Genomic DNA, 55,269 nt, shown 5'->3' on the forward strand with positions numbered 1-55,269 from the left:
AAGCGGACATCCTCGCTGTCGAGCAGGGGCGCGCGACGCAGGCGAACGTCGGTGGGTCGACGATCAAGGCACTCGAACAGTACCTCGACATCGACCTCGTCGAGTCCAACTGACCCCGAATATTTTCGTGACTCCGGTGTAACGGTCGGTATGGATCTCTCCGCTGAGCAGCGAGCCATCCGCGACACCGTTCGAGAGTTCGCCGTCGAGGACATCCGTCCGAAAGCCGCCGATGCCGACCGCGAGCAGTCCTTTCCCGAAGAGTGCTGGGACGGGCTCGCGGATATCGACATCACTGGGCTGACGACACCGGCCGAATACGGTGGCTTCGACGCCGACAAGCCGACGTACGCGCTGGTCAACGAGGAACTCGCGTACGGGTCGCTTGCGGTCGCGACGGCCCTGTCAGTCCACTGCCTCGCGACATCGTGTATCGCGCAGTTCGGCTCCGAAGCCGTTCAGGACGACTGGCTCCCCGACATGGCCGATGGCCGCCCGGTCGGCGCGTTCGCGCTCTCGGAGCCACAGGCCGGGTCGAATCCGCGGGAGATGTCGACCACCGCCCGGCGCGACGGCGACGAGTACGTCATCGACGGCGAGAAACAGTGGATTACCAACGGCAAGCGGTCGGGCGTCGTCATCGTCTTCGCGAAGACCGACCCCGACGACCCGGACTCGATAACGCAGTTTCTGGTGCCGAAAGACACCGACGGGCTCACCGTCGGCGAGAAAGAGGACAAGCTCGGCCTCCGTGCGAGCGACACGACCCCGCTCCAGTTCGACGGCGTCCGCGTGCCCGAGCGCTACCAACTGACTGAGGAGGGCAAGGGACTGGCCGCGGCGCTGTCGATTCTGACGACCGGTCGGGTCGCCATCGCCGCGCAGGCCGTCGGACTCGCACAGTCCGCGCTCGACGAGGCCCTCGACTACGCACAGGAGCGCGAGCAGTTCGACCAGCCGATCAGCGAGTTCCAGACGATTCAGCACAAGCTCGCGGACATGGCGACGAACGTGCAGGCGGCGCGGCTGTTGACGTGGGAGGCCGCACAGCAACTGGAACGCGGCGAGCGAGCGAGAGCGGCGGCGAGCATGGCGAAGTACTTCGCGAGCGAGACGGCGGTGGACGTGGCCAACGAGGCGATCCAGATCCACGGCGGCTACGGCTACACGACGGACTACCCAGTCGAGCGCTTCTACCGCGATGCGAAGGTGACTACCATCTACGAGGGGACTAGCGAAATCCAGCAGAACATTATCGCACAAGACTTGCTGGAGTGAGTTCGAGGGGGCGAAGCGGTTTTGCGGGCGTCGCCCCTATCGTTTGATGTGACACACGACGCCGTCATCTACGACCTCGACGGGACGCTCGTCAGGCTGGCTGTCGACTGGGGTACGGTGACCAGCGACGTCGCGACGGTCCTGCGGGAACGAAACGTCGACCCCGAGAACCGCGACCTCTGGGAGATGCTGACGCTGTCCTCGGAAACCGGCCACCGTGACGCCGTCGAAGCAGCCATCACCGACCACGAGCGGACCGGTGCGCACGAGTCGGAGCGACTGACCCTCGCCGACGGCCTTCCACACAGCGTTCCCGTCGGCGTTTGCTCGCTCAACGCCGAGGAGGCGTGTCGGGCCGCGCTGGCTGTCCATGACCTCGACAGTCACGTTGGGCCGGTCGTCGGCCGTGACACCGTCGAGTCACCGAAACCTGACCCGGAGGGTCTGCTGGCGATTGCCGAAGAAATCGGGGTCGACCCCGGCGCGGCCGTGTTCGTCGGCGATTCAGAGAGCGACGCGACGGCCGCCCGGCGGGCCGGGATGGCGTTCGAGTGGGCGAGCGAGTTCGATCAGGCCCGGTATCGCGCGTAGAGGTAGACGCAGACGGCCGTCAGGAACCAGATGAGCGCGCCGACGCGGACCGCGAACATCGCCCGCGCGGTCCAGGTCTGGAGCGTGACCGCGGTCGACGCGAGCACGACGAGCGGCGAGCCGACCAGGATCGTCGTCACGAACGTGACCTGCATCACCCACCCGAAGTCCACGCCGTCCGGGTCCGTCTTCTCGACTGTTGGCACGGCTGATGGTACAGCTAGGTACGGCAAGCACCTTGCGGTTTCCCGAGCGAACTGCGCAACCCGAACAGGTAAGGCGCAGGCGCGCCCCCGCTCGGATATGCCAACTGTCCGGGACCTGCAGGCGATGGCTGGTGAGGAGCCGATCACGATGCTGACAGCGTACGACGCTGTGACCGCGAGCATCGTTGACGACACCGGCGTGGACGTCATTCTCGTCGGCGACAGTATGGGGAACGCCGTCCTCGGCCACGACGACACGCTCCCGGTCACGCTCGACGAGATGGCCTCCCGGGTCGGAGCGGTCGCACGCGGTGCGGACGACGCGCTGGTCGTCGCCGATATGCCGTTTCTCTCCTTCGGGGCGGACGAGAGCGAGAGCATCCAGAACTGCGGGCGAATGCTGAAAGAAGAGGGCGCGAACGCGGTCAAACTCGAATCCGGGCCACACACCGTCGAGCTGACCGAGCGGCTGACGGAGCTGGGCATCCCGACGATGGCCCACCTCGGACTCACGCCACAGAGCGTGAACCAGACCGGCTACACGAGGCAGGCGACCGGCCGCGAGGAGGCAGAGGAGATCCTCGAACTCGCGCGTGAGCACGAGGCCGCCGGCGCGTTCGCGCTAGTGCTCGAACACATCCCGGCCAACCTCGCCGCTCAGGTCACTGAGGCCGTCGACATCCCGACAATTGGTATCGGTGCTGGCGGCGACTGCGACGGTCAGGTACTCGTGTTCACTGACGTAGTCGGCCTCTCCGAGTCCAGTCCGCCTTTCGCCGAGCAGTTCGGCGACGTTCGCGGCGAGGTCGCCGACGCCGTCGACGAGTACATCGACGCCGTCGAATCCGGCGAGTTCCCGGCTGAGTCCCACAGCCACACCGAGGGTGAACTCGACGACCTGTACTGACGCTTTTCACGCCTACTCAGCAGTCCGGTAGTCGGCCGAAGCCGTCTGATTCTCCATCCAGGCGTCGTAGGCGGACTGGTTCTTGACGACGACAGTGGCGTTCATCTTGCTGTGTCCGGCCCCGCACATCTCGGCGCAGTACAGCCGGTATTCGCCGGGTTCGGTCGCGTGCGTTCGGGCCGTTATCGTCCGGCCGGGGAAGATGTCCTGTTTGACGCCCAGTTGCGGGACGTAGATGGCGTGGATCACGTCCGTCGTCCGCAGCCTGAACGTGACGTTCCTGTCCGCTGGAAGGACCAGCCGTTCTTCAGTCGTGACGTTCGCCTCGGTGTAGGAGAACTCCCACCCCCACTGGTAGGCGAGCACGTCTATCTCCGTATCGTCCGCGAAGGCGTCCCCCTCGTCGGCGGATATCTCGGCCGCTGCAGGCGTGATGTAGGGGTTAGCCATCACCACGAACGCCGAGATCCCGACGAAGACAAGTATTGCGCCCGTCGCGGCCGTCCAGGTCACCTCTAGCGCCGGGTCGTCGACCGTCGGTTGCGGGTCGTCGTTGTTCCGGAACCGGTAGATCACGTACACGAGCGTGAGTTCGACGAACAACGTCAACGGCAGAGCGACGTACAGGAGCTGTTCGTTGAGGTCGTCGATAGCCGCCCTGTTGACCGACTGCGCTGTGGCTGGGGCAGCAAGTAGCGAGAGCCCGACCACGACAAGGCCCGCCTGAATCACGCGTCGTCGGAGACGCATTGTCACACTGTACCAATCGCCGTGTCAAATAACTTGCCCAAAGCAGCGCTAGCTGAGGGGTGACCGCTACTGGACCCAGGTTCCCAGCGTAGTTTTATCAGCGTGGGCGTGTCAGAGATTGGTAACGTGTAGCATGACGAAACGAGCAACCGTTCCGACACGACCGATTACACACAGATGCTGAACAGGGCTATCGTCGAGGGGACCGCCCTGGCCGTGCTGGCGCTATCAGTGCTTTTCGTGTGGGTCCGGGAGCGGCGAAAGGCGCGACCCGAGAGCGACGGCGGCTACACGACTCGGGAGGAGATCGAGTTTGAGATCGGTCGAATCCAGTCCGAAGTGTACCGCTGGCTGACGACGACAAACCACCGCGATATCGGTCTGCTCTACATCTTCTTTGGCACCGCCGCCGGTCTGTGGGGCGGCGTCGATGCAATGATGCTCCGGACGGAACTGCTGACGCCGCCGGCGGACATCTGGACGCCGGAGACGTACAACGCGCTGTTTACCACCCACGGCCTGACGATGCTGATATTCTTCGTCCTGCCCGTGTTCTTCGGCATCGGGAACTACGTCCTGCCGCTGCTCATCGGGGCCGACGACATGGCGTTCCCGCGGGTCAACGCTATCGGGTTCTGGCTCCTCCCGCCGGCGCTGATTATGGTCCGGATGGGACTCATGATTCAGGTACTCGGCCAGATTCTGAATCTCGTGCTCCCGGCGGACGCCATCCGGTTTTTCCTCACGATGCGCGAGGTGAGTATCGGGTGGACGCTGTACGCCCCGCTGTCCGTGCAACAGCCCAATCCACAGATAGACCTGCTGTTGCTCGGCTTGCATCTCTCCGGCATCGCCACGACGGTCGGCGCTATCAACTTCATCACCACAATCGTCTACGAGCGCGGCGAGGGCGTCACCTGGGCGAACCTCGATATCTTCTCGTGGAACATGCTCGTCACGAGCGGGATTGCACTGTTCGCGTTCCCACTGCTGGGGAGCGCGCTCGTGATGCTCCTGCTAGACCGGAACCTCGCGACGACGTTCTTTGCGACGGAAGGCGGTGGTGCTATCCTCTGGCAACACCTGTTCTGGTTCTGGGGCCACCCGGAGGTGTACATCCTCTTCCTCCCGGCAACGGGGCTGATGAGCCTGATCTTGCCGAAGTTCGTCGGCCGCAAACTGTTCGGCTACCAGTTCATCGTCTACTCGACGCTGGGGCTGGGCGTCCTCTCCTTCGGCGTCTGGGCGCATCACATGTTCACGACGAGCGCGGACCCGCGGGTCAAACTGTCGTTCATGGCGGTTTCCATCGCTATCGCCGTCCCGAGCGCGATCAAGGTGTTCAACTGGATCACGACAATGTGGGAAGGGAACATCCGCCTGACTGCGCCGTTTATCCTCTGTACCGGCGGGATAGGGACGTTCATCATCGGTGGCGTCACCGGCGTGTTCCTCGCAGTTATCCCGATCGACATCCTCTATCACGGCACCTACTACGTCGTCGGCCACTTCCATCTCATCGTCGTCGGCATCATCCCGTTCCTGATGATCGCCGCGAGCTACTACTGGTACCCGCTCATCACTGGCCGGTGGTACGACACGCGGATGGCGAGATTCCAGGCGCTGCTGATCGTCTTTGGCTCGTTCGTGACGTTCATGACGTTGCTTGTCATCGGCGGGCTTGGGCTCCCGCGACGACAGGCCATCTACCCGCCGGAGTACCAGTTCGCCCAGCAGATCGCGACCGTGGGTGGCTACATCATCGGCCTGAGCGCCCTGCTGTGGCTGTACAACATGCTCGTCTCTTACTGGCGGGGGACGCCCGTGTCGACGACGGACCCGTGGGGCTTGAAGGCGACGAGCCAGTTCACTCGAGAGTGGCAGTGGTTCGAACAGCACATGATGGACAAGTACGATATGGAGCCGACCGAGCCCGAGACGACGCGGCGCTCCTACGCCCCTGAAGCCGAGCCGACAGGGCTGGCCGGCGGCGTCGGGACCGTCGCCGAGACCGTCTCCCGGAACGCCTGGATGGCCGCAGCCGGCGGGTTTGTCGGCACGGTCCTGATGAGTGGCGGACTCATCACGGCGATACTCATCGGCGTCCTCGACCCGGTTTCCTTCAGTGAAATCGCCGAACTGGTCGGCCTGCCTTCGAGCCCGGCTATCGGGGCCGTGCTCTTCCTCGTCGGTGGGACCGTCACCTGGCCGCTCCTGTTCCTTGCGTTCTCCGACTACCTCCCCGGTCGGCTGCTGTTCGAGACCGGGCTGGTGTTCGCGACGCTGATATCCAGCGGGTTCGCCATCGCGTTCTACACCGGGCAGAGCGGGCTCGCGTTCGTCGGGTATCTCACTTTCGTGCTCGTCTCCCACTGGGCGTACGGCATCGGGCTGACTGTGACCTTCCAGTACCTCAAATCCGACGAGTCGCTTCGGACACGGACCGACGGGGGCGGCTGACAGATGAGCGACGGCGCTGACTCGTTCGTCTTTCAGTATCTCGCGCCCTTCGTCGGCGTCCTGCTCATCGCGGTCGGTATCGCCGGAGCCGTGCCCGGCGGCTACGCGATTATCGAGCCGGACCTGGAGAACTGCGGGAACCCGACCATCGGTGTCGAATCACCCGAAGCAACGGTGGAGCGGTTCGGCGGGGACGAGCCGGGACCGCGGCTCCCGCAGTTGGCCTTCGACGACCTCTCCCCGGACGAACAGACGGCGTTCCTGACGGCCGTAGACGACCCGGTTGGCGAGGAGCAGGTCGTCGGTGACGTGCCCAACGCCGACGCCTTCCGCCGCGGAGCCATCGTTACCTACGAGGGCGAAGAGTATTACGTCACCCTCGTCGCCGAAAATACGTGTTTCGCGGCTCTCCCGCTCCAGTTCCCGCTCGGCGTGTTCGCCATTGCGCTTGGGTTCCTCGGCGTCCTGGCCCCGCCGCTGTACCGACGGCTGGTGCGGCTGGAACAGCGGGCCGGCCGGTCGAACTAGGGGTTTCGTGCGCTCAGCGTGGGGTCAGAGGGCAGCGCCGACGTACAGCACGACGACGAGGAACACCCACACCAGGTCGACGAAGTGCCAGTACAGCGACGTGGTCCGGATAGCTGTGTCCCGCCCGGGCGTGTAATGGCCCCGGAGCGCGCGCCCGAACGCGATAGCGAGCAGCAGGACGCCGAGCGCGACGTGGAGGCCGTGGAGGCCGGTCAGCCCGTAGAACGCGCTTCCGAACGCGCCGGAGCCGATGCTAAATCCATCGACGGCGACGAACTCGTAGTACTCGTACACCTGCCCGGCGAGGAAGACGACGCCGAGCGCGAGCGTCACCCCGAGCAGGCCCAGGAACCGCCGCCGGTTCCCGTGTTCCAGCGCCTCGTGCCCGTAGTGGAGCGTCACGCTGCTGGCGAGCAGTAGCACCGTGTTGATGACCACCAGCGAGCCAAGCAACGGCGGGAGGTGGGCCGGTGGCCACGACCCGGCCCGGATGAAGGCGTAGTAGATGAAACCGGCGGAGAACGTCGCCACGTCGGAAACGAGGAACAGAACCATCGTCGTGGCGTACAGGTCGGAATCGCTGTCCCCGCGGTTCCGGACGTAATCGGCGATGAACGCCTCGTTGGCCCACCCGGCGAGTCCGGCCAGCAAGCCAATCGCACCAGCGCCGCCGAGTGCGATCGGGACCACGGACGGGACCAGGTCGAGCCCGACAAACACCAATCCGACGCCCAGGTACAGCGACGCAGCACCGATTGCAGCTATTAGAGGCCACCGACTCCGGTGTTCGTGGCCGTCTTCGGCGGCGTGCTCAGTTGCCGTCTCCGTCGAACCAGCCATGTGACTGCGTAGCAGTGGGTCTGGTAAAACGGTACCCCCGCGACTGACAGGTCCGTCGCCAGACTCACCCGAATCTTTATCAGACCGTCAACCGACAGCGAGAATGTGGTTTACGAGACGGGCAACCAGACGGTAGACGACGCTGTCGCACGCGTGCTGGACGGCGAATGCCTCGACCGCCGGGACGGATTGGCTCTCATCGCACAGCCAGTCGACGACCTGGCGGCCGGGGCCGACTACGTGCGCACGCAACTGGGTGACGACACCGTCGACGCGTGTTCGATCGTAAACGCCAAAGCCGGGAACTGCGCGGAGGACTGTGGCTTCTGTGCCCAGTCTGTCCACTTCGACACCGGCATCGACAACTACGGCTTTCTCGGCCCGGAGAAGATACTGGAGGCCGCAAAACGCGCCGAACGCGACGGCGCACAGCGGTTCGGTATCGTCGTCGCCGAGAAGGGCGTCTCGAAGGAGAACCGCCCCGAGGAGTGGGCGGAAGTCCTCGAAGCCATTCGCCTCGTTCGCGACGAGACGGACGTTGAGGTCGACGCCAGCCTCGGTATCCTGACTGAGGAGGAGGCCGCGATTCTGGCCGACGAGGGGCTCAACCACTACAATCACAACATCGAGACATCACCCCGATACTTCCCGGAGGTCGTTCAGACCCACACGTTCGAGAAGCGGGTCGAGACGCTCCGGGTAGCCAAAGAGGCCGGCATGGACCTCTGTGCCGGCGTCATACTTGGGATGGGTGAATCGCCGACAGACAGGGTCGATGCGGCGATGGCTCTGCAGGACATCGGTATCTCCTCGCTCCCGGTCAACATCCTGAACCCGGTCGCTGGCACCCCCATGGCCGAACAGGGGCTGCCCGACATCACGACCGAGGAGGTCGTCAAGACCATCGCGGTGTACCGCCTGCTCCACCCCGAGTCCCGCGTGCGCCTCACCGGCGGACGCGAGGTCAACCTCGACACGGACGGACAGGTGGCCGCGCTGGAGGCCGGTGCTGACGGTATCCTCACTGGCGATTATCTCACAACCGAGGGCCAGACGGCGGCCGACGACCTCGAAATCATGGCGGAGGCCGGGCTTGAACCGAACACCGAGGCCAACGAGTTCGACCCCGAAGCGGTCAAAGAACGCGCGGCTGACGAGACGGAAACCGAGACGGCGGCAGGGACAGCACAGACCAAATCAGAACTCAAATCCGACGACTGACAATGGACGACATACGCTTTGCAGTGCTTGGAACCGGTGGCATCGGACGGCGGACGCTCGAAGTCTCACAGCACAAGGACGGCCTCACTGCCGTCGCAACCTGTGACCGCAACGGCGTGGCTATCGACCACGACGGTCTCGATGTGGACGAACTGCTGGAGTCGACGGAGGGTAATATTGCGAGCGGGCCGCAAGATGACGGCCCCGACGACGTTGCGACCGACGGCGGCGCGGCCGCCGCCAAAGCCGACGGCGTCAAACAGCACGGCGAGCAGGCCGGCATCGTCGCCAGTACGCAGGGCGAACCGACGGAAACGCCCATTGACGACATTATCGCCGAGAGCGATGCCATCGACGCGGTGCTGTTGGCGCTCCCGAACCTCGAACACGACTTCATCCCGCGCGTGGCCGAACGCTTCGCCGAGGCCGATTACGAGGGCGTCATGATTGACGTACTCAAACGCTCCCGGGTCATCGGGATGCTCGACGACCGCGAGGACAAACTGAAAGAGTCGGGCATCACGTTCGTCTGCGGGGCCGGTGCGACCCCCGGCTTCCTCACCGGCGCGGCGGCCCTGGCCGCCCAGTCCTTCGTCGAGGTCGAGGCGGTCGAAATCTGGTGGGGCGTCGGTCTCAAGTCCGGCTACGAGGACAACCGGGGGACGGTCCGTGAGGACATCGCCCACCTCGACGGCTACGACATCGAGACGGCCCGCGAGATGAGCGAGGACGAGATCGAGGCACTCATCGACGAACACGACGGCGTTCTGGAGTTCCACGACATGGAGCACGCCGACGACGTGCTGCTTGAGCGGGCCGGCATCTGTGACGCCGAGGATGTCCACGTCGGCGGCGTCCTCGACGTCCGCTCGGACGAGAAACCGACCACAACGACGGTCAGCGTGACGGGCACGACCTTCGATGGGGAAACAGGCACGAACACCTTCGAACTGGACGACGTGACTAGCATGGAGGCCAACGTCAACGGCCCGGCGCTTGGCTACCTGAAAGCCGGCGTCCGCAACAACCGCGCCGGCCACTACGGCGTGTTCGGCCCCGCTGACCTGATGCCCGGCTTCTGAGACCGCCCGATTCTCCTCTTCATGACTCACGGCTTCGATTTGAACGACCGACTCGAACAGCGCGACGCACAGAACCTCCGCCGGCATCTAGAAGTCGCCGAGTCCGTCTCGGCGCGGACCCGCTTTGCCGACGACCCGAAAGGCGAACCACCGGCGTTCGGCGACGAAGCCGTCGTCTTCGCCTCGAACAACTACCTCGGGCTGGCTGACGACAGCCGGGTCCAGCGAGCGGCGGAACTGGGCGCACGGACCGTCGGCACCGGCGCGGGGGCTTCGCGGCTGGTCACCGGCGACACGCAGGTCCACCGGGCGCTGGAACGCGACCTCGCAGCCTCGAAAGGGGCCGAGCGAGCGTTGGTGTTCTCGTCGGGATACGCGGCCAATATTGGAACAATCGACGCGCTGGCCCCGGATGTCGTCTTTTCGGACGAACTGAACCACGCCTCGATTATCGACGGCTGTCGCGTCGGAGCGAGCGAGACGGTGGTGTACGACCACTGCGACGCCGACGACCTACGTGCGAAAATGGAACGGCGAGCGGCGGACGCGCCCGGGGACGAACAGTGGCTCGTCGTCACTGACTCCGTGTTCTCGATGGACGGGGATATCGCGGCGCTATCAGCCATCTGTGACGCAACCGACGAGTACGGCGCGTCGCTGATGGTGGACGAGGCCCACGCGACAGGACTGTTCGGCGACAGCGGCGGTGGCGTCGTACAACGCGAGGGGCTGAGCGACCGCGTCGACGTGCAGTTGGGCACGCTCTCGAAGGCATTGGCGAGCCAGGGCGGCTATATCGCCGGCGACGAGACGCTTATCGAGTATCTGCTGAACGCCGCGCGGTCGTTCGTCTTCTCGACCGGGCTATCCCCACCGAACGCCGCGGCGGCCCGCGAAGCGCTGCGAATCGCTCGCGAGACCGACCGCGCGACAGAACTCTGGGACACTGTCGCCACCCTCCGGGACGGGCTGGAGACGATGGGCTACGAGGTGCTCGGCGAGACGCATATCCTCCCGGTCGTCGTCGGTGACCGCGGGGACGCGCTGGAACTGGCCGATAGACTGCGCGACCACGGTATCGTCGCCCCTGCGATCCGGCCACCGACGGTACCCGAAGGGACCGCTCGTATCCGGGTCGCGCCGATGGCGACACACACCGCCGACGACATCGCGCAGTGTCTCGACGCCTTCCGAACCGCCGGCACAGAGGTGGGCGTGCTATGAGCGATACGAGCGAGGATTCGGGCCCTGACCGCGAGACCGGCCACATCGCCGAGGACGGTGTGTTCGTCGTCGGCACCGACACCGGCGTCGGCAAGACGGTCGTGACCGCCGGGCTGACGGGCTGGCTGCGGGAGCAGGGGACCGAAGCAGTCGCCGTCAAACCCTGCCAGACCGGGCATCCGCCCGATGACGACGCGGCGTTCGTCCAGTCCGTCTGCGGTACGACCGAGGCCGCGGTCTGTCTGAAGTGGTTGTCGCCACCGCTGGCACCGGACGTAGCTGCGAAGGAATCAAACGACGACGTCACGCTTTCCTACGAGTCGATCCGCGACGGGGTCGCCGATGTCGTGGCAGGAAGCGAGACGGCTGTCGTCGAGGGTATCGGCGGCCTGCGCGTCCCACTCGCGGACGGACGGGAGGTCATCGACCTCGTTTCGGATGTCGGGCTTCCCGCGCTGGTCGTCGCCCGTTCGGGGCTCGGAACGCTCAATCACACGGCGCTGACGGTGCAGGCGCTCCGTCAGAGAGGCGTGCCGGTCGTCGGTGTCGTTCTCAACGAGTACGAAGGCGCGACGACCGCAGAGCGAACGAATCCGAGCGTTATCGAGCGGATGACCGGATGCTCCGTCTGGCCCGTTCCGCCGCTGGACGTCGAGTCGTCAGACAGCGTGATTTCGGGGATCAGCACAGATCTCCCGCAGTCGGTGGTACGGCCAGCTATCGACCAGTAGCTGTCCATACGTGGCCGAGCAAAGGGGATAGAACGGGGGCAAACCCCCGTCGTGTGACACTACGGAGCCGGTAAGGCTCCATCTGATACTTGACTACCAACCACTAAAATAGTAAGGCACGTTTCATGTGGAGGTTTCGCCCTAGCGCGGGGCCATGTTCCGTTAGGAACGGACTACCGCCCAGCCGAAACGACGGTGCTACAGATCGATTGACAGCAGCGCCTCGATATCGACACCGTCGTCCAGTAGCGACTGCATACGGTCGACTGTTGCCTCGTTGCGCGTCTGGCCGGTCCGGAGAACCTCCTCGACCCTGTCTATCGTCGTCCGCGTGTCCGACTGGACTGACAGCACTGGGACGTTTTTCTCGGCCGCCTGTCCGATGACCGCACTGGCGGGCTGGAACCCACCCGTGAGGAGTAGCGCCTTGATACCGGACGCTTCGAGAGCAGCGGTCTGGACCTCCGAGCGGTCGCCGCCGGTGACGACGACGGCATCGCGCGTCCGCCGGAAGCGTTCGAGTGCGCTGCTCCCGCTCATCGCACCGACGCTGAACCGCTCGACGTGGACGTCGGTGTTGGCATCGCCAGTGAGGATGTCCGCGCCGAGGTTCCGGGCGAGGTCGGCAACGGTGACGCCGGCGAGCGAGCGGTCACGCGGCAGAATGCCGTGGACTGGAATCCCCTCGCCTTCGAGGAACGGAACCACGTCGTCGGCGAGTTCGTCCACCGTCGCGTCGGTGACGCCGTTGAACAGGACGCCGTCGAGCCGATCACCGATCGCCCGGGCCGCGGACAGAATCTCGTCCGTATCACTGGGCGTATCGTAGCCGGTGACTAACAGCACGCGGGCGTCGAGCAGTTCCGCGATATCGATGTCCGTGAGGTCGACGATACTGCCGGTCGTCAGGTCGCTACTCCCCTCGACGAGGAGCAGGTCGGTCCCCTCTGAACACGTCTCGATGCCCTCTTGCAGTCGCTTGCGGAGGTCGTCCGGGTCCTCACGCCCGCGGATGGCTTCTTGAATAAACGTCGGCGAGTAGACGATGGGTTCCATGTCGTGGAGGTCGGTCTCCAGATCGAGCAGTTCGCGGGCGAGCATCGGGTCCTCGTCCCGCGTCTTGCCGACCGCGCTCCGCAGGCGCGTCCCCTTGGGCTTCATGTAGCCGACGTCGTAGCCCGCGTCGTGGGCACGCGTCGCTAGCGCGAGCGTGATAGCCGTCTTGCCGATACCTTCCTCCAGTGACGTGACGAGTAGCGTGTTCGTGTCGGTCATAGTTTCTCCTGGTCGAGGGTGAGTCGCAGGTCGACCGCCTGCACCCCGTCGGGCGTCGCGACGAGGGGGTTGATGTCCAGTTCGACGATAGCGGGGAAGTCAGTGACGAGTTGCGAGAGCCGCTGGATGGTTTCCACCAGCGTCGCTTCGTCGACGGGGTCGCGGCCTCTCGCACCGCGCAACAGCGGTGCGGAGTCGATGTCGTCGAGCATCCCTTTCGCCTCGTTCTCGCTGACGGGGGCGACACTGACAGTGTTGTCTTCGAGCACCTCGACGAAAATACCGCCGAGGCCGAACAACAGCAGCGGCCCGAACTGCGGGTCGCGGTTCATCCCGAGGATCGTCTCGACGCCGTTGTCGAGGTCGACCATCTCCTGTACCTGAACGCCGAGAATTGTCGCATCCTCCTGGTAGTTGCGCGCCCTGACGACGAGGTCCTCGTAGGTGTCCCGGACGTCTTCGACGGGGACACCGACCTCGACGCCGCCGATGTCCGACTTGTGCAGGATGTCCGGGCTGACGATTTTCATCACCACGTCGTCGCCGATCTCCTCGGCGATAGCCTCCGCTTCGACGGGCGAGGAGACGACATCGCCCTGCGGTGTCGGAATCCCATACGCGTCGAGCAGGTCCATCGCTTCCACGCCGAGCCGGTTCGACCCGCGGCGGGCACCGGATTCGAGTATCTCGCGGGCCCGCTCGCGGTCTACGTCGAACGTCGTCGGCTCCTCGTACTCGGTCGCCCTGATCTCCCGATAGCGTCTGAGAGCGTCCAGACTCCCGACCGCGCGGGCCGGATCGAAGTAGTTCGGCACGCCCGCCTCGCTCAGGACGTTCGCACCGGCGTCGACTGACTTCCCGCCCATCAGCGTCGCCGCGACGGGTTTCTCGAACCGCTCCTGCTGTTCGACGACCCGTTCCGAGAGTTCCTCGAAGGAAAGCACTGCCGTCGGACAGGCGACGACGACGGCCATCGAGACGCTGTCGTCCGCAAGTACCGTTTCAAGCGCCGTTTCGAAGCGCTCCGCGGGAGCGTCCCCGATGATGTCGACCGGGTTGTAGATGTTGGCTTCCTCGGGCATCTCCTCGCGGAGCCGGGAGAACGTCTCGTCGCCGAACTGCGCGAGTTGCAGGTCCGAGTCGCCGACGGCGTCGGTCGTCATCACGCCGGGGCCGCCGGCGTTCGTGACGATGGCGATTTCGTCCCCGTCCGGGAGCGGTTGGCCGGCGAGAATCTGGGCGTAGTCGAACAGTTCCTGTACGGATTCGACGCGGAGCGTCCCAGCCTTGTCGAGGCCGGCCTCGTAGGCCCGCTCCGATCCGGCCATCGCACCGGTGTGGGAGGCCGCCGCGCTCGCACCCGCGTCCGTGCGACCGGACTTGACGAGGACAATCGGCGTGTCCTGTGTCACTTCACGGGCTGTCTGTACGAACGACGACCCGTCGTTGATGTCCTCCAGATAGCCCAGAATGACGTCGGTATCGGGGTCGTCGCCCCACTCGGCGACGAAATCGCTCTCGTCTAGCACCGCTTTGTTCCCGAGCGAGACGATGTCTTTGAAGCCGACATCGCGCTCGGCGGCCCAGTCCAGCACGGCGGTGATGAACGCGCCCGACTGGCTCATAAAGGAGATGTCGCCGTCGCTGGCCATCTCATTGCCGAAAGTGGCGTTGAGCCCGACGGGGGTCGACATCACGCCGAGGCTGTTCGGGCCGACCAGATTCAGGTCGTATTTACTGGCCGCCTCGCGGAGCCGCTGCTCGCGTTCGGCCCCATCACTGCCGGTCTCACCGAACCCGGCAGTGATGACGACGACGTTTTCGATACCCGCTTCCCCGGCGTTCTCGATGACGTCGACCGCCACCGTCGGCGGCACGACGACGACAGCCACGTCGACCGTCCCGGGGTCTTCCAGGCCGGCGAGGTTGTCGTAACACGGCAATCCAAGCACTGTCTCTTTGTTCGGGTTTACGGCCACGACCTCCCCTGCAAACGAATCGAGCAGGTTCGTGGTGACCGCGTGACCGACGGACCCCTCCGAATCGGTCGCCCCGACCACTGCGACACGTTCCGGCGCAAACAACGTCGATAATCGTCCCATGCCTCTACTCGGTGGTTACAGGGGGGCCCGAATATAGATGTGGGGAACTCCCAGCAAGCGGGAATCTAGACGATTCATTACCGCGATTTCGGTGTGACGGTGTTTTTGTTCGTCACCCCCGTAGCGACGTCCGATGACTGACGTAGCGCTCTTAGCACCGTTCGACGACGAAGTGGTCCGTGGAGTCGCAGGGGCAAACAGCGTCGACGAGGAACAGTTGCGAACCGCGCTCGCTGACCACCAGCAAACGATGCGTGACAATCCCGGTGTCGAGGACCTCGTCTACGAGTGGCGAAAGCGGTTCGACGACGCAGTGCTACGCCGCACGCCCGAGACGTTCTTTATCGCGGTCAGAGAAACTGTCTGGGAAGAGTACGGCGCACATCTCGGTCTGGACGACTACCTCCTCGCCGCGGTCGTCGCAGTCCATCAGGAGCAAGTCCTCCGTGAGACAGCGGTCGACAGCAGCGCAATCGACGAGGACACCGTCGCGCTCGTCGTTTCCCGGCCGTCGTCGGAGTAGTCCTATCCCTTTTATATCAAGCGCAGAGTGCTGACTCGAGCGAGGGTTGGTATCAGCGGATAATATTTCTGTTCAGGTAACCAGCCATTCTATCTTAGAACATATTTTTTGGGTTCCCGAAAACATATTTTCACAAAACAATCTTTAAGTGGCTTCCCCCTGTACAATAAGATGACTATGGCAACACAAGAGCACGTCCGACGCGAGTTCGGGGAAGTCGAAGAGAACGAACTCCGCCTCGACAAAGAGAAGTCCGAGCAGGTTATCAACGCGCTGAATCAGGACCTTGCGGACACGTACACACTGTACCATCAGGTCAAGAAGCACCACTGGAACGTCGAGGGTGCCGAGTTCCGCGACCTCCACCTGTTCCTCGGCGACGCCGCCGGCAACGCCGAAGAGGCAGCCGACGAACTCGCGGAGCGGGCCCAGGCCCTCGGTGGCACGCCCGTCGCTGGCGGCAAGGCACAGGAAGAGCACGCGTCGGTAGAACCGGAAGGACAGGACGTGTACGACATCCGGACGTCGCTCGAAAACGACCTCGAGATGTACGGCGACATCATCGAGTCGCTCCGTGATCACATCGACCTTGCGGAGAACCTCGGTGACCACGCGACGGCGCAGATCCTCCGGGAAATCATCGTGCAGACCGAGGAAGACGCCCACCACATCGAGCACTACCTCGAAGACGACACGCTCGTCTTGGACTAACGTCGGCCCACCGCCTTCTCCCGAATTTTCTGGTACTGGTAGCGTCGCTACCCAGTTCATATCGTGGAGAGACCCGCCTGTGAAGAAAGTAACTCAGGAGTCAGAGGAAAGAGAAACGCGGCGCGGGGCGGACGAACGGACTACCGTCGGAGCTCGACGGTGACGTCGGTCGAAATCCAGCCGTCTCGGTTCCCGTCTTCGGTAAACACGGTTCTGTCAGCACCGCTGTCCAGTGCTGCTACGTCCGGGCGGTCCTCGGAGGCCTCGACATCGTCCGTCTGTGATGGCATTACCTGAGTTAGGCACCCCTAAAGCTAAAAGGATTTTGGTTGGCCTAATCATCTGTGGATGCCAGCCCCCACACCGGGGGCAGAGACGACACGAAACCGGCCGGCCACACGGCGCGGCCTTTAGTACCCGAGGCGACAAGAGAGAGGTATGAGTTCGGACGACGACCTTTCCGCCCTGATTACGGACCTCGTTACGACGCTACAGGAACTAGAGACGGAGGTCGAGCCCACGACCGACAGCGGCCTGCCACGGCCACCGACACCGAGCGAACTCCTCCGGTTCACCAGCGACGTGACCATTCCTGCGGTTATTCTCGTGTTGAAGACCAACATCGAGGCGCTGAAGATACTCCGTCGAGCCCTCCGGATGGCCGAGGGCCGGCCGACATCGACCGGGTCCGCCTCGGATGAGGTGCGACAGCGTGCGAGTGATCTGAGTCGGGCCACGCTCTCTCGCCTCGACGGTGCGTTGACCGACCTCCAGCAGGCTGTCGAAGGGACACCGGAAGATGAAGAGGCCCGCGAGCTTATTCAGGAAGCCCAACAGTTGCGTGGCCAGATCCAGGATAGATTAGCCGATGAACCGGGGGTGAGCGAGGAGGTCGACTCCGACCAGGTTACTGACGTCCCAGTGGACGTAGACGCCGAACTACGGTCGATAAAGGACGATATCGAAGGTCCAGACAGGGACGACACCGGTACCGAAGACGGAGAGGGGAGCGACGAGGAGTAAAGAGCTTCAGCGCGGTGTGATACTTTCATCTCCACAAACATAATGATTTATTATGTCACAGAGCTAGGTACGAATACCGATGTCCAGCTCTACTGCTCCGGGCGGTCGTCGGGCGACCCTGTTCGTCCGGTCTGACCTCCCAGCGCCGTCACAGAAACGCTGTACCGCTATCGAACGTGAGCTACAGGAGCTGGTGTGCCGTGGCGTACTCGACGACGTCGACACAGTCGAGTGGGAGAAGCGCGTGCCGCTGCAGGGCTCCGGTAATGGAACTGAACGGGACCTGTACAACGAGTTTGCGGACTGGGCCCGCGAGGCTGGTGTCTGCCTCGCGCCGTTTTTCGACACCCGGCTCTGTTACAGTTCGACGACGGGCGAGAAGCGCCGCGAACTCGTCATGCCGGCCGTCTGCCTCGCAGTCTACGAGAGCGGTGACCTCGTGCAGGTTGCCCCCTTCGCCGACAGAGGCCGAACTGAGTCCGTCGAAGAATGTATCGCTGAGCTGGCCGAGACGGGGGCCCTTCCCGACACCTATTCGACAACGGTCTCGACCGTATAGCGCACTCACGTTCTGTTCACGGCTTCTACGTCGTCTCCGGCGGCGACGGGTACAGCATACTCAGCGACGCAACTGTCCTCGTCTCGTCGAACGAGGGTGCACTCCTCTCCGATCTCGTCATCAACACTATCGAGGAACAGGGGACGATCTCGCCGACGACAGAGGGTCGGATTATCCGACAGGGCGAGGAGAGCTGATCAGACCGGGTCCCAGCGGTAACCGTCCCAGTCCTGGCTCTCGGGGACTTTGATACCCGCGTCGGGGTCGCGGAGTTCCTCGACGTAGACGGGTTCGACCGTGTCACCTGTTTCGACCTCGTCCGTGGTCACCTGCCCGAGCGCGCGGACGAACTCATCGCTCGCATCGGAGACGTCCGTTATGTCGAACTCGACGATAGCCAGCGTGTTGGGCTCGCGGACGCCCGGCGGCGTCGCTGTCGAATGAGTCCAGGTGACGACTTCGGCGGTCCGGTCCGCGAGGTCGAACGTCTCTTCCTGTGGTTCGCCACACTCCGGACACAGCGGATGGGTGGGGTACGAGACGTGACCGTTCGCGCACATGCCTGCTTCCAGCGTCATTCTGCGGCCTCCATGATGGTGGTGATGACACAGTTGCCGAACCCGCCGACGTTACACGCCAGTGCGGTGTCGGCCTCGACCTGTCGCGGCCCGGCCTCGCCGACGAGCTGTTCGTAGATTTCGACGCCCTGTGCGACACCGCTTGCCCCCAGCGGATGGCCCTTCGACTTGAGCCCGCCGGAAGTGTTGATGGGCAGTTCGCCGTCCTTCGCGGTGGCCCCGTCCATTGCCATCTCCCAGGCTGTCCCTTGCTCGGCGACACCGATACCCTCTAGCTGGAGGAACTCCAGAATCGTGAACATGTCGTGCAGTTCGGCCACGTCGAGGTCCTCGGGGCTGAGGCCGGCCATCTCGTAGGCCTCCTTGCTCGACTCGACGACCCCGCCCATGACCGTCGGGTCGTCCCGCTCGTGGACGACGTGCGTGTCCGTTGCCCCGCCGATACCGGAGACGAGGGCGTACTCGTCGGTGATCTCTTTGGCCCGTTCCTCTGTCGTGAACATGAGCGCGGCGCTGCCGTCCGTGATCGGACAGAAGTCGTACAGCCGCAACGGGTCCGCGATGATGGGCGACTCCAGCGCTTTCTCCATCGTGATCTCCGTCTGGAACTGCGCCTTGGGGTTGTCTACGCCGTTTCGATGGTTCTTGACCGCGACCCGGGCGAGCGACTCCCGCGGGGCGTCGAACCGCTCCAGATAGTGCCGGGCGGTCATCCCGGCAAAGGACGGGAGCGTCACGCCGTGTTTGTACTCGTCGGGGTGGGTGATCGAGGCGATGATGTCGGTCGCCTGGCCCGTCGTCTTGTGGGTCATCTTCTCCCCGCCGACTAACAGCGTCATCTCACTGGCCCCGCTGGCGACGGACTGCCAGGCTTCGTAGATGCCTGCTCCGCCCGAGGAGGAGGTCTGGTCGACCCGTTCGCTGTAGGCCGGAAGCACCCCCAGGTCGTGGGCCAGCAGGTTCATGATTCCCGTCTGCCCTTCGAACTCGCCGCTAGCCATGTTCGAGACGTACAGGTGCTCTACGTCATCGGGCGCGACGCCGGCGTCCGTGAGACACTCCTCGCCCGCCTGCGAGAGCAATTCGCGGATCCAGGCGTCACGTTGCCCGAATTTCGTCATTGACGCGCCGATTACTGCGACTCCCATACCTGTGCCGTCACAGGGGTCTCGTGTATGTATTACGGTCCGACCTATAGAACGAATGGAATGTTCATGCAGTCGTCGCGACGACTGAGAGCCCTTCGGCGGGTCGGTCACCAGCCAGTGAAACGAGCAGCCGCCAGCCGTCCGCAGTTCGCTCCGCTTCGGCCATCTGTGGCGTGATACTCGTCCGTCGCAGCAGTTCGACGGCAATCGGCAACACTGGGCAGCGGAGGTCCGACAGCGTCGGGCGATAGTTCTGTAATGTAATATATCTGGAACAGCGGCCGGGACCGACCGCGGCGGGTTCGATTGCTGTCTCGTCGACCAGCCCCGCTGTTTCGAGGTCGGCGACGGCGTCCCGGACCGGCTCAGGCCCGCTTGGCTTCCTCGGTAACTGGCCGGCGGCTTCGCGGAGGGTGTCCGCCTGTACTTCCGGGTCGAGATTGTCGGCGATCGCCGTGGCCATGCTTTCGAGCATCGCCAGACAGAGGCGCTCGCGGTTCTCCGTCTCCTCGGCCGCTTCGAGGTAGCTGTCGATGACTGCCTGCTCGACGGAGCGATGACGGCCCGACAGCACCTCGAACAGCGACCCGGCGACCGTGTGACAGTACTCCGGGAGCGACGACGGGCCAGTCCTGACGGCGTCAGTCCCCCACGGCGCTTCACAGACGATGAGGCCGTGGACGGTGACACGGGGGTCGTAGCGGCGGAGGGCACTCCGGTAGGCGGTCGCGACGCTGGCCGCTTCGGCGGCCGTCTCGCGATCCGGGAACTGCATTCCCGACACCGGGAACGGCGGCGTGCCTGTCCGGGCGCTGACGACGCGATACGGCCCAACAGCCACGCTGAGATCCGAGAGCCTGTCACGGATGTCCGCGAGTGTTCGTCCGACCATGGTGCCCTACAGCTCTCCGGCGACGATATCGGCGACGCGCTGACGGTCGAACAGGTTCCGGTCCACGTCGTGCACCTGCGACGCGGCCCGTTCCGTGAGGACCAGATTCGTTATCGGCCCCTGATACAACGGCCCCCCGCGATACACGTCCCCGTTCTGTACCGCCGTCAGCTCGCTCCCGGCCGAATCCGATTCGAGGAAACTGACGACCGTGTCCTCGAACTCCGAGCGCGTTTTGTTCTCCTGTCCACGCAGGAGCAGGTGCTCCGGATCGATGTCGAGCAGGGTCTCGAAGTCGACCTTGCTGCGGTCGGCGTGGAAGTCCCTGACATCGGTCTTCGCGAAGGCGTCGCGTACCCCGAGGTCTCGCCACTGTTTGAAGCTGGTCCCGTCCTCGATGAGGTACGGTGAGAAGCTGGTGGGCTCGTCGCTGCCGGCCCACATGATGGCTACCTCCGGCCGGTCTGATTCCGAGTCCGGCAGGATGTCTTCCAGGCTCGTCTGGAACTCTTCGTGGAGAGTCCGGAACGCCTCGAACCGATCGGTCCGCTGGAACGCCTGGGACAGTTTCTCGAAGGCTTCGTACAGTGTGTAGTAGGTGTAGTCGTGCCACTCGTAGCCGGTCGAGAAGATGCTGTTCCCGAAGAAAGGACCGACCTGGGTTTCGATTTCGTCGATATCCGACTGTTCCCAGGACCCGCGGCTCTGCAGGAAGTTCGGGTCCATGACGTGGATGTCGGCGTCTATTTCGTAGAACTGCTCTTTCCCGACACCGCTGTCCCCCCACAGCTTCTGGATCGAACTCCCGTCGACGCTGACGCCCGGGATCTCGTCGTAGAGCTGGGTGTGGTACCGGGATGGGAGCCAGACGCCCTCTGGTGCGTCGAGGCCGAGCGCAATCCCCATGTCGGCCCAGCTCCCGTTGTTCGCGACCCAGCCCTCCGGAACTGCCTCGAACGTGACCTCGCCCACCGGTTCCATCGTGACGGAGTAGCCCGACTCCGTCGGTTCCGTGGTCGCTGTCGCGGTCGTCGTACCGGAATCCGTCGCGCCGTCACCACCGCTCCCGGCCTCGGACTGACCCGAACAGCCGGCGACGGCACCTGCCAGCCCGACACCGGTCGCAACGATGTACTCTCGTCGGTTCATATCTTTTTAGGCTTGCCTAAACGGTTTAAATCTTCCCATGTTTAGGCAGCCCAAAAGCGGCATGAATCGACAAACAGCACCACAGCCCCCGACAGTGAGAATCCACACAAAGTATATCCGTGTGTGCTAACCACACACGAAATATGCAGGAGGCCTGGCTCCAACTACAATGTCCGGCGTGTTCAGTTGCCTGGGAAGAGCAAGTGTCCGACCTCCCGGCCCCTGAAACACAGTTCGTCTGTGACGACTGCGGGGCCGAACGGGCGCTGTCGGAGTTCATGCGGACCACCCGCGACCTCGAAGTGCTGCAGGAGTTTACGGACTCTTAGTACCGCGCCCGCGCCGCCGCCTTCCACTCCTCGCCTCGCTTGACGTTGTCCGGAGGGTGGCGCTTGCCCACGCTCGCCAGCCGTCCGGCCAGCGTCCACTCGTCGACGTACTCGACCGTCTGCCGCTGTGCTGTCGCCACAGCGGCCCGCTGACGGTCGGTCAGATGGGCACTGATTGCGGCAGTGATAGCGGCTGCCTCGGCCTGTGATGCGTCCGCTGGTATCGACAGCGACAGGTCCTCAGGACCCTCGCTATCGGTTGGCAGCGGCGTCTCCGCGTCCGACTGGGGGGTGTTGCGAGTCGCCATATTACAGCGGGATGTTGCCGTGGTCTTTCGGCGGTGTATCCTCGCGCTTGCGCTGCAGGAGGTCGAGGTCCTGAATGAGGCGCTTGCGCGTCTCTTTCGGTTCGATGACGTCGTCGAGGTAGCCCCGTTTCGCCGGCCCGTACGGATTGGCGAACTCGTCGCGGAACTCGTCCATCAGTTCCTGGCGCTTGGCGTCCGGGTCGTCGGCGTCTGCGATTTCGTTCCGGTAGAGGATGTTGACCGCGCCCCGGGGACCCAGGACCGCCATCTCCGACCCCGGCCAGGCGTAATTCACGTCGCTGCCGAGGAACTTCGAGGACATGACGATGTACGCTCCGCCGTAGGCCTTCCGCACGACGACCGACAGCAGCGGCACCGTCGCCTCGGCGTAGGCGTAGATCAGCTTCGCGCCCCGCCGGATGATGCCGTTGTGCTCCTGATCCGTGCCGGGCATGAACCCGGGTACGTCGACGAGCGTGAGGATGGGGATATTGAACGAATCGCAAAAGCGGACGAACCGGGCCGCTTTCTCCGCCGCGTCGATGTCAAGCGTCCCCGCGCTCACGCGTGGCTGGTTGGCGACGACGCCGACCGACTGGCCGTCCATCCGAGAAAAGCCCACGACGACGTTGCGCGCCCAGTTGCCGTGGACCTCGAAGAAGGAGTCCTCGTCGACGATAGCGTCGATGACTTTCGTCATGTCGTAGGGCTTTCGCGGGGCCGACGGGACGATGTCGGTCACGCCGGGGATTTCCCTGTCCGGGTCGTCCCACGGCTTCACCCGCGGCGGGTCCTCCATGTTGTTCGCCGGCAGGTACGACAGGAGGCGGCGGATGTTTTCGAGGGCCTCCTCCTCTGACGGGTACGAGAAGTGAGCGACACCGGATTTGGTGGAGTGCGAGCCCGCACCGCCGAGTTCCTCCTTCGACACCTGTTCGCCGGTCACCGTCTCGATGACGTCCGGCCCGGTGATGAACATGTGGCTGGTGTCCTGCACCATGAAGGTGAAGTCAGTCAGCGCTGGGCTGTAGGTGGCTCCGCCGGCACACGGTCCCATGATGGCCGAAATCTGTGGGATGAGCCCGCTAGCCTTGGTGTTGCGCTCGAAAATCTTGGCGAAGCCGACCAGCGAGTCGACGCCTTCCTGAATGCGTGCGCCGCCGGAGTCGTTGAGTCCGATGACCGGGACGCCGTTCTCGATTGCCCGGTCCATCACCTTACAGATCTTGTCGGCGACGACCTCGCCGACCGAGCCCCCGAGTACGGTGAAGTCGTGGGCAAACAGGAACACCTTCCGGCCGTCGACCTCGCCGTAGCCGGTGACGACCGCGTCGCCGGCGAAGCGCTTCTCCGCCATGCCGAAGTTCGTCGACCGGTGCTCGACGAACGGGTCCACCTCGTTGAACGTGCCGTCGTCGACGAGGAAGTCGATGCGCTCGCGGGCGGTCATCTTGCCCTTCTCGTGCTGGGATTCGATACGGGCCTCGCCACCACCGAGTTCGGCTTCGGCTCGTTTCTGTCGCAACTCCTCGACCGCGTCGTCGGGCGCGGTCTCGTCTTCTGGTTCTTCCTGCTGACTCATGCTACCACTCCATCCCGCCGTTGACGCCAAGTACCTGTCCAGTCATATAACTCGATTCTTCGCTCGCGACGAACCTGACGATGCCGGCGATGTCTTCGACGCGTGCGAACCGGTCGAGCGGGATCTCCCGCAGAATCTTCTCCTGAACGCGTTCGGGCACCTCCTCTAACATATCGGTCTTGACAAAGCCCGGTGCGACGCAGTTCGCGGTCGAGCCCGTGTGTGCCAGTTCGAGCGCTAGGGTCCGCGTAAAGCCGAACAGTCCGGACTTCGTCGTCGCGTAGTTGGCCTGTCCGATGTTGCCCTGCTGGCCGACGACGCTAGAGATATTTATCAGTCGGCCGTGCTCCGCGTCGCGGATGTCGTCGTAGAACGCCTTCGTCCCGTTGAACACGCCGCCCAGGTTGACGTCGATAACCGTCTCCCAGTCTTCACGGGTCATGTTCTCGAATTTCTTGTCGATAGTGATACCGGCGTTGTTGACGAGCACGTCCGTGGGACCGAACTCGTCGGCCACCTTCTCACGCATCGCCCGGACTTCATCGAGTTTCGCCACGTCGGCCTGCGCCGCGATAGCGTTACCACCGTTTTCGCGGATATCCTCGACGACGGCACGGGCTTCCGCGTCCGAGGACCGGTAATTTACGACGACGTTGGCCCCGTGAGCACCGAGGTCTTTGGCGATTCCGCGGCCGATACCGCGCGAGGACCCGGTGACGACACAGGTCTGATTATCCAGGTTCATTTGTGGTTGATGGGAGCCCTGTTGCTTCGTACGCTCATCACCTAATCTGGCAAAGCACAGCCAGATAATAGTTCTCCTAATACAACATTAAACGTCAGATTTAGAATATAATGGTGTTCCGGTTTCGGGATACATGATGTCTGGAAAACAGATTCACGAGGGCAGCAAAGTGAGAACGCCAAATCTTTTAGGATGGCCTAAAGAGGTAGGGCCAGTACATGACAGCCGACATCTGCGTGATGGTGCCGACGATTCGAAACCACGAATGCATGCGTTCGTACTTCCAGAACGCCCGGGACCACGGGTTCGATCTGGACCGACTGTTCGTCGTGCTCATCACCGAGGACTTCTGTGACACCGACGCGATGGAACAGATGCTCGACCAAGAAGGCGTCGACGGGGCCGTCTACGACGGGACCGCCCGCGAGGCGTGGTTCGAGACCCACGGCGCGAGCGAGTATTCGCACCTTATCCCAGAAGCGAGCCACGCCCAGACGTCGTTTGGCCTCCTCTACATGTGGGCCAACGACTACGAGTACGGCGTGTTCATCGACGACGACACGCTGCCACACGAAGACGCGGACTTCTTCGGCACCCACATGTCGAACCTGGCCTTCGAGGGCGAGATCGAGACGGTCAGTTCCGACGAGCAGTGGGTCAACGTCCTCTACCAGAACGAGGACGAACACGGTCTCTACCCGCGTGGCTACCCCTACGCCGCGATGGACGAGACGGTTTCAACGGAAGCGACGCAGGTCGACGATGTGGTTGCCTCCCAAGGCCTCTGGACAAACGTACCGGACCTCGACGCCGTTCGTATCCTGATGGACGGCGACCTCCAGGGACAGGCCCAGACCCGGACGAGCGAGGCGGACTTCGGCGATGACTTCGTCGCCGCCGAGGGCCAGTACCTCACCGTCTGCTCGATGAACCTCGCGTTCCGCCGGGAAGTGATTCCGGCGTTCTACCAGCTCCCGATGGACGACAACGAGTGGGACGTGGGCCGCTTCGACGACATCTGGTCGGGCGTGTTCCTCAAGCGGGCCTGTGACGTGCTCGGCAAGCAGATCTACAACGGCGACCCCCTCTGTGAGCACAACAAAGCGCCCCGCTCGACGTTCTCGGACCTGACCAACGAGGTCCACGGGCTCGAACTCAACGAGCACGTCTGGGAGATCGTTGACGAGGCCGGCGCGGACGCCGACTCCTATGCCGAAGTGTTCGACGCGATCGCCACGGCGATGGCCGACGGCGATTTCAGCGACTGGGAAAACGGTGCCTTCCTTAACTACTGCGGCGAATTCATGCTCGACTGGCTGGAATGTCTCGACGAACTGGACGCCGCCGCGACGGAACAGGTCCCCGCAACCGCCGACGACTAGAAAGGCCTAAGTTGTTTAGGCAACCCTAAATCAAACAATGAGTGATTCTAACGACACGGCAGGACGTAACGTGACGCAGTCTCGACGGCGCTTCCTCGCTCTCGGCGGCGCGACTGCCGCAACAGCGCTTGCCGGCTGTTCCGGTATTCTCGGTGGTGGCGATGGCGGTGAGGGTGGAAGCGACGGTGGAACTGATACCGGCGTCGGGCAGATTTCCCTTTCGGACTTCCGTGGGTCCGGCCCACTGGTGGAACAGCGGGACGCTCCCGGCGGCACCTCCATCGAGGAGTTGCCGGACCTCAGCGGCGAACTGACGCTGTATCTCGGCGGTGGCGAGGGCGGGCTGTATCTCGACCTCATCAATCTGCTCGAACAGCTCTATCCGGATTTCTCGGCGAACCACCGGCTCGAAGCCTCCAGCGACCTCGCGAACACGATTATCGAGGAAAACGAGGCCGGCGCGAGTCCCGCCGACGTGTTCATGTCCATCGACGCCGGGTCCCTCGGCGCGGTGGCAAACGCCGGGGCGACCGCGAGTCTCCCCGAAGAGGCCCTTTCGACGGTTCCCGAGGCCTACCAGGACAGCGAGGGGCGCTGGGTGGGCATCGCCGGGCGTGCCCGGGCGATCCCGTACAACACGAACCAGATCTCCGAATCCGACATCCCATCGACGGTCCAGGAGTTCCCCGAAACGGCTGCGCTGGAAAACAGCATGGGCTGGGCGCCGAGCTACGGCGCGTTCCAGTCCTTTGTCACCGCGATGCGGCTCATCCGCGGCGACGACGAGACGATGTCGTGGCTCCAGGCGATGCAGGACCACGGTATCACTACCTACGACGACGAGTTCCGCGTTTCCAACGCCTGCGCCGACGGTGAACTCACCGCCGGCTTCGCCAACCACTACTACACGCTTCGGGTCCAGTCCGCCCGCGACGACTCGCCCATCGGCCTCGCGTTCACCGAGGGCGACGCCGGCGCGCTCGTCAACGTCTCGGGGCTGGAAATCATCGACGGAACCGACAACGCTGACCTGGCGTCGAACTTCGTCCGGCACGTTCTCTCGGCGGAGGCCCAGGAGTTCTTCGCCACCCGAACGTTCGCGTATCCGATGATTCCGGGCGTCGCACCGGTCGGCGACCTGCCGCGCATCGACGAGCTGAATCCGCCGGACATCGATCTGACCGAACTGGCCGACGTGGCCGGAACCGTGGACTTACTTCGGGACGCCGGCGTCCTCTAATATGGGCACAAAAGACCGGTACGAGCGGCTTCGGGAGCAGGCGACGACGTCGGAACGAGACTCGTCGCCGCACACGCTGCTCGCAGTGGTCTCGCTGGCGATCTCGCTGTTGTTACTGGCACCGCTGGTATGGATTTTTCTCAGGGCAGGTGAAATCGAGTTCGCGCGTGCGGTCGAATTGCTGACAAGCGATACGACCGTCTCGGTGACGCTGAACACGCTGGCGCTGGTGACTGGCGTCACTTTCGCGTCGATTCTCATCGGCGTCCCGCTGGCGATTCTCACCGCCCAGACCGATCTGCCGTTCAAGCGATTCTGGACGATCACGTCCGCGTTGCCACTGGTCGTTCCGAGCTACATCGGGGCCTTCGCGTTCGTCTCGGCCTTTGGTCCCCGGGGCGTCCTCGCGGACCTGCTCTCGCCGCTCGGTATCGAGCAAATACCGACGATATACGGCCTGCACGGCGCGATACTCGTCCTGACACTGTTCACGTATCCGTACGTATTTCTGACTACGCGCGCGTCGCTGCTGTCGTTCGACGGGACTGTTGTCGAGGCCGCCCGAACGCTGAATCACACTCGCTGGGAGGCGTTCCGCCGCGTCACGCTGCCACAGATCGCACCGGGCATCGCCGCCGGCGCGCTGCTGGTGGCGCTGTACGCGCTCTCTGACTTCGGAACGCCGGCGATTATGCAGTACGACGTGTTCACGCGGATGATCTACAACGAGTTCGGCGCGCGCCGACTGGACTACGCCTCCGTGCTCTCGATGCTGTTGCTCGTGATGGCGCTCGGCATCCTCGCCGTCGAATCCCGGCTCAGCGCGGGCCGGGACGGCGCCTACGTCAGCAGCGGCTCGCGCCGGCCCGGTCTCATCAGGCTCGGATACTGGAAGGGACCGGCACTGCTGTTTTGCGGCGCCATCGCGTCCCTGTGTCTGGTGCTTCCCATCGGCATCCTGCTCCAGTGGCTCCTCCGCTCCGGCACAGGCTACAGCGGCGGTGGCTTCGCGTTCGAGGCGTCCTATGCCTGGAACTCGGTCGGTCTGGCCGCCGCCGCGGCCGCTATCTGTGTCGTGGCGGCGCTCCCGATTGCGTACCTCGCCGCGCGGGGCACGTCGGGTATTTCGTCACTTCCCGAGCGGGCCACGTACGTCGGCTACGCGGTCCCCGGTGTCGTTCTCGGCCTCGCGCTGGTGTACCTTGGGCTCCGGTACGTCCCCTTCCTGTACCAGAGCGTCATCCTGCTAGTGTTCGCCTATGTGATTCGGTTCCTCCCGCAGGCCGTCGGGACGACCGAATCCTCGATTCTCCAGGTCGACCCGCAGTACATCGAGGCGGCGCGGTCACTGGGCTACCACCCGCTCTCGGCGTTCCGGAAGGTCGTCTTGCCGCTCGTCGCGCCGGGTATCGCCGCCGGGGCCGCACTGGTGTTCCTGACGACCATGAAGGAATTGCCGGCAACGCTGATGTTACGCCCGACGGGCTTCGAAACCTTCGTTACGTACATCTGGCTCGTCCAGGGTGCCGGCTACTACGGACAGGCGGCGGTCCCGGCCCTCGTGCTCGTTGGCCTTTCCGGACTCTCCATGCTGGTCATTCTTCGACGGGAGGACACAAGCTAATGTCTCGACAAACACGCACACAGCAAACATCGGACTTCGACGACGTGGACGCAGCGGTAGCGAACCCGAACCGGACCGTCCTGGAACTGGACGACGTTTCCAAGGACTACGGTCACGAAGTCGCCGTCGAGAACCTCTCGCTCGACGTGAAAGACGGCGAACTACTGACGCTTCTGGGCCCCTCTGGCTGCGGCAAGACGACGACCCTCCGGATGATTGCCGGGCTGGAACGCCCCTCTGACGGCCAGATCTCCATCGCCGACGAAGTCATCGCCGACGGCACTTCGTTCCGGAAGCCCGAGGAGCGCAACGTCGGTATCGTCTTCCAGGACTACGCCCTGTTCCCGCATCTCACCGTCGCCGAGAACATCGCGTTCGGCCTGACCGAGATGGCGGAAGACGCTGTCGGAGAGCGGGTCGACGAACTGCTCGAACTGGTCGACCTGTCGGACCATCACGACAAGATGCCGAGCCAGCTTTCCGGCGGCCAGCAGCAACGCGTCGCGCTCGCGCGCTCGCTGGCCCCGGAACCGGACGTCCTCCTGCTCGACGAGCCGTTCTCGAACCTGGACGTGCGCCTGCGCGTCGAGATGCGCGAGGAGGTCCGCAAGATCCTCAAGCGGGCCGGCGTCACCGCCATCTCTGTGACCCACGACCAGGAGGAGGCGCTGTCGATCAGCGACCGCGTCGCCATCATGAACGACGGGACCATCGCTCAGATCGGCGACCCCGCTGAAGTGTTCGAGAACCCCGAAAGTCGCTTCGTCGCGAGCTTCCTCGGCCAGGCGAGTTTCCTCTCGGCCCGGGTCACCAGCGACGTCATCGAGACCGGGCTCGGTTCGTTCGACGTGGAACTGCTGAACGGGCCGGTCGAGGCGTACAACGGCGCGATGGTGGACGTACTCGTCCGGCCCGACGACCTGCAGGCGATGCCGACAAACGAGTCCAAGGCCGACGGCTACGTCGTCCATCGCCAGTACAACGGCCCCTCGTTCGTCTACCGGGTCGAACTCCACAGCGGCGACGTCGTCCACTGTATGCACAACCACGTCGAGACGTTTGAGCCAGGCCAGCCCGTCGAGGTCGACCTGGTCGCTGACCACGATCTGGCCTGGTACCCGACGGAATGACGCGACTGCGCCGGCCGGGGGTACAGGCGGGGCTGGTGGCGCTGCTGGGCGGGGTCGCCGTTTTCACGCTCGCCCACGTCGTTTTCCCGCACCACACCACCAACCACGACGAGGGCGTCTACCTCCAGCAAGCCGCCATGTTGCTGGAGGGGCAACTGTTCATCTACCCGCCGGTCGAGGAATCGTTCCGGCCGTGGTTCTTCGTGGCCGACGGCGAGCGGTTGTATCCGAAGTACGCGCCGGTTCCGGCGGCGATGTTCGCCGTCGGGAAACTGCTCGGCGGGTACCGCGTCGCGCTGGGTCTGATCTCGACTGGTGTCCTAGCGCTGACCTACCACACCGTCCGCGAGGCCTTCGACGCTCGAACCGGCGTGGTCGCGACCGTCCTCATGCTCGGGTCGCCGCTGTTTCTCATCGACGCCTCGGTGTTCCTCTCGTACGTACCGACGACGCTCTGGAACCTCGGCTTCGCCGCGGCGTATCTCCACGCCGACCGGACCGGGAGCCGAAAGACAGCGGTGTGTGCCGGGCTCTCCATTGGCATCGCCTTTTTCGCGCGGCCGTACACGGCCGTGCTGTTTGCGACGCCGTTCATCGCGCACGCGCTGTGGTCGCTCCGGACGCGCGACCCGGCGCGGTTCACGCGACTGTCGCTGACTGCCGTCGGCGGGCTCACCGGCGTCGCCGCGACGCTTGCCTACAACCGCGTCGTCACCGGCTCCGCGCTGTTGTTCCCCTATGAGGTGTTCGCTCCACAGGACGGCCTGGGCTTCGGCTACCGTGAGATTCTGGGCTACTCTCGGGAGTTTACGCCGGCGATGTCGCTGGACGCGAACGCCGAACTCCTCTGGAAACTCCTCACGCAGTGGGTCGTCGCCGGCCCGCTGGGGACGCTCGCTGCGGCTGTCGGTCTCGGGGCTGCCGTGCGCCGCGGGATAGACGGTCGACAGGCGGCGCTTGCCGGCGTCCTCCTGACGGTCTCCCTCGGCAACGGCTACTTCTGGGGCACCGTGAACATGCTCGGAGACCTTTCGGACCCGACGGACGGCCTGGTCGCCTTCCTGGGCCCGTTCTACCACGTCGACATGCTCGTCCCGCTGACGGCTTTCGGTGCCGTCGGCGTCGTTGCGGTTGCCCGGTGGACGCAGCGGCTGGTCACGGCGCGGGTCAGCGCCGACCGGGTCCGTCCGGTCCTGCTTGCGGTCGCGCTCTGCGGCGCAGCGCTGGGCGGCGGCGCGGCCGTCGCGACGGCGTCCGAGCCGGTTTCGGACAACTACGCGGTGACCCAGCAGTTAGAGCAGGCCTACGAGCCGTTTTCGGAGCGTGATCTCGACAACAGCCTCGTCCTGCTTCCCACACCCTATGGCGACTGGCTCAATCACCCGTTCCAGTCGGTTCGCAACGACCCCGGCTTCGACGGCGACACTGTCTACGCGATGCAACACCGCCAGTTCGAGGTGCTCGACGCCTATCCCGAGCGGGACTACTACCGCTACGTGTTCCGCGGGGAGTGGGTCCCGTATCTGGGGCTGCCCGTCGAACCGCGACTCCAGCCGGTGTCTGTGGCGGAGGGGGAGACGGTCCAAACGGACGTGTCAGCGTCGGTTCCGGAGCAGGCCGCGCTGGTCTCGATCCGGCTCACGAGCGAAGGCGAGAACGACTACGCGACGGTTACCGGAACGGACCGGCTGGATCTGCAGCTCTCGACCGACCGGAACCGGACGCAGCTCACCGGCGACGGAATCGACGACCAGGTCAGCGTCCCGACGCCGGAAGACGGGACGGTGACGCTGATTATGTTCGTCGACTACGGCACCGGCGCGGGGTTCGAGTACCGCGCGGAACTCCCGGTCGAGCAGACCGACGAACGCGTCCGGGCGCTGACGCCGCGGCTCGAAGTCTGTCGGGACCAGCGCCGCTGCGGCGGCGAAGCGGCCTACGTCCCGGGCACGCATCGCGATGGCATCAGCATGAACGCGACCACGACAAGCGCGAATACGTGATACTCACCGATGACTGACTACGAACTCACCAGACGCGACGCACTGAAAGCACTCGGCGCGGCGGGTGTCACCGTCGGCGGCGGCGCGGCGGCGCTCGCCTGGGACAGGTCGAGCAGCGACGATGCTGCCGAGTCAGCCGAGGCCGACGCTGCCAGTTCCGAATCGGGCTTCGGGGACCACGAGCGCGAGACGTACCGCGCCGTCGCCGCTATCGTCTATCCGAGCGAGGTGACGGGCGTCGCTGGATTCGTCGACAGCTACGTCGCCGGACGGGTCGAGGCAGACCCCGAGCGAGCCGAGGACATGGCGGCAGTAGTCGCGGATCTGGACGCGTACACCCGAGAGTGGGAAGACAGCAACTTCGTGGCGGTCGATGCTGCGACGCAAGAAGATACGCTTCGGGGAATGGGGGTCAAGGCCTCTGATCCGGACCCACATGGCGACCCGAGGCACCGCGTCCGCTACTACCTCGTCAACGACCTCCTGTTCGCGCTGTACAGTTCGCCGACCGGCGGTAAGCTCGTCGGCATCGAGAATCCACAGGGCCACCCCGGCGGAACGGGTAGCTATCAGCAGCCACCGAACGACCGATAAGCCGGGTCCCGTCGTCGACTGCTTCGGCGGTGTTACCGGAACCGTTCTTCGAGCGCAACCCGGACGATAGATTTCGCGATGGCGGCCCCGCCGGAGAACGGGTCGAGTTTCGTCTCGCCTTTCCGCTCGTCGTACTCGATGGGGCGCTCACGCACGTCGTAGCCACGCATCAGCGGCCGCATGAGCAGTTCGGCTGAGAGCCCGGTGTTCTCTGTCCAGACGATCTTCTGGAGGACCTCGCGGCGGTACGCGCGCATTCCAGTCGTCGTGTCGTGGACGCGCTTGCCCATGAGCACGCTCGCGAGTAGCGCGAACAGTTCGTTCCCCAGTTTGTTCATCGCCGGCATCTGTTCGGCCCCGTAGTACAGTCGGTCACCGCTGACGACGTCGGCCCCGTCGTTTATCTCCGCGAGGAAATCGGGCAGACGCTCCATCGGATACGTATCGTCGCAGTCCGTCGTGACGACGACCGGGCGGTCCGGTGTTAGCACGGCTTTGCGGACTGCCACGCCGTACCCCTGCGGTTCCTGTTCGATAACTGTAGCACCGTGCTCGCGGGCGATCTCCGGTGTCCGGTCGCTGGACCCGTCGACACAGACGACTTCGGCGCGCCCGTCAGTCACTGCAGCGATGTCGTCGAGCACGGTGCCGATTGCTTCTTCCTCGTTGTACGTGCCCATAACGACCGCGAGGTCGTCGAAGGTGTAGCCGGCCGGTTCGTCAGTCCGTGAACCCTGAATAGCCATTGCTCATCCGTCAGTACCCACGGTTCTTGAATGTTTAGGTTTGCCAAAATCAGCGGTCGGCGAGATACGTTTCTATCGGGGTTGCATCCGCCCAGAGGTGCGCAAACAGGTCCCGTGCCCACGAAATAGCGCTGTCCGTTTCGGAGACGATTTTCGCCGACGGCCAGGCTCCGTCGAGTTCTGGGAGCGTCAAGATCATCCAGTCGTCGGCGACGGCGAGTGCGTACGGGACCTCCGTGACACGAACGGTCGTCTCCTCGTATCGATTCATATCGAGCGAGACGGACTCCTTGCCGAGCATCTCGTCGATGACAGCACAGCTTACCACCAGTCTCGAGTCGGGGCTATCTGGCATCGCCTCCTCGTACTCCGGGTGGTAGACGGGCGAGACCACGTCGCAGTTCTGGACGCTCTCGACGCGGGTGACGACTTCGCGGACCGGGCGGTTGATATCGGTCTGCGTGCCACGGATGACGGTGTATTCGTCGAGTTCCGGGAGGCGACACCGGAACGGCTGTGGCAGAACTGATGTATCGTGGGACTCCCAGTACTGCGGGGCCACGGCGAAGAGTTCCTCGAGGCGTTGCTGGCGGTGAATCGTATCCGCGACGAGGCGGCCGGTGCCGGTGAGTCGCCAGCCGTCATCCATCGAGGTGACCAGACCGCGGCCTTCGAGGTTCGAGAGCGCATCGTATATCGCGGACTCGCTCGCAGTGACCGCTGACAGCAGTTCGTTGGTGGCCTTGGCTCCGGGACACAGCGAGCCGATGATGTCCGTCCGGACGGACGACGTTCGGACGTACTGAATAACTGATTCTACGCCCATACTGTCCCCATATACTGTAGCTCATATTTTTCGTACATATCAGTTTCCATTTGTAATGGAATACTCTCCGGAAGCTGTACTATTCTCCCGGGCATTGGATATTATTGCAGCCAATGTGTCCATCTTTTTTACCGCTCGTGACACAGACACTGTTGCTGTCCACGTAAGACCACGTCCCCGCTGAACGCGATGGAGCACGTTGGTCTTGTGGAATTGCCACGTTCGGGCCCGGCGATATCGTGCCTCTGACATACTTCGCCAGCCCGAAGGGTCATGCAATCACCGTGGGTTGCCCGCCCACGGTGCTCATTGTCTCCGCTGTCGTCTCGTCCAGCCGCATCTGTTTACTTCGGACTCCGTCCGTCGGTTCCGTATCGACCGTCAGTAGTCAGGCGGTCACCGTGAGAAACAGCTACAGCCGACAGTGTCAGTTCTCGGGCGGTTCGTCCATCCCGATCCGGATCTCGTACGCCTCGATGTCCTCGAACGCAGCGACCTGTCCACCGACCTCGACCGGCCCCTCGGCCGTCTCAACGACCAGCGTCGCGACCTCGCGGTTCGAACTGAACGACGCCTGATCCACTTTGCCCTCGACGACCCGGTGGTCGCCCGTTTCCACGTCCCGCCCCTCGATAGTCGCGTAGAACTCCCCGTCCAATGTCACCAAGTCAGAGATACAGCGTCTGATCGTCCCGTAGCGGCGCGGGAACGGCAGCCCATCCCCGTCGCTGGCAATCGTTTCGGCCGTCGTCCATAGCACCGTGTTGAGGAACCCGGACACCAGAAACCCGAGTTCCGACCGATTGAAGATAACGCCGTACCGGTCCGTGTCACCGCGGACGCTCTCACGGGTGGCGTACATCGAGTAGTTTCCGTCGGCGACGGCGACGACCGGGGTCGTGATACCGCGGCGGGCCTTCACAGTGGTCGCGATGGATTCGTAATCGAACCGTGCCGGGTCGGGGGCGTCCACGCCCGGCGAGATGAGAATTTCGATGGCGATGCCGGACTGCTTCCGGCTTGCGAGTCTGTCTTCGAACCGCTCTAACAGGGCCGGCGTCAACGACAGCGTCAGTTCGTACTCGGCCGTCTCGATGATGTCTTCGAGGTACCGGAGTATCGTCGGCCGGGATTTGACGAGGGAGACGGCTTCCGGCTCCCGAGCGGGCGCGGTGTAACGCGAAGACAGGTCGTCAACGAGGTCATCGAGTGAGTCCTGAATCCCCTCGAAGGCTTCCCGAGGATCGATAGCCAGGACCTTCATCGGCCGGGACTCCTTGAGTTCGACGAGCCCGACGTCGCTGAGGCTCCGGACCGTATCGTACACCCGCGGCTGTGGAATGTCCGTGTTCTCCGAGATCTCCGACGCTGTCAGCTCACCGTGTTGCAACACGGCCAGGTAGGCTGAAATCTCGTACTCGCCGAGATTGAACCGCGCAATTACCTGTTCGAGCGATGCTTCCAAGTCGTCACTAGACATAGTGGAGCGTTTGCGAGTCGAGTACTAAGAACTTCGGCACTCTATTCAGCAGCCAGTTTCAGAACCAGTCATGTGACTCTGTGCTACTGTTGGTTGTCCCGTCACAGCGGCTGCCTACTCCTGTGACTCCGATCGTTCGAGTCGCCACGGCGAAAAAACTGCGTGCTGTCGCTGCGTTACTAGTAGGCGCTGGAAATCTGGGAGACGACGTCCGCGGGCGCAGCACCGGAGTTCAGCGATGAGATAGCGGATTCGAGCGAGGACTTGACTGCCGGCGGTGCGGCCAGACCGTGCGCGACGGACGGCGGCTGGGCCTCGCTGTTCTGGAAGTCCTCTATCTGGTCCTTGGAGAAGTCGTTGAACGGGTCGGTGTTGACGTCGGTCCGCGGCGGAATCGACCCCTTCTTCGGGTTGAAGATCTCCTGTGCCTCCGTCGTCCCGACGAACTGGCACCACAGCGTGGTCGCTTCCGGGGACGGGTTGTTGACCGGATACGGGAACGAGTCCATGTTGAGGGCGTAGTAGCCGTCGGTTCCCGGGAATGACACATGGTCCCACTCCTCGCCGTACGTCAGGTCGTTCGTGATGTACGTTCCGGCCGCCCAGTCACCCTGGTGGAGGAACGCCGCTTCGCCGTTGATGACCTGATTGTTGGCCTCGGTCCAGGAAATCGAACCGGCGTCGCTCGGGATGTAGTCGAGATAGGACTGCGTGGTCTCGACTGCCGACTCGAGCGCGTCGCTGTTGGCGTCGACCTCACCGTCGACGAAGATAGCGCTGTAGGTGTCGGCGTCCGTTTCGCCGAGGAGAACAGTCGCGAACATCTGGAAGCTGGACCACGGCGACCCGGTCTGGTGTGCCATTCCGGTGTAGCCGGCATCGTTGACCGTCGCCATCGCGTCGACGAGGTCAGACGGCGTTTCGAGGGAGGCCGGGTCGACCCCGGCGTCCTCGACGACCTCGACGTTGTAGAAGAGGTTGTTGATCCGGTGGATGTTGAGCGGCACCGTCACGTAGTTCCCGGCGGGCTGGGCCGCGTCCTTGACGCCCTGAAGGTAGGCGTCCTCCATGCTGTTCTCTGACCACACGGAGTCGCCGATGTCCTTCAGCAGGTTCGCATCGGTGAAGGGGAGCAGATTGTTTCCGGGCCAGGCTTGCCACGTACTCGGGTGGTTGCCGTTCTGCACCCGTGTCCGGATGTTCGCCTGCAGGTTCTCACCCGCACCGCCGGCGATGAGGTTCTCGTCGAACGGGACGTCCGGGTGTTGCTCCTTGAACGCATCCATTACGGACTGAATTGCTTCCAGTCCGTCGCCCTCACCCCACCAGTGGGCCACTTCAAGTGTGCTGTACTGTGTCCCGCTGTCAGTACTGCCGCCGTCGCTGCTGCCGTCACCACTGCTGCCGTCACTACCGTCACCGCTGCTGCCATCGCCGCTGCTGCCGTCACCGCCGTCACTCCCACCGCAGCCAGCCAGCGAGGCCGCACCTGCTGCACCAGCAATCCGAAGAGCGTTACGCCGCGTCAACCGTCTGTTTGAATTGTCATCAGCCATGGTTGCACCAATACCTCATAATTCCTTATTGAAGATTCGCACTTAATACTTCTGTATAGCGAAAATCAGCATTTGACATTCGATCCGATTCCGGTATATCATCTATATTCCCCGATTTTTCGGGTTTGAGTGGAGAAAGAAATTAATCGAATGCGAGTAAATACCTCACAATCTTACATCTACTATCTTACATATGCCCGACAGATACCCGTCTAGAGGGAGGATATTCAGACCAAACTGGCGTCAAAAAGCTCGGGCGCGGTCCCGCCCGAGGGTTACAGCGAATCGAACTCGACGACTGCTTTTATCTGGTCGTCCCCATCCTCGAAGGCCGCCTCGACGTGTTCCGGGTCGGTGACCGTCGTGACCAGGTCATCGAGTAGCCACTCCGGAAGCTCCTGTAAGGTCTCGACGGCGTCCTCGAAGTGCGAGACGTGTGAGTTGACCGTGCCGATGAGACACTTGTTGTGCAGGACGATCTCGTTGTGTAGCGAGCCACCGTCGACTTCGAACTCCCACGGCTCCGGGATGCCGAGCAACACGCCGACCCCGTTCTGGTCAAGCGCCTTGACCGTCTGGAACGCGTGCGGGGCGAACCCGGTTGCCTCGTAGATGTAGTCCATCGCCTCGTAGGCCTCCGGGAGTTCGTCCACCGGCGTTTCGCGGGAATCGACGTACGTGCTCCCGATCTCGTCGATGATATCGACCGTCGGGTCGGGTCGGTCACGCCGACCGACACAGTACGTCCGGTCGTACTCCTGGTCGAGCATCCACAGCGTCAACAGCCCGAGCGAGCCGTTGCCCAGCACGCAGGCGGATTCCGGTCGCCAGTCGAACGGTTCCCGCGTCGCGTACGCGTGCTCGTTGGCCTTCTCGGTGATCGAGAGCGGCTCGACGAGGAAGCCGTGCTCCGCGACTGACTCGGGGACCGGGACAAGGAAATCCGCCGGCGAGGTGAAGTACTCGGCCATGAAGCCGTGGTCGCCGACGATGCCGCGTTCCGTGTACTCGCCGTCAGGGGCCATATCAGGCTCGCCCCGGCGGAAGTAGTCGTTCGTCTCACCGTTCGGTTTCCGTCGGACGGTCGGCGCGACGACCTGCCCCGCCTCGAGCCCCGTGCCATTGGGCTCTTCGACGACGCCGACCGCCTCGTGTCCGAGAACCATGTGGTCCGCCCCGTCGGGGAACCCGCCGTGGGACCCGTTCAGGACTTCGTGGTCTGTGCCGTCAACACCAACGCGGAGCGTCCGGACGAGTGCCTCGCCCGGGTCAGGCGACGGTCGCTCCCGCTCTAAGAGCTGTGGGCCGTCGTCGTCCCGCGTAACACCAATCACTTTCATGCCAGGCAGAGAGTGAGAACACTGGGGATTAAGTCTTTCTTCAGGGTTCTGCCTCACCGACACTGACGGCCGTGCCAGTCTCGCTGGAGCGGTAGATTCCGTCCATCACACGCTGGACGCGAAGCGCCTGTTCAACGGTGTTCGTCGACGGCGGCGTCCCGTCTCTGACTGCGGAGACGAACCGCGCCTGTTCCCGTCGCTGTGGGTCCGACCGTTGCGTCTCGATATCGGTCGTCCGGTGGTGCATCCGGCCGGTGTCGGCGGTTTCGAACAGCGTCAGCGACTGGTCTGCGAGGTCGAGTTTCGCGCCCGCCCCGGTCCCGCGGACGTAGTACTCCTGGCTGTCCGGCCGGTTCGTCGCCCACGCGACCTCCAGAGAGATCGTCGTCCCGTCCCCACAGCGAATGAAGGCACTCGCGGAATCGTCGACGCTGAACTCGGCTGCACCGTGGTCCTCGCCCCACATCTCGACGTACGCGTACTCCTCGTCGACGCCGAACTGAGCGCGGGTGTCGCCCGACACCTCGACGACCTCCGGGTGGTCGGCGACGTGCAGTGCCAAGTCGATGGCGTGTGCGCCGATATCGATGAGCGACCCGCCACCAGCCACGTCGCTGCGCGTGAACCACGACCCCCGGCCGGGGACGCCGCGACGCCTGATGTAGTTCGCTTCGATATGAGACACCTCGCCCATATCGCCCGCGTCGCGGTAGCCCACAAGCGTCTGAACTGGATCGGCGAACCGCTTGTGGAAGCCGACCATGCAGAACCCGTCGGCCGCTTCGGCGGCCGCGGCGATCCGCTCGGCGCTTTCGAGCGTGTGGGCCAGCGGCTTCTCGACGAGCACGTCGAGCCCTGCCTCAAGGGCTGTGACGACGTACTGTTCGTGAAACTTGTTCGGCGTCGTCACCAGCACGGCATCCACCGTCTCGAACATCGCCGCGGCTTCCTCGTACACCGCCGCGTCGTACGTCTCAGCGAACCGGCGGCGCGCATCGGCGTCGACGTCGACGCCCGCCGCTATCGAGACCGGCTGGTCGAGCTGTCGGAGGTTGGTACAGTGGATGTCCGCGATGTTCCCCAGTCCGATGATGCCTATCCGAACGGTCTCAGTCATGTGTCTCGAAAGCTGCACCCGGTGTCGGGTTAATACAACTGCTTTTCACGCTCTTCGCGTTCCTCTTCCTGTTCCTGCTTTGCCTTCTCACGGCGTCGACCGCGCCGATACTGGATGATGCCGGGGACGATTTTGTTCTTCAGGTCCAGAATGAACGACACGATACCGTAGGCCCAGAAGAAAAACAACACGAGCATCCCGCTCCAGTACAGCATCGCGAGGTGGCTACTCATTTCAGTCGTCTGACTCTACTTCGCTACTGGATGCAGTGCCTTCGGCCTCGTACGGGATGAGGTCGTGGACGATCGCGTCGCCGGTGGCCGAGTCGAACAGGTGGACGTTCCGCCGGTCGATGACGACCCCGATCTCATCGTCTTCTTCGAGGTCCGAGTCAGGGTCGATGCTCATCAGCAACTGGTCGTTCGTCGCCAGTTCCTGAGACATCGACGTTTCGCCGTCGCCCAGCAGCAGGTAGGCGAATATCTCGTCGCCCATCGGTTCGAGAATGTCGGTCGTCGCCGTAATCATTCCCGACGGGTCGGGGACCTCTGACTTGAGTTCGCCCGGGTAGATGTCCTCCGGGCGGATGCCGAGTGTCACGTCGTCACCCACTCCGACGCCTTCGATGGACGACGGATTGAATTCGAGGGAGAAGTTCGGCGTCTCAAGTGTGGTCTCGGTGACTGTCCCCTCGACGAAGTTCATCGACGGCGAGCCGATGAACCCGGCGACGAAGAGGTTGTCCGGCTCGTTGTAACAGGTCAGCGGCGGGTCGATCTGCTGGAGCTGTCCCGAATCGAGGACGGCGATGCGGTCGGACAGTGTCATCGCCTCCTCCTGGTCGTGAGTCACGTAGATGATGGTCGTGTCCAGTTCCTTGTGCAGGCGCTGAAGCTCCGTCCGCATATGGACCTTGAGCTTCGCGTCGAGGTTCGCCAGCGGCTCGTCCATCAGGAACACGTCGGGCTCGCGCACGATAGCGCGGGCGATAGCGACGCGCTGGCGCTGTCCACCGGACATCTCCTCGGGCATCCGGTTGAGCATCCCCTCTAGCTGGACGATATCCGCGGCCCGCTCGACCCGGCGGTCGATCTCGTCTTGCGGGTAGTCCCGGAGCCGTAGGCCGAAGGAGATGTTGTCGTACACGTCCATGTGCGGGAACAGCGCGATGTTCTGGAACACCATCGCGATGCCGCGGTCCTTCGGCGGGAGGTTCGTCACCTCGCGGTCGCCGATGTATATCTCACCCTCGGTCGGGATGGTGAGCCCGGCGATGGTCTCCATCGTCGTCGACTTCCCGCAGCCGGACGGGCCGACGAAACAGATGAACTCGCCGTGGTCGATGTCGAGGTTCATGTCGTCGACCGCGGTGACCACGTCACCCTGGTCGTCGTAGCGCTTCGTTACGTGTTCGAGTCGTACTCTTGCCATTGTGTTACTCCTTGAGTGCGCCTGAGGTCAGTCCGCTGACGATGCGTTCCTGTGCGACAATCACGAGGATGACGACGGGGAGGACCCCGACGATACTCGCGGCCGCCATGAGGTTGAACTGCGTGGTGTACTGGGTCTGGTAGCTGAGAATCCCGCCGACGATAGGCGACCACTTGGCCGCCTCCGGCGAGGTCGCCATGATCGAGCTGAAGAAGTACTCGTTGTAGACGGCGATGAACGTCAGCACGGCCGCCGTCGCCACGCCCGGCGCAGACAGCGGCATGATGACCCGGAACAGCGCGCCCAGTCGCGTCGTTCCTTCGACCCGTGCGGCGTCCTCCAGCCCGTCGGGAATCTGGCCGTAGAACGTCGTCAGGATGAAGATAGACAGCGGCATGAACAGCGCACTGAACGGCAGCACCATCGATCCCGGGGTGTTCAGCATCCGTGGCGGGGTAAACAGCGGGATGGACGTGAACGGCACTGTAATCGGGGCGTTGCCGGCGAACGCCTGAAACAGCGGGATGACGAACGCGGCCGGCGGGAAGTAGCTGATCGCCAGAATACCGAGCATCAGCAGTGCGCGGCCGGGGAACCGAAGTCGGCCGAACACGTAGCCGGCGAGGCTGGCGACGAACAGCACGATGACCGTCGTCGTGACCGCCAGCGCGAAGCTGTTCAGCATGTACAGGTGGAACGGCACCTGTTCGAAGACGGTGACGAACGCGCCCGGGTTGAAGCCCTTCGGAACCGGTAGTGGGAACGTCCCGCTGACGCCGAAGAGGTTTACTGTCGGGAGGAAACTGCCCGAGAGCAGGTTCCCTTCGGGGGTCACCGCCAGCACGATGAGCCAGTAGAATGGGAACAGCGTCGTCACCAGGAAAAACACCATCGCCGCGTAGAACAGCGCCCGGTACACTTTTTCCGGGTCCTGGATGGCGCTCTGGGTCCAGCGCTGTAGCGGTCCGTCGCTCGACTGCTCCTGGGTGTCGGTTGGCGTCGCCATGTTAGATCGCGTCCTCCCCTTGCCAGACGATGAGTCCCATTACGACCGTCCCGATGATGGCGGCCGTCACGAACGCGATGGCCGCGGACGTCCCCTCACGGGTGGTGAACGTCGCGACGACCATACACGACAGCGACGGCACGACGGTACAGCTCGACACCGTGTCGATGATCCCGTACACCCGCATCGCCTGCACGGACCGGAACAGCACGGCGACGCCGATAGTCGGTAGAATGAGCGGGAACGTGATGAGCTTGAACTGCTGCCACTTCGTCGCGCCGGCGACCTTCGCCACGTCGTACAGGCCCCGGTCGATGCTCTGCAGCCCTGCCAGAATGAGCAGGGCCATGAACGCCGACGTCTTCCAGATGTCGGCGACGATGATGATAAACGTCGCACTTGCCGTGTCGTTGAGCGTGTTCGTCGGCGCGAGCAGTCCGAGGTCAGCAAGCGGTGGCGTCAGGAACCCGACGTTCGAGTTGAACATCAGGAAGAAGATCATCCCCTGAATGACGATTGGGACGGCCCACGGGATGATGATAGCCGCGCGAATCCACCGCCGACCGTAGAAGTCTTGGTCGAGGATGAGCGCCTGTCCGAGGCCGATGAGCGTCTCGAACAGTACACTCACGACGGCGAAGATTATCGTGACGACCAGTGCGCTGTTCAGCAGTGCACTCATGCCAAGCCCTTCGGGAAGGAACGTCGTTCCGCCGGGCAGGTACCGGTTCTTCTCGCCGGTGAACAGCTCGACGTAGTTCCCAGCGCCGACGAAAGTCGTGCTCGAAAAGTCCGCCGAGAGCGCGAACAGCGACAGCTCGAAGGTCCGCAACAGCGGGTACAGCGCGACGATACCCAGAAGTACGAACACGGGAACCAACAACAGATACGCGTACTGCGTGTCGCTGAGGTTCTCCATCCAGCGCATCACGCTGACGAGTGCCCCCGAACGTCTGGATTCACGGCCGGTTTCTGTGCTCATTCGGTTACCTCCGTCCGTCGTTTGAATGTGTCATGGTAAATAATCACAGGGGTAGTTTTGTAACGGTTGCCCGTGGCTTCAGGTCTGCTCGGTCTCTTCCAGTGCGGACTCTAGCGTCGCCATCGCGTCGGCCGAAGAGGCCTCCTGACCGACTGCGCGGTTCGTTTGCTGTGCGATCTTGCTTGACTGGTCGCTCCAGACAGCCGTCACCGGGCGCGGCATCGTGTTGTTACCAGCGACCTGCAGCGTGTCCATGTACCGGCCAACGACGGGCACGTTCTGGGCCTCGCTGGAGTTGAACAGTTCGGGCCGCGGCGGCAGCCAGCCCTGGACGGACAGCAGCGTGAGCTGGAAGTCCGGCTCCATGGCGGCGCGAATGACCTGTGTCACGGCGTCTAAGTCCTCGCTGTTGGGGTTGACCGTCATGTGCCAGCCACCGAGGGCGGCCGTGGTACCGCCCGTACCGGGCTGTGCGGCCTCGCCCTCGGGAACGGCGTACGGAATCGGCATCGCGCCGAGGTTCTCGCCGAGCGCCGGGTCCTCGGTCTCCTCCGGGTTGCGGCCGCCGAGCGCCAGCGAGTAGGGCCAGTTCCGGTGGAAGACGGCGTTGCCGTTGACGAACGGCGCGCGAGCGTCTTCCTCCTTCCAGCCGAGGATTTCGGTCGGGGTGAAGCCGCCGCCGTACCCCTCGAACTGCCCGTCGAACTCCTCGTCGTGGACGAACTTCCGCATCATGTTGAGGGAGTTGATGACCTCTTCGTTGTTGACCGTGATCGGCCGCTCGCCGATCGGCCCGAAGAGGTTGTCGCGGCCGCCGAAGTACGCGCCGCCCCACGAGGACATGACCTCGTTGAACGTACAGCAGGAGGTACCCTCGTAGATGTCCCACTGGGTGGTAAACCCGTACTCGACATCGGCATTGTCGTAGGTGTCCGCGGCGATGTTCGACCACTCTTCCCACGTCATCGGCTCGGTCGCCCAGTTGTTCTCTTCGGGGCTGTAGCCGGCTTCTTCGACGAGGTCCTTGCGGTACTGCATCGTCGGGAAGTCCGGGAACACCGGGACGCCGAACAGGTCACCTGTGCTTGGATTCCGGGCCGTGTCCGTGAACGCCGAGAAGTAGTTGTCCGACACGTCCGAGAGGAGTTCCTCCGGCAGCGTCTGCGAGAGGTTCTGGAGCTGACCCCGCTGGATGAAGATGTTCGTCCAGCCGTTGTCCATCAGGAACATGTCCGGGTTCGTCTCGCCGGCCGAGAGCAGTCGGTTGTAGTTCGACCGGGCCGCACCGGTGTCCTGGTCACGCGGGACGAACTCTATCTCGATGTCGTCCGACAGGCCGTTGTCGTGCAGTGCCTGCTTGATTGCGTCGCCGTTGTTCTGGACGGCCACCGGGTCGAAACCCCACTGGACCGTCGTCGTCTCACCGCTGCTGCCATCGCCAGTCGAACCACCGTCACTCCCGTCACCGCTACCGCCGTCGCCACCGTCGCCGCCGCCGACGAAGTCAGCACAGCCTGCCAGTCCACCGACAACACCTGCTGCTCCGGCGGCACGGACGAACCGTCGCCGGGAGACGCCTGTCGAGTTCCGCTCGCCGCTTGTGCCATTGTCCGACATATCTATTCTGAGCTATCCCGGACACACCTTAAAGGTTGTCCATAATTAACCACAGGTGTTGTTAATTGTCGGCCTCGGCCCCCAGTCGTGATATATTATTGACTGTTGAATACCGTATAAATCTTTCAGTATATATACGTGCGGATAGGTCAAACAGCTGTTTGCCACACAGCGGAGCTCAAACGCGCAAACTGAGGGAGAGTTTACCGGCCTGCGAAAACAGCGGCTCGTTACTCGTAATGGACGTTCGTAATCGTGACCTCGGTCGCTTCGATTTCCTCGATGACGGCCCCCCAGCCACCGACTTCGTACGTCCCGTCGTCGGTGACCAGCGTCGCACTGATTCGACCGGCCAGTTGTGCCAGTGGGACGGGGTCCTTGCGACCGATACTACTCCCGGTGTAGTCGATGTCGGTGACGCGCCCTGTCAGCTCGACCGACTCTTTCGTTTCCGTGTCGTACCCCTGGATGACAGCCTCGATAGTCGCGTCCTCGTTCAACAGCGGTTCGATATCCCGGACCGCGTGACGGAGGTCGACGTACGTCGTCGGCGTTTCCGGCGTCCGTTCGGTGTACAGCGTGTCCCAGATTTCCCAGAGACAGGTCAGGAAGAACCAGTGGAAGATGTAGGTGTGGGTGCGGTCCTTGACGAGGACGCCGTACTCGTTGACTGAGTCGTGATGGGGCGCAAAACACGTCCAGGTCCGGTCGACCAGCACGAAAAACGGGGCTGGAATCTCACGGTTTCGAGCCTCCGTACAGGTCCCTTCGATGTCGGAAAGCGGCGGTACTTCCTCGCCAGGACCCGTACAGATGCTGAGTTTGATGTTCACGCCGCGGTCGTGGGCGGCAATGAGTTCCTCACGAACCGCGTAGAACTGCTCCGGATCGACGCCGACCTGAATCTGGTTTTCGGCCGTTTCGATGAGCTCCCGGGCTCGGCTGACGACCGTTTCGAACCGCTTGACGATACTGACCTCGTGGTCGGATATCTCGGGCTGGTTCCAGCGTTCCTCGATCGTCTCTGCCGCGTCGAGGTACTTGCTCGACCGGGACCGCAGATCTTCGAGGACCACATCGGGGTTGCGGGCGCGGGCGGTCAAGCTATCCTGCTGGAACGTCTCGATATACCCCTTCGTCTCCAGGTCCCGGAGCACGTCGTAGATCCGCGGGTCCGGAACGTCACAGGAGTCAGCGATGTCGGTCGCCGATGCGGTCCCCAGCCCCAGCAACGCCACGTAGGCCTCCGCCTGATACGGGGAGAGACCGGCATCTTCGAGGACATCGGTTAGTTCGCTGTCGTCCATGTGTGTACAGGGAAACTGAGTACGCAGTTAACGTGCATGGTTATCTATCGAGGTCCACAGGTCAGTCCTTGCCCTCGACCGGCCACTGTGGCTGTTTCGGGGCTTCGATTCGGGCGCACTCCTCGTCAGTTAACTCGATGTCGAGTGCCTCGACGTTCTCCTCCAGATGGCCCATGGTCCGCGGGCCGATAATCGGCGCGTCGACGACGTCCTGATGGCAGAGCCACGCCAGGCTGACCTGTGCCGGCGTCGCGCCCTTCGCGTCGGCAATCGCCCGCACCTCGTCGAGGACCGCCCAGTTCTCGTCGCTGAATCGGTTTGCCGTGTACTCATCCGTGCTTGCTCGGCCCTCGGAGAGGTCCTCGTCGCGTTCGTACTTCCCGGCGAGGAAGCCACCGGCCAGCGGCGACCACGGGATGACGCCGACCCCCTCCGTCTCACACACCGGCAGGAGGTTCGCCTCCTCGTGGCGGTCGACGGCGTTGTACTCCGGTTGCATCGAGACGAAGCGCTCGTACCCCTCGATGTCAGCCGTGTACAGCGCCTTCTGGAACCGCCAGTTGGCCATCGTGCTCGCGCCAATATAGCGGACCAGCCCCTCGTCGACGAGATACGTCAGCGCGTCCAGCGTCTCCTCGATGGGCGTGTCGTCGTCCCACCGGTGGATCTGATAGAGGTCGAGATAGTCGACACCGAGGCGGTCCAGCGTCGCGTGACACTGGTCGATGATGTGTTTCTTCGAGAGCCCGCCCCCGTTCGGCCCGTCGTGCATATCGAAGTACACCTTCGAAGCAAGCACCAGTTCGCCGCGGCGGGCGGAGTCGACGGCGTCGCCCAGAATCCGCTCGCTCTCGCCGTTCGAGTAGGCGTTGGCCGTATCGAAGAAGTTGATACCCAGATCAAGCGCCCGTTCGAGTATCCGGCGGCTCTCGGCCTCGTCGTTTAGCATCCAGGGCTCCGCGCTCCCGAAGTTCATCGTTCCGAGACAGAGTTCGGACACGTCGAGCCCTGTCGACCCGAGCGTGGTGTATGTCACCGGCGACTCACTCATGACACTTCATACCACAGCTGTTGTTAAAGAATTTTGGGACTGCATACCGTTGTCCGAACATGAGCCGGGAGTCCGCACCGCAGGAAACAGATCCGATGGACCCATTCAGAACCCTCAGCGACGAGTCGTACACCGGAGAGAACAGATGCTGGCCGTGTACTGTCCTGAATCTGGGGCTCGTTGGAATCAGTGTCATGTTCCTTCGCGCACGCAACCGCCCGCGGGCGAGCCTGCTGGTCGCCGTTGTCGGCGTCGCGGTGGTCTACCTTCGGGGGTATCTGGTTCCGTACACGCCCGAATTTGCCCCGCGGCTGGTGGCGGCGTCACCGGTCCCGGACGAGTGGTTCCACGGGGGCCGACCACACGGAGACACATCTCGGGAAGACCCGACTCGCCGGGAAAGCGAATCACTGGCCGACGGCGTGGAGATGGACGGGGAAACCGTCCTCCGGGAGCTATCGGCGGCCGGCATTATCGAAGTCGAAGGGGAGCGGCTGTTTCTCGCGACGGCCATCGACACGGCATGGCACGAGCGAATGGACGAACTGGCCGACCGCTCGCTCGATTCGCTTTCGACGGCGCTGCAGGCGTCGCTCCCGCGAGTCGACTACACAGAACCGTACGCCGACGACGCGGAGTGGGTCGCACTCGGCTCCGACCACAAGCAGCTCCTTCCCCGACCGGTCGTCGTCGCCGAGCTCGCGGCGTACGAGGTCCTCGGCGAGCGTCTCGACGACGAGCGGCTCAGAGTCGCTGGCGCGGAAGCCTTCCGGATGTTTCTCGACAGGTGTCCGGTCTGTGACGCCGAACTGGTCGAGTCGTCGTCGGTGTCGTGCTGTGGCGGCCATCTGGGTCCCCATCAGAACCCCGACGAGACGCTCGTCTGTCCGACCTGCGAGCAGCGACTCTACACCTTTGAACTGAGCGACAACTGAACCGGGTTACACGGAACGGCCGAATCGGTGTCTGGTCCGGGATTCGAGTCGCTAGCCGGGTTCTGTTCGGAGAGACGATGGACGGGAACGGCGGGAGAGTCCCGCCTGACCGCTGGTGCGTGCGGTCCCGCGGACAACCATGCTCCGTGAGACGGTTGACGTCGGCCGGGTCGGAATGGTGGGGAGCATTGGTGACCCAACGGTGGTCCCACCTGATCCCGGACGGCAGGGGGAGTGAAACCCAGCCGGTAGAAATATACAACTGGTGTTGTAAATAAATTTTCGGTAAGTGAAGAACACTGCCTATTAAATCCTCGCACACGGAGATGGTGGTATGAAGAATATCGACGACCTCGTCGACAGCGCGTCCGACCTGGCACAGCGTGGCCTCTCTAAGGGCGAGATCGCTGACGAGCTCAACGTCTCCCGCGAGACGGCGAGTTGGCTTGTCGAACGCAGCGGCACCGGCACGGAACCGGAAACGAGCGACGACGGCGGTCCCCACGATATCCACGTCGACTGGTCCGCCGTCGGGCGGGACAGCAACCGGCTATACCACGCGGGGGCAGCGATGGCGGACCTGCTCTCGAAGAAAGGCGACGACGTGGACCTCACCATCGGCATCGAGAAGGCCGGCGCACCGCTTGCGACGACCGTTGCACGGGAGCTGGAAACCGACCTCGGGACGTACGCCCCGACCAAACACCAGTGGGACGACGACGAGAGCGAGACAACCGACGGTTCGTTCTCCCGGAACTTCGCGCAGATCCGGGACCGCGACTGCTACGTCGTCGACGACACCATCACCAGCGGCAAGACGATGGGCGAAACCATCGACGCGATCCACGAACAGGGCGGCAACCCCGTGGCCTGCGTCGTGCTGGCTGACAAGCGCGGCGTCGGCGACATCCGCGGCGTCCCGGTGTACTCCCTGCTGCAGGTCATCCGAGTCGGCAGCGACGGCGACTCGTAACAATCCTGACGGACTGACCGGAGCGCGTGTTACGTCGAGCGGCCGTCGAAGCACCTGAATCAGTGTGGCCGCGCGAGAGACTATCCTTTTATTCGTGCCGTGCGTAATTCGCGGCATGACTGTACTGTCGTTCGACGAACAGGGCGTAGACGTCGTCTACGAGGGGACGGAGTTCCGCCTCGAAAAGGCCCTCATCGAGGACGCCATCCAGAAGTCGTATCCCGACGTGACCGATCACGAAGTGCTGCAGATGGTCGAGCCGGAACCCGCGCTGTCGGGAGAACCCCAGCGTATCGCCGAGATCGTGAACTGAAGCGGAGATAGTTCCTTTCTGGGCGATAGACCCCTCGTGGGAGATAACCTCGATAAAGAACCCATACCCCGTTTTTAGGCGTTTATGGCCCCGAATATGCGCTAATTAAGCATCCGAGCAGTAGGCATTTAAGCCGTCAGCGCACACTGGGAGATAATGTCAGACCCACGTATCGCCGGGGCCAGCGTGACACATTTCGGGAAACACCCCGAGCGAACCGGCCGAGACCTGTTCGCCGAGGCCGGACTCGAAGCGCTATCGCAATCCGGAATCGACCCAGCGGACGCTGAAGCCCTCTATTACGGCAACTTCATGGGAGAGCTCGCGGAACACCAGGGCCATCAGGGCCCGCTTATGGCCGAGGCCATTGGCCTGGACGTTCCGGCGACCCGCGTCGAAGCGGCCTGTGCATCTGCCGGCACGGCCGTTCGTGAAGCCGTCAAGACGATCCGGAACGGCGAAGCGGAGGTCGTCGTCGTCGGCGGCGCGGAACGGATGACCAATATCGGGACGGCGGCGGCGACGGACGCGCTCGCTATCGCCGCCGACGACCTCTACGAGGTCCGCGCCGGGATGACCTTCCCCGGGGCGTACGCGCTGATGGCCCGGTCGTACTTCGACCAGTACGGCGGCTCCCACGAGGACCTCGCTCACGTCGCCGTCAAGAACCACGAGCACGCGCTGGTCAACGAACACGCCCAGATTCAGCAGGAAATCACGGTCGAGGACGCGATGGAGGCCCCGACGATTGCGGACCCGCTAGGCCTGTATGACTCCTGTCCGATTACTGACGGCGCAGCGGCTGCCGTTCTGACGACGGAGTCCTATGCCGAGGAACACGACCTGGACGCCCCAGTCGCCATCACGGGGACCGGGCAGGGTGGCGACAATCTCGCGCTACAGGACCGCCCGCACCTGGCACAGACGCCCGCCGCCGACAAGGCCGCCGAAGAGGCCTATGAGGACGCCGGCGTCGGTCCAGACGACGTCGACTTCGCCGAAGTCCACGACTGTTTCACTATCGCGGAAGTGCTGGCAATCGAATCGCTGGGCTTCTACGAGCGCGGTGAGGGCATCGCCGCGGCGCGCAACGGGGAGACGACCCGTGACGGCGACCTCCCGATAAATCTCTCGGGCGGGCTGAAAGCCAAGGGCCACCCGGTCGGCGCGACCGGTGTCGCCCAACTGGCGACCGTTGCCTGGCTCCTCGACGGGTCGCACCCGCGGGCCGACGCCGTCCCGGACAGCACCGTCGGCGTCGCGCACAACGCGGGCGGCACAGTGGCGTCTACGACCGTCCACGTCATGGAGGTGCAAGAATGACTGAATCCGCACGAGACGGCGAGTACGACGACTGGCTCGACAGCATCGAATCGGACGACGGCTACTACCTCGAATGTTCGAACGGCCACGGCTGGCTGCCGCCCCGGCGGGTGTGCCCGCGCTGTCACGACCAGGACCTCTCGGCAGTCGATCTGCCAGAATCCGGCGAAATCGCGAGCCACACGACGATTACCGTCCCGACGCCGCAGTTCGAGGACGACGCGCCCTACGTCACCGCCATCGCCGACTTCGGACCGGTGTCGGTCACGGGACTCGTCCGCGACGTGGACCCGGACGATGTTGCCATCGGCGACGTGGTCGGGATCGACGTCGGCGAGCGCGTGACGACCGGCGACAGAGCCGTCGTGTTCCGGCCGCGCTAACACTCAGTTCTCGACCGTTACCGAAGTCACTCTGTCGCGGACCACGTCGACGAACTCACCGGGGTGTTCGACGTGGGGCAGGAGCAGCGAGTCACCGAACACGACGAGCATCGCGTCCGCCTGTTCGGCCAGGTCGCGACCCTTCGACAGCGGCGTGATGTCGGCGTCCTCACCCCACACCAGCGTCACGGGCACGTCGAGGCTGGCCAGTGTTTCACCGAGGTCGTCCTCCGGGTCGAGGAAGCCGGAGACGAACGACGCCGGCGCGAACCGCGCGCCGGGCTGGTGGCCGCTCTGCCACTCGTAGTCGACGACGTCCTCGGTGAGATTGTCCATGTCGTAGTAGCCGTGGTCGGCGTGGAAGTGCCGGATGGAGGGTTTCGAGACGGTAAGGTTGTAGATGGCCTCGCCGATGACCGGCGCGCGGAGCAGCGAGCGGAGTCCGACGTTGCGACTCCCCATCGAACTGTCTGTCGGGCAGATGAGGATGAGTTCCTTGACGTCGACTTCCTGTGCCGCGCTGGCGGCGTAGGCCCCGGTCAGCGACGACGCGACGACGGTCGCGTCCGTGGTGGTGTCCTCAATGAAATCTCGTACGAACGCCGTGTACAGCGAGGCCGAGTACAGCAACGGCGGCCGGTCGGTGTGCCCGAATCCCGGCAGGTCCGGGGCGATGACGTGGTAGTCCTCGGCCAGCGTGTCGAACACCGTGTGGAACTCGTGATTGCTGGCAGCGGCGTTGATGCCGTGGCACAACACGAGGTCCGGGTCCGACGGGTCGCCGGCCTCGGTGTACGCGATATCGAACCCGCGCCAGCGGTACGTCCCCTGTTCCCCGTCGAGCATCGGTTCGAACGCGCCGGCCCGCGACTGCAGTACGCGGTTGGCAGCGGCTGTCGCGCCGACCGCACCAACGACCGCCCCGAGCGCCTTGCGGAGTCTCATACTGACATCTTGGGGCCCGGAGTGTGTTATACATGCTGGAAGAACGTCAGATAACTGTCGCTATCGGCCCGGGCAAACATGGTTCCGCAAACGCGACAGTTCCGAAGTTAGCTCTCGTCGCGGCGCTCGTCGAGACACGCACGGAGCGGCGCGAGGACCTCGTCGACGACGGTGTACGGGTCGGTGTCGCGCTCGATGACGGCGTCGACGTAGTGCTCGATACCGCCGCGGCGGTCGAGTTCGTCGACCAGTAGTTCGTTGGCGTCCTCCCGAAGGAGGGTTCGAATCTCGGCGGCGAAGCGCTCCCGCGCCTGCCCCTCTCGGCGGCCGGTTCGGTCCAGATATTCCCCGTGGTTGGCCAGCGCGTCCAGGAAGTCCTCGACGCCGTCGCCCCGATTCGCAACCGTCTCAACGATGGGTGGATTCCACGTCTCCGACTCGTCTTCCTCCTCATCGAGGTCGTCGTCGGACGCGTCGCCGTGTTCGGGGGCGAGTTCGGTCGGGCCGTGATGGCCGGAGTCCGGCCGTCCGCTCCGCCCCTGCAGCATCTCCCGGAGTTGCTGGACCGTCCGGTCGGCTCCGTCGAGGTCGGCCTTGTTGACCACGAACACGTCGCCGATTTCGAGGATACCGGCTTTGAGCATCTGTACGTCGTCGCCGCTCCCCGGCGGGACCAGTACGGCGACGGTGTCGGCGGTGCGGACGATGTCGACCTCGTTCTGGCCAGCGCCGACCGTCTCGACGATGATCTTGTCCTTGCCGAACGCGTCAAGCGCGGTCACGGCGTCGGTCGTCGCCGTCGACAGCCCGCCCAGCGAGCCGCGGGCAGACATCGACCGGAAGAACATGTCCATATCGCCCGCGTTCGAGGCCATCCGTATCCGGTCGCCGAGCACTGCGCCCCCCGAAAACGGCGAGGACGGGTCGATAGCGATGACGCCGACGGTCTGGCCCTGCTCGCGGTAGGTCGCCGCCACCTTGTCGACCAGCGTGGACTTGCCCGCACCGGGGCTGCCCGTGACGCCGATAACGTCGGCTGTTCCGGTGTGCTGGTGAAGGTCGGAGATGATCTCCCGATACCCCGGCGAGCGGTTCTCTATCTGTGTGATGACTCTGGCGAGGGCGCTGTGCTTGCCCGCGAGCAGGTCAGCGACGAGGTCGCTCATCGCTCGGGCGCGTTCTCGTGGATGTAGTCGATCATCTCCTCCATCGACGCGCCCGGGCCGAAGATCTCGTCGACGCCCTGCCCGCGGAGTTCCTCCTGGTCGTCGTCCGGAACGATGCCGCCGACGAGGATGAGGCGGTCGTCGAACGCGTCGTACTCCTTCAGCCCGTCGAGAATCTTCGGGACGAGCGTGTTGTGCGCCCCGGAGAGGATGGAGATACCGACGACGTCCACGTCCTCCTGTACGGCGGCCTGCACGACTTCGTCGGGTGCTCGGTGTAGCCCCGAGTAGATCACTTCGAAGCCGGCGTCACGGAGCGCCCGCGCGATGACGTGTGCGCCCCGGTCGTGCCCGTCGAGTCCGACTTTCGCCACCAGACACCTGATGGTCCGTTCCGTCTGCTCCTGCTCGACACTCATGCCAGTACGTACCGCGCGGTGTGTTTTCATTCTTGCCCTATTCATCATGACTTATGTCGATTACGAGCCCCCTCGGGGAATGAACTATGCTGCCGGGTCGAGTGCGGGCTCACAGACCAGAATAGGACCATTCCATAGAACGACAATTCTAAGTTCGCTGCTAGCGGCGTTTCCACCAGTGCGAACAGTCGCCGTCATCCCCGCGTACAACGAGTCGTCCACCATCGGGTCGGTGATCGACGGAACGAGCCGCTACGTCGACGAGGTGGTCGTCGTCGACGACGGGTCGTCGGACGACACCGCGGCCATCGCTCGCGAGCACGGCGCACACGTCGTCACACACGTCTTTAACACCGGTGTCGGCGGAGCCGTCAGGACGGGCTACCAGTACGCGATCCGCCACGGGTACGACTTCGTCGTGCAGGTCGACGCGGACGGCCAGCACGACCCGGCGAAGATTCCGACCCTACTTTCCCACGCCGAGGACGCGGACATGGTCATCGGCAGCCGCTATCTGAACGAGAGCATCGACGACTACCCGCTCATCAGGCGGCTGGGAATCACCTTCTTCACGACCGTCGTCCGGAAGCTCGGCGGCATCGACATCACCGATGTGACGAGCGGCTTCCGCGTCTACCGCGTGTCGGCGCTACAGGACATCCTCCACCGCTCGGACAACCACTGGGCGGTCGAACAGACGCTCGATGCGGCCCAACGCGGCCACCGAATCGAAGAGGTATCGATAGAGATGCCGATCCGGGACGAGGGCGAGTCGCAGTTCAGCCTCGACACGCTCGTGCTCTACCCGCTACGCATGACTGACACGGTGTTTCGCGTCCTCCTCTTTCGCTAATCATGGTCTTTGGATTCGACTACTCACTGGTCAACCTCCTGTCGCTGGTCGTCGGGCTGGCCTTCCTCGCGAACGGGTACATCATCGTCAGAAGCGAACGCGAATCGCTAGAGCTGTTCGTGATGTCGCTGTTGCTCGGCGCGGGGCTCATCGTCGTCGCCATCGTCCCCAACGTGTTCGAGGTCGTGGCGCGGCTGCTGGGGCTGGAACTGAAAGCCCGAGCTATCCTCGTCATCTCGAACCTGACGCTGTTCGTGGCAGTGACGTACCTGCTCAACCGCATCGGACATATGTACGACCGGCTGTCGCGGCTGAACGAGGAGCTGAGCCTCCTCCGGAGCGAACTGGAGGAACACCAGCTACAGACCGAGGACAAGCAGGATGAGTAATCGCGCGGTGCTGTCGATAGATTTCGAACTGTTCACCCAGACACCGGCCTACCGGAGCGCGTCGGGGACGACTGACCGCGACGGCGTCGGCCTCGACGGCGGCCGGTTTTTCAGGGAGATGCTCGCGGAGTACGACGCGACTGCGACCGCGTTCGTGGTGTCGTCAGTCGCCCAGTCCCACCCCGACGCCGTGCAGGCGCTCGCTGACGCGGGTCTGGAAATCGCCTCGCACACGCACACCCACCAGTTGCTTTCGGACCTCGACAGCGACGGGAGACGAGCGGAACTGAGCCAGTCGAAGGACGTGCTGGAGCAGGTCACCAACGAGCAGGTCTCCGGGTTCCGTGCGCCCGCCTTCGACATCACTGACGACCACTTCGACCTGCTTTCCGACAC

At 63.7% G+C, this 55,269-nt stretch carries 58 protein-coding genes (2 of these 58 running past the window's edge); 29 read left to right on the forward strand and 29 right to left on the reverse strand.

Going from position 1 to position 55,269, the window contains the following annotated elements:
- The 3 genes in view from VI340_RS06785 to VI340_RS06795 are tightly spaced (at most 48 nt apart) and all read left to right on the forward strand, a layout consistent with a single transcriptional unit that may run on beyond the window.
- Nucleotides 1-113, forward strand: partial view of a helix-turn-helix domain-containing protein gene (locus VI340_RS06785; protein WP_008309193.1) — the end only. The gene continues 391 nt to the left of window position 1, outside the view; only the last 113 of its 504 coding nucleotides appear in the window; its start codon lies off the left edge, out of view; the stop codon is at nt 111-113.
- Nucleotides 114-150: 37 nt separating this feature from the next.
- Nucleotides 151-1,278, forward strand: coding sequence for an acyl-CoA dehydrogenase family protein (locus VI340_RS06790; RefSeq protein ID WP_336358055.1), 1,128 nt, complete (start codon nt 151-153; stop codon nt 1,276-1,278).
- Between the two features lie 48 nt (nt 1,279-1,326).
- Nucleotides 1,327-1,869: an HAD family hydrolase gene (locus VI340_RS06795; protein WP_008309189.1), complete on the forward strand. Its 543-nt coding sequence runs from the start codon at nt 1,327-1,329 to the stop codon at nt 1,867-1,869.
- Here VI340_RS06795 and VI340_RS06800 read toward each other — a convergent pair.
- Nucleotides 1,848-2,075 carry a DUF5822 domain-containing protein gene (locus VI340_RS06800; protein ID WP_005534398.1) on the reverse strand — a complete coding sequence of 76 codons (228 nt, stop codon included), beginning with the start codon at nt 2,073-2,075 and terminating at the stop codon, nt 1,848-1,850. The genes VI340_RS06795 and VI340_RS06800 overlap by 22 nt on opposite strands.
- Nucleotides 2,076-2,172: 97 nt before the next feature.
- Here VI340_RS06800 and panB point away from each other — a divergent pair, with 97 nt between their 5' ends.
- Nucleotides 2,173-2,982, forward strand: coding sequence for a 3-methyl-2-oxobutanoate hydroxymethyltransferase (gene panB / locus VI340_RS06805; protein WP_336330441.1), 810 nt, complete (start codon nt 2,173-2,175; stop codon nt 2,980-2,982).
- 12 nt (nt 2,983-2,994) lie between these two features.
- On the opposite strand, the gene coxB is transcribed toward panB, so the two are convergent.
- Nucleotides 2,995-3,732, reverse strand: a complete 738-nt coding sequence (coxB, locus tag VI340_RS06810) for a cytochrome c oxidase subunit II (RefSeq protein ID WP_008309184.1) — start codon at nt 3,730-3,732, stop codon at nt 2,995-2,997.
- A 177-nt stretch (nt 3,733-3,909) separates the two neighbouring features.
- On the opposite strand from coxB, the gene VI340_RS06815 reads away from it, so the two are divergent.
- The gene (locus VI340_RS06815; RefSeq protein ID WP_336358056.1) at nt 3,910-6,192 is read left to right on the forward strand and encodes a DUF6789 family protein; all 2,283 of its coding nucleotides are present in this window, start codon (nt 3,910-3,912) and stop codon (nt 6,190-6,192) included.
- A 3-nt stretch (nt 6,193-6,195) separates the two neighbouring features.
- Nucleotides 6,196-6,720 carry a hypothetical protein gene (locus VI340_RS06820; RefSeq protein WP_008309181.1) on the forward strand — a complete coding sequence of 175 codons (525 nt, stop codon included), beginning with the start codon at nt 6,196-6,198 and terminating at the stop codon, nt 6,718-6,720.
- Nucleotides 6,721-6,744: 24 nt separating this feature from the next.
- On the opposite strand, the gene VI340_RS06825 is transcribed toward VI340_RS06820, so the two are convergent.
- Complete coding sequence (locus tag VI340_RS06825; RefSeq protein ID WP_336358057.1) at nt 6,745-7,560, reverse strand: cytochrome c oxidase subunit 3; 816 nt, start codon at nt 7,558-7,560, stop codon at nt 6,745-6,747.
- A 105-nt stretch (nt 7,561-7,665) separates the two neighbouring features.
- Here VI340_RS06825 and bioB point away from each other — a divergent pair, with 105 nt between their 5' ends.
- From bioB to bioD, 4 genes are read left to right on the forward strand one after another with little or no spacing between them, the layout of a single operon-like run.
- The gene (gene bioB, locus VI340_RS06830; protein WP_336358058.1) at nt 7,666-8,781 is read left to right on the forward strand and encodes a biotin synthase BioB; all 1,116 of its coding nucleotides are present in this window, start codon (nt 7,666-7,668) and stop codon (nt 8,779-8,781) included.
- Nucleotides 8,782-8,783: 2 nt separating this feature from the next.
- Nucleotides 8,784-9,863 (forward strand): transcriptional regulator, encoded by a 1,080-nt coding sequence (locus VI340_RS06835; protein WP_336358059.1) that lies wholly within the window; start codon nt 8,784-8,786, stop codon nt 9,861-9,863.
- A 21-nt stretch (nt 9,864-9,884) separates the two neighbouring features.
- Nucleotides 9,885-11,087, forward strand: a complete 1,203-nt coding sequence (locus tag VI340_RS06840) for an aminotransferase class I/II-fold pyridoxal phosphate-dependent enzyme (protein ID WP_008309172.1) — start codon at nt 9,885-9,887, stop codon at nt 11,085-11,087.
- Nucleotides 11,084-11,818, forward strand: a complete 735-nt coding sequence (gene bioD / locus VI340_RS06845) for a dethiobiotin synthase (RefSeq protein ID WP_336358060.1) — start codon at nt 11,084-11,086, stop codon at nt 11,816-11,818. Before VI340_RS06840 ends, bioD begins: the two co-directional genes overlap by 4 nt.
- A 198-nt stretch (nt 11,819-12,016) precedes the next feature.
- Here bioD and VI340_RS06850 read toward each other — a convergent pair whose 3' ends face one another.
- Nucleotides 12,017-13,093, reverse strand: a complete 1,077-nt coding sequence (locus VI340_RS06850; RefSeq protein ID WP_008309167.1) for a phosphotransacetylase family protein — start codon at nt 13,091-13,093, stop codon at nt 12,017-12,019.
- Entirely contained in the window at nt 13,090-15,195 is a 2,106-nt protein-coding gene (gene acs / locus VI340_RS06855; RefSeq protein ID WP_008309166.1) for an acetate--CoA ligase alpha subunit, read from the reverse strand. Before acs ends, VI340_RS06850 begins: the two co-directional genes overlap by 4 nt.
- Nucleotides 15,196-15,328: 133 nt before the next feature.
- On the opposite strand from acs, the gene VI340_RS06860 reads away from it, so the two are divergent.
- Nucleotides 15,329-15,718 (forward strand): hypothetical protein, encoded by a 390-nt coding sequence (locus tag VI340_RS06860; RefSeq protein ID WP_008309165.1) that lies wholly within the window; start codon nt 15,329-15,331, stop codon nt 15,716-15,718.
- Between the two features lie 177 nt (nt 15,719-15,895).
- Complete coding sequence (gene dpsA, locus VI340_RS06865) at nt 15,896-16,429, forward strand: DNA starvation/stationary phase protection protein DpsA (RefSeq protein WP_008309164.1); 534 nt, start codon at nt 15,896-15,898, stop codon at nt 16,427-16,429.
- A gap of 140 nt (nt 16,430-16,569) precedes the next feature.
- Here dpsA and VI340_RS06870 read toward each other — a convergent pair whose 3' ends face one another.
- Complete coding sequence (locus VI340_RS06870) at nt 16,570-16,719, reverse strand: hypothetical protein (protein ID WP_008309163.1); 150 nt, start codon at nt 16,717-16,719, stop codon at nt 16,570-16,572.
- A gap of 148 nt (nt 16,720-16,867) precedes the next feature.
- Between VI340_RS06870 and VI340_RS06875 the strand changes: the two genes are divergently transcribed.
- Both VI340_RS06875 and VI340_RS06880 read left to right on the forward strand, forming a co-directional pair.
- Entirely contained in the window at nt 16,868-17,452 is a 585-nt protein-coding gene (locus VI340_RS06875) for a DUF7547 family protein (protein ID WP_336358061.1), read from the forward strand.
- Nucleotides 17,453-17,531: 79 nt separating this feature from the next.
- The gene (locus VI340_RS06880; RefSeq protein ID WP_336330431.1) at nt 17,532-18,011 is read left to right on the forward strand and encodes an HTH domain-containing protein; all 480 of its coding nucleotides are present in this window, start codon (nt 17,532-17,534) and stop codon (nt 18,009-18,011) included.
- Between the two features lie 197 nt (nt 18,012-18,208).
- Here VI340_RS06880 and VI340_RS06885 read toward each other — a convergent pair whose 3' ends face one another.
- From VI340_RS06885 to VI340_RS06900, 4 genes are all read right to left on the reverse strand, one after another.
- Complete coding sequence (locus VI340_RS06885) at nt 18,209-18,589, reverse strand: Zn-ribbon domain-containing OB-fold protein (protein WP_008309160.1); 381 nt, start codon at nt 18,587-18,589, stop codon at nt 18,209-18,211.
- Complete coding sequence (locus tag VI340_RS06890) at nt 18,586-19,737, reverse strand: thiolase C-terminal domain-containing protein (protein ID WP_008309159.1); 1,152 nt, start codon at nt 19,735-19,737, stop codon at nt 18,586-18,588. Before VI340_RS06890 ends, VI340_RS06885 begins: the two co-directional genes overlap by 4 nt.
- Before the next feature lie 64 nt (nt 19,738-19,801).
- Nucleotides 19,802-20,629: a DUF7551 domain-containing protein gene (locus VI340_RS06895; protein WP_336358062.1), complete on the reverse strand. Its 828-nt coding sequence runs from the start codon at nt 20,627-20,629 to the stop codon at nt 19,802-19,804.
- A 6-nt stretch (nt 20,630-20,635) separates the two neighbouring features.
- Complete coding sequence (locus VI340_RS06900; protein ID WP_008309157.1) at nt 20,636-21,778, reverse strand: ABC transporter substrate-binding protein; 1,143 nt, start codon at nt 21,776-21,778, stop codon at nt 20,636-20,638.
- A 143-nt stretch (nt 21,779-21,921) separates the two neighbouring features.
- On the opposite strand from VI340_RS06900, the gene VI340_RS06905 reads away from it, so the two are divergent.
- Nucleotides 21,922-22,107 carry a DUF7836 family putative zinc-binding protein gene (locus VI340_RS06905; RefSeq protein ID WP_008309156.1) on the forward strand — a complete coding sequence of 62 codons (186 nt, stop codon included), beginning with the start codon at nt 21,922-21,924 and terminating at the stop codon, nt 22,105-22,107.
- Here VI340_RS06905 and VI340_RS06910 read toward each other — a convergent pair.
- From VI340_RS06910 to VI340_RS06920, 3 genes are read right to left on the reverse strand one after another with little or no spacing between them, the layout of a single operon-like run.
- The gene (locus VI340_RS06910; protein WP_336358063.1) at nt 22,104-22,415 is read right to left on the reverse strand and encodes a hypothetical protein; all 312 of its coding nucleotides are present in this window, start codon (nt 22,413-22,415) and stop codon (nt 22,104-22,106) included. The genes VI340_RS06905 and VI340_RS06910 overlap by 4 nt on opposite strands.
- A gap of 1 nt (nt 22,416) precedes the next feature.
- Nucleotides 22,417-23,997: an acyl-CoA carboxylase subunit beta gene (locus tag VI340_RS06915; protein WP_336358064.1), complete on the reverse strand. Its 1,581-nt coding sequence runs from the start codon at nt 23,995-23,997 to the stop codon at nt 22,417-22,419.
- A 1-nt stretch (nt 23,998) separates the two neighbouring features.
- Complete coding sequence (locus VI340_RS06920) at nt 23,999-24,742, reverse strand: beta-ketoacyl-ACP reductase (protein ID WP_008309151.1); 744 nt, start codon at nt 24,740-24,742, stop codon at nt 23,999-24,001.
- A gap of 218 nt (nt 24,743-24,960) precedes the next feature.
- Here VI340_RS06920 and VI340_RS06925 point away from each other — a divergent pair, with 218 nt between their 5' ends.
- The 6 genes from VI340_RS06925 to VI340_RS06950 are packed head-to-tail and all read left to right on the forward strand — an operon-like array spanning nt 24,961 to nt 32,715.
- Complete coding sequence (locus VI340_RS06925; RefSeq protein ID WP_336330424.1) at nt 24,961-26,124, forward strand: alpha-1 4-glucan-protein synthase; 1,164 nt, start codon at nt 24,961-24,963, stop codon at nt 26,122-26,124.
- A gap of 37 nt (nt 26,125-26,161) precedes the next feature.
- Nucleotides 26,162-27,364: an extracellular solute-binding protein gene (locus tag VI340_RS06930; RefSeq protein WP_049942885.1), complete on the forward strand. Its 1,203-nt coding sequence runs from the start codon at nt 26,162-26,164 to the stop codon at nt 27,362-27,364.
- A gap of 1 nt (nt 27,365) precedes the next feature.
- Nucleotides 27,366-28,988, forward strand: coding sequence for an ABC transporter permease (locus VI340_RS06935; protein ID WP_008309145.1), 1,623 nt, complete (start codon nt 27,366-27,368; stop codon nt 28,986-28,988).
- On the forward strand, nt 28,988-30,118 hold the full coding sequence (locus VI340_RS06940; protein WP_008309144.1) for an ABC transporter ATP-binding protein: 1,131 nt from the start codon (nt 28,988-28,990) through the stop codon (nt 30,116-30,118). Before VI340_RS06935 ends, VI340_RS06940 begins: the two co-directional genes overlap by 1 nt.
- Nucleotides 30,115-32,121, forward strand: coding sequence for an ArnT family glycosyltransferase (locus VI340_RS06945; RefSeq protein ID WP_336358065.1), 2,007 nt, complete (start codon nt 30,115-30,117; stop codon nt 32,119-32,121). Before VI340_RS06940 ends, VI340_RS06945 begins: the two co-directional genes overlap by 4 nt.
- A gap of 9 nt (nt 32,122-32,130) precedes the next feature.
- Complete coding sequence (locus VI340_RS06950) at nt 32,131-32,715, forward strand: gluconate 2-dehydrogenase subunit 3 family protein (RefSeq protein WP_336358066.1); 585 nt, start codon at nt 32,131-32,133, stop codon at nt 32,713-32,715.
- Between the two features lie 32 nt (nt 32,716-32,747).
- Here the strand turns inward: VI340_RS06950 and VI340_RS06955 are convergent, their stop codons facing one another.
- The 13 genes from VI340_RS06955 to VI340_RS07015 all read right to left on the reverse strand — a co-directional run bounded on the left by VI340_RS06955 (nt 32,748) and on the right by VI340_RS07015 (nt 47,174).
- On the reverse strand, nt 32,748-33,461 hold the full coding sequence (locus tag VI340_RS06955; protein WP_336358067.1) for a dolichyl-phosphate hexose transferase: 714 nt from the start codon (nt 33,459-33,461) through the stop codon (nt 32,748-32,750).
- A 49-nt stretch (nt 33,462-33,510) separates the two neighbouring features.
- Entirely contained in the window at nt 33,511-34,287 is a 777-nt protein-coding gene (locus VI340_RS06960) for a helix-turn-helix transcriptional regulator (protein WP_008309135.1), read from the reverse strand.
- 427 nt (nt 34,288-34,714) lie between these two features.
- The gene (trmB, locus tag VI340_RS06965) at nt 34,715-35,767 is read right to left on the reverse strand and encodes an HTH-type sugar sensing transcriptional regulator TrmB (protein ID WP_008309133.1); all 1,053 of its coding nucleotides are present in this window, start codon (nt 35,765-35,767) and stop codon (nt 34,715-34,717) included.
- Nucleotides 35,768-35,946: 179 nt separating this feature from the next.
- Nucleotides 35,947-37,323, reverse strand: a complete 1,377-nt coding sequence (locus VI340_RS06970; protein ID WP_049942884.1) for an ABC transporter substrate-binding protein — start codon at nt 37,321-37,323, stop codon at nt 35,947-35,949.
- Between the two features lie 275 nt (nt 37,324-37,598).
- Nucleotides 37,599-38,663: a glucose 1-dehydrogenase gene (locus VI340_RS06975; protein ID WP_008309129.1), complete on the reverse strand. Its 1,065-nt coding sequence runs from the start codon at nt 38,661-38,663 to the stop codon at nt 37,599-37,601.
- Nucleotides 38,664-38,703: 40 nt separating this feature from the next.
- On the reverse strand, nt 38,704-39,780 hold the full coding sequence (locus tag VI340_RS06980; RefSeq protein ID WP_008309128.1) for a Gfo/Idh/MocA family protein: 1,077 nt from the start codon (nt 39,778-39,780) through the stop codon (nt 38,704-38,706).
- 29 nt (nt 39,781-39,809) lie between these two features.
- The gene (locus tag VI340_RS06985; RefSeq protein ID WP_014040380.1) at nt 39,810-40,013 is read right to left on the reverse strand and encodes a hypothetical protein; all 204 of its coding nucleotides are present in this window, start codon (nt 40,011-40,013) and stop codon (nt 39,810-39,812) included.
- Between the two features lies 1 nt (nt 40,014).
- Nucleotides 40,015-41,211, reverse strand: a complete 1,197-nt coding sequence (locus VI340_RS06990; protein ID WP_336358068.1) for an ABC transporter ATP-binding protein — start codon at nt 41,209-41,211, stop codon at nt 40,015-40,017.
- A gap of 4 nt (nt 41,212-41,215) precedes the next feature.
- On the reverse strand, nt 41,216-42,217 hold the full coding sequence (locus tag VI340_RS06995; protein WP_008309125.1) for a carbohydrate ABC transporter permease: 1,002 nt from the start codon (nt 42,215-42,217) through the stop codon (nt 41,216-41,218).
- Between the two features lies 1 nt (nt 42,218).
- Complete coding sequence (locus VI340_RS07000; protein ID WP_008309124.1) at nt 42,219-43,199, reverse strand: carbohydrate ABC transporter permease; 981 nt, start codon at nt 43,197-43,199, stop codon at nt 42,219-42,221.
- 78 nt (nt 43,200-43,277) lie between these two features.
- On the reverse strand, nt 43,278-44,816 hold the full coding sequence (locus tag VI340_RS07005) for an extracellular solute-binding protein (protein ID WP_336358069.1): 1,539 nt from the start codon (nt 44,814-44,816) through the stop codon (nt 43,278-43,280).
- A 230-nt stretch (nt 44,817-45,046) separates the two neighbouring features.
- Nucleotides 45,047-46,123 (reverse strand): TrmB family transcriptional regulator, encoded by a 1,077-nt coding sequence (locus tag VI340_RS07010; RefSeq protein WP_008309120.1) that lies wholly within the window; start codon nt 46,121-46,123, stop codon nt 45,047-45,049.
- A gap of 61 nt (nt 46,124-46,184) precedes the next feature.
- Nucleotides 46,185-47,174, reverse strand: a complete 990-nt coding sequence (locus VI340_RS07015) for an aldo/keto reductase (RefSeq protein WP_336358070.1) — start codon at nt 47,172-47,174, stop codon at nt 46,185-46,187.
- 59 nt (nt 47,175-47,233) lie between these two features.
- On the opposite strand from VI340_RS07015, the gene VI340_RS07020 reads away from it, so the two are divergent.
- The 5 genes from VI340_RS07020 (at nt 47,234) to VI340_RS07040 (ending at nt 51,101) form a co-directional block, all read left to right on the forward strand.
- Entirely contained in the window at nt 47,234-48,109 is an 876-nt protein-coding gene (locus tag VI340_RS07020) for a hypothetical protein (protein WP_336358071.1), read from the forward strand.
- A gap of 334 nt (nt 48,110-48,443) precedes the next feature.
- Entirely contained in the window at nt 48,444-49,082 is a 639-nt protein-coding gene (gene gfcR / locus VI340_RS07025) for a transcriptional regulator GfcR (RefSeq protein ID WP_008309114.1), read from the forward strand.
- Between the two features lie 115 nt (nt 49,083-49,197).
- A complete protein-coding gene (locus VI340_RS07030; RefSeq protein WP_008309112.1) occupies nt 49,198-49,395 on the forward strand; it encodes a DUF5800 family protein in 198 nt (65 codons plus the stop codon).
- A gap of 156 nt (nt 49,396-49,551) precedes the next feature.
- Nucleotides 49,552-50,718, forward strand: a complete 1,167-nt coding sequence (locus VI340_RS07035) for a thiolase domain-containing protein (protein WP_336358072.1) — start codon at nt 49,552-49,554, stop codon at nt 50,716-50,718.
- On the forward strand, nt 50,715-51,101 hold the full coding sequence (locus VI340_RS07040; RefSeq protein WP_336358073.1) for a Zn-ribbon domain-containing OB-fold protein: 387 nt from the start codon (nt 50,715-50,717) through the stop codon (nt 51,099-51,101). Before VI340_RS07035 ends, VI340_RS07040 begins: the two co-directional genes overlap by 4 nt.
- Before the next feature lie 3 nt (nt 51,102-51,104).
- Here VI340_RS07040 and VI340_RS07045 read toward each other — a convergent pair whose 3' ends face one another.
- The 3 genes from VI340_RS07045 to VI340_RS07055 form a co-directional block, all read right to left on the reverse strand.
- Nucleotides 51,105-52,046, reverse strand: coding sequence for an alpha/beta fold hydrolase (locus tag VI340_RS07045; RefSeq protein ID WP_336330414.1), 942 nt, complete (start codon nt 52,044-52,046; stop codon nt 51,105-51,107).
- Between the two features lie 107 nt (nt 52,047-52,153).
- Complete coding sequence (gene meaB / locus VI340_RS07050) at nt 52,154-53,212, reverse strand: methylmalonyl Co-A mutase-associated GTPase MeaB (protein WP_008309103.1); 1,059 nt, start codon at nt 53,210-53,212, stop codon at nt 52,154-52,156.
- The gene (locus VI340_RS07055; RefSeq protein ID WP_004592670.1) at nt 53,209-53,631 is read right to left on the reverse strand and encodes a cobalamin B12-binding domain-containing protein; all 423 of its coding nucleotides are present in this window, start codon (nt 53,629-53,631) and stop codon (nt 53,209-53,211) included. Before VI340_RS07055 ends, meaB begins: the two co-directional genes overlap by 4 nt.
- 178 nt (nt 53,632-53,809) lie before the next feature.
- Between VI340_RS07055 and VI340_RS07060 the strand changes: the two genes are divergently transcribed.
- The 3 genes in view from VI340_RS07060 to VI340_RS07070 are tightly spaced (at most 2 nt apart) and all read left to right on the forward strand, a layout consistent with a single transcriptional unit that may run on beyond the window.
- Nucleotides 53,810-54,484 carry a glycosyltransferase family 2 protein gene (locus VI340_RS07060; protein WP_336358074.1) on the forward strand — a complete coding sequence of 225 codons (675 nt, stop codon included), beginning with the start codon at nt 53,810-53,812 and terminating at the stop codon, nt 54,482-54,484.
- A 2-nt stretch (nt 54,485-54,486) separates the two neighbouring features.
- Nucleotides 54,487-54,873 carry a DUF2304 domain-containing protein gene (locus VI340_RS07065; protein ID WP_008309101.1) on the forward strand — a complete coding sequence of 129 codons (387 nt, stop codon included), beginning with the start codon at nt 54,487-54,489 and terminating at the stop codon, nt 54,871-54,873.
- Nucleotides 54,866-55,269: the start of a polysaccharide deacetylase family protein gene (locus VI340_RS07070; protein WP_336358075.1), read on the forward strand. The gene runs 454 nt beyond the window's last position; the window shows 404 of its 858 coding nt (coding positions 1-404); the start codon lies at nt 54,866-54,868; its stop codon lies beyond the right edge, outside the window. The genes VI340_RS07065 and VI340_RS07070 overlap by 8 nt, the downstream gene beginning before the upstream one ends.

The organism is Haloarcula sp. CGMCC 1.6347 (assembly GCF_037078395.1).
GTDB lineage: Archaea > Halobacteriota > Halobacteria > Halobacteriales > Haloarculaceae > Haloarcula > Haloarcula amylolytica.

What these genes read in the sequence shown, in the direction of transcription:
- VI340_RS06790 (WP_336358055.1), top strand. Translation starts at nt 151, where the DNA reads ATGGATCTCTCCGCTGAGCAGCGAGCCATCCGCGACACCGTTCGAGAG.
- panB (WP_336330441.1), top strand. Translation starts at nt 2,173, where the DNA reads ATGCCAACTGTCCGGGACCTGCAGGCGATGGCTGGTGAGGAGCCGATC.
- coxB (WP_008309184.1), bottom strand. Translation starts at nt 3,732, where the DNA reads ATGCGTCTCCGACGACGCGTGATTCAGGCGGGCCTTGTCGTGGTCGGG.
- VI340_RS06815 (WP_336358056.1), top strand. Translation starts at nt 3,910, where the DNA reads ATGCTGAACAGGGCTATCGTCGAGGGGACCGCCCTGGCCGTGCTGGCG.
- VI340_RS06820 (WP_008309181.1), top strand. Translation starts at nt 6,196, where the DNA reads ATGAGCGACGGCGCTGACTCGTTCGTCTTTCAGTATCTCGCGCCCTTC.
- VI340_RS06825 (WP_336358057.1), bottom strand. Translation starts at nt 7,560, where the DNA reads ATGGCTGGTTCGACGGAGACGGCAACTGAGCACGCCGCCGAAGACGGC.
- VI340_RS06835 (WP_336358059.1), top strand. Translation starts at nt 8,784, where the DNA reads ATGGACGACATACGCTTTGCAGTGCTTGGAACCGGTGGCATCGGACGG.
- VI340_RS06840 (WP_008309172.1), top strand. Translation starts at nt 9,885, where the DNA reads ATGACTCACGGCTTCGATTTGAACGACCGACTCGAACAGCGCGACGCA.
- bioD (WP_336358060.1), top strand. Translation starts at nt 11,084, where the DNA reads ATGAGCGATACGAGCGAGGATTCGGGCCCTGACCGCGAGACCGGCCAC.
- VI340_RS06850 (WP_008309167.1), bottom strand. Translation starts at nt 13,093, where the DNA reads ATGACCGACACGAACACGCTACTCGTCACGTCACTGGAGGAAGGTATC.
- acs (WP_008309166.1), bottom strand. Translation starts at nt 15,195, where the DNA reads ATGGGACGATTATCGACGTTGTTTGCGCCGGAACGTGTCGCAGTGGTC.
- VI340_RS06860 (WP_008309165.1), top strand. Translation starts at nt 15,329, where the DNA reads ATGACTGACGTAGCGCTCTTAGCACCGTTCGACGACGAAGTGGTCCGT.
- dpsA (WP_008309164.1), top strand. Translation starts at nt 15,896, where the DNA reads ATGGCAACACAAGAGCACGTCCGACGCGAGTTCGGGGAAGTCGAAGAG.
- VI340_RS06870 (WP_008309163.1), bottom strand. Translation starts at nt 16,719, where the DNA reads ATGCCATCACAGACGGACGATGTCGAGGCCTCCGAGGACCGCCCGGAC.
- VI340_RS06875 (WP_336358061.1), top strand. Translation starts at nt 16,868, where the DNA reads ATGAGTTCGGACGACGACCTTTCCGCCCTGATTACGGACCTCGTTACG.
- VI340_RS06880 (WP_336330431.1), top strand. Translation starts at nt 17,532, where the DNA reads ATGTCCAGCTCTACTGCTCCGGGCGGTCGTCGGGCGACCCTGTTCGTC.
- VI340_RS06885 (WP_008309160.1), bottom strand. Translation starts at nt 18,589, where the DNA reads ATGACGCTGGAAGCAGGCATGTGCGCGAACGGTCACGTCTCGTACCCC.
- VI340_RS06890 (WP_008309159.1), bottom strand. Translation starts at nt 19,737, where the DNA reads ATGGGAGTCGCAGTAATCGGCGCGTCAATGACGAAATTCGGGCAACGT.
- VI340_RS06895 (WP_336358062.1), bottom strand. Translation starts at nt 20,629, where the DNA reads ATGGTCGGACGAACACTCGCGGACATCCGTGACAGGCTCTCGGATCTC.
- VI340_RS06900 (WP_008309157.1), bottom strand. Translation starts at nt 21,778, where the DNA reads ATGAACCGACGAGAGTACATCGTTGCGACCGGTGTCGGGCTGGCAGGT.
- VI340_RS06905 (WP_008309156.1), top strand. Translation starts at nt 21,922, where the DNA reads ATGCAGGAGGCCTGGCTCCAACTACAATGTCCGGCGTGTTCAGTTGCC.
- VI340_RS06910 (WP_336358063.1), bottom strand. Translation starts at nt 22,415, where the DNA reads ATGGCGACTCGCAACACCCCCCAGTCGGACGCGGAGACGCCGCTGCCA.
- VI340_RS06915 (WP_336358064.1), bottom strand. Translation starts at nt 23,997, where the DNA reads ATGAGTCAGCAGGAAGAACCAGAAGACGAGACCGCGCCCGACGACGCG.
- VI340_RS06920 (WP_008309151.1), bottom strand. Translation starts at nt 24,742, where the DNA reads ATGAACCTGGATAATCAGACCTGTGTCGTCACCGGGTCCTCGCGCGGT.
- VI340_RS06925 (WP_336330424.1), top strand. Translation starts at nt 24,961, where the DNA reads ATGACAGCCGACATCTGCGTGATGGTGCCGACGATTCGAAACCACGAA.
- VI340_RS06930 (WP_049942885.1), top strand. Translation starts at nt 26,162, where the DNA reads ATGAGTGATTCTAACGACACGGCAGGACGTAACGTGACGCAGTCTCGA.
- VI340_RS06935 (WP_008309145.1), top strand. Translation starts at nt 27,366, where the DNA reads ATGGGCACAAAAGACCGGTACGAGCGGCTTCGGGAGCAGGCGACGACG.
- VI340_RS06940 (WP_008309144.1), top strand. Translation starts at nt 28,988, where the DNA reads ATGTCTCGACAAACACGCACACAGCAAACATCGGACTTCGACGACGTG.
- VI340_RS06945 (WP_336358065.1), top strand. Translation starts at nt 30,115, where the DNA reads ATGACGCGACTGCGCCGGCCGGGGGTACAGGCGGGGCTGGTGGCGCTG.
- VI340_RS06950 (WP_336358066.1), top strand. Translation starts at nt 32,131, where the DNA reads ATGACTGACTACGAACTCACCAGACGCGACGCACTGAAAGCACTCGGC.
- VI340_RS06955 (WP_336358067.1), bottom strand. Translation starts at nt 33,461, where the DNA reads ATGGCTATTCAGGGTTCACGGACTGACGAACCGGCCGGCTACACCTTC.
- VI340_RS06960 (WP_008309135.1), bottom strand. Translation starts at nt 34,287, where the DNA reads ATGGGCGTAGAATCAGTTATTCAGTACGTCCGAACGTCGTCCGTCCGG.
- trmB (WP_008309133.1), bottom strand. Translation starts at nt 35,767, where the DNA reads ATGTCTAGTGACGACTTGGAAGCATCGCTCGAACAGGTAATTGCGCGG.
- VI340_RS06970 (WP_049942884.1), bottom strand. Translation starts at nt 37,323, where the DNA reads ATGGCTGATGACAATTCAAACAGACGGTTGACGCGGCGTAACGCTCTT.
- VI340_RS06975 (WP_008309129.1), bottom strand. Translation starts at nt 38,663, where the DNA reads ATGAAAGTGATTGGTGTTACGCGGGACGACGACGGCCCACAGCTCTTA.
- VI340_RS06980 (WP_008309128.1), bottom strand. Translation starts at nt 39,780, where the DNA reads ATGACTGAGACCGTTCGGATAGGCATCATCGGACTGGGGAACATCGCG.
- VI340_RS06985 (WP_014040380.1), bottom strand. Translation starts at nt 40,013, where the DNA reads ATGAGTAGCCACCTCGCGATGCTGTACTGGAGCGGGATGCTCGTGTTG.
- VI340_RS06990 (WP_336358068.1), bottom strand. Translation starts at nt 41,211, where the DNA reads ATGGCAAGAGTACGACTCGAACACGTAACGAAGCGCTACGACGACCAG.
- VI340_RS06995 (WP_008309125.1), bottom strand. Translation starts at nt 42,217, where the DNA reads ATGGCGACGCCAACCGACACCCAGGAGCAGTCGAGCGACGGACCGCTA.
- VI340_RS07000 (WP_008309124.1), bottom strand. Translation starts at nt 43,199, where the DNA reads ATGAGCACAGAAACCGGCCGTGAATCCAGACGTTCGGGGGCACTCGTC.
- VI340_RS07005 (WP_336358069.1), bottom strand. Translation starts at nt 44,816, where the DNA reads ATGTCGGACAATGGCACAAGCGGCGAGCGGAACTCGACAGGCGTCTCC.
- VI340_RS07010 (WP_008309120.1), bottom strand. Translation starts at nt 46,123, where the DNA reads ATGGACGACAGCGAACTAACCGATGTCCTCGAAGATGCCGGTCTCTCC.
- VI340_RS07015 (WP_336358070.1), bottom strand. Translation starts at nt 47,174, where the DNA reads ATGAGTGAGTCGCCGGTGACATACACCACGCTCGGGTCGACAGGGCTC.
- VI340_RS07020 (WP_336358071.1), top strand. Translation starts at nt 47,234, where the DNA reads ATGAGCCGGGAGTCCGCACCGCAGGAAACAGATCCGATGGACCCATTC.
- gfcR (WP_008309114.1), top strand. Translation starts at nt 48,444, where the DNA reads ATGAAGAATATCGACGACCTCGTCGACAGCGCGTCCGACCTGGCACAG.
- VI340_RS07030 (WP_008309112.1), top strand. Translation starts at nt 49,198, where the DNA reads ATGACTGTACTGTCGTTCGACGAACAGGGCGTAGACGTCGTCTACGAG.
- VI340_RS07035 (WP_336358072.1), top strand. Translation starts at nt 49,552, where the DNA reads ATGTCAGACCCACGTATCGCCGGGGCCAGCGTGACACATTTCGGGAAA.
- VI340_RS07040 (WP_336358073.1), top strand. Translation starts at nt 50,715, where the DNA reads ATGACTGAATCCGCACGAGACGGCGAGTACGACGACTGGCTCGACAGC.
- VI340_RS07045 (WP_336330414.1), bottom strand. Translation starts at nt 52,046, where the DNA reads ATGAGACTCCGCAAGGCGCTCGGGGCGGTCGTTGGTGCGGTCGGCGCG.
- meaB (WP_008309103.1), bottom strand. Translation starts at nt 53,212, where the DNA reads ATGAGCGACCTCGTCGCTGACCTGCTCGCGGGCAAGCACAGCGCCCTC.
- VI340_RS07055 (WP_004592670.1), bottom strand. Translation starts at nt 53,631, where the DNA reads ATGAGTGTCGAGCAGGAGCAGACGGAACGGACCATCAGGTGTCTGGTG.
- VI340_RS07065 (WP_008309101.1), top strand. Translation starts at nt 54,487, where the DNA reads ATGGTCTTTGGATTCGACTACTCACTGGTCAACCTCCTGTCGCTGGTC.